This is a genomic window from Klebsiella sp. HMSC25G12 (assembly GCF_001807705.1).
GTDB lineage: Bacteria > Pseudomonadota > Gammaproteobacteria > Enterobacterales > Enterobacteriaceae > Klebsiella > Klebsiella variicola.
This window is the reverse complement of sequence record NZ_KV789833.1, coordinates 1-48,515: the sequence shown is the minus strand read 5'-3', so window position 1 is coordinate 48,515 and position 48,515 is coordinate 1. Positions and strand designations below refer to the sequence as shown.

The following is a 48,515-nucleotide window of genomic DNA, read 5'->3' as shown; positions in this document are numbered from 1 at the left end:
CCATTGCGCCGATACGTAGCCCGGCTAAGCGTAGCGCAAGCCGGGGAAATAGCGGCTTCTTAGCCCAGCACCGCGGTGCCCAGACGACAGGTGCAGCAGCGCCGCCCCTTCTCGTCATACACCACTATCTCCCAGCTCTGGCTCTGGCGGCCAAGATGCAGCGGTCGGCATTCGCCGCGCACTTTCCCACTGGAGACCGGACGATGGTGGGTAGCGTTAAGCTCGGTGCCCACCACGCACTGCCCTTCTTCGGTCATCAGCCAACCGGCCATCGAGCCCAGCGTCTCCGCCAGCGCCGCGGAGGCGCCGCCGTGCAGCAGACCAAACGGCTGATGGGTGCGCGCATCCACCGGCATCTCCGCCTCCAGCAGCCCCGCTTCCAGTCGGGTGTAGATGATGCCAAGATGCGCCACCATGGTGTTTTCGCTGCTGGCGTTCAGCGCCGCCAGCGTGAGCTCTCGCTTCCAGGCCATTTACGCCCCCAGCGTCGAGCCGCCATCGACCACAATATCCTGCAGCGTAATATGGCTGGCGTGAGAAGAGGCGAGGAACAGAATGGTATTGGCGATCTCCTGCGGGCGGGCGATTTTGCCCAGCGGGATGCCCAGCTTAAACTGCTCGCCGAAGCCGCGGATCCGCTGCTGCTCGGCATCGTCGCTGACCCACAGGGTGCGCTGCATATCGGTGTCGGTGGAGCCCGGCGACACGAGGTTGCAGCGCACGCCGCTGCCTGCCAGCTCAAGGCCAACGGTTAACGCCAGGCTTTTCAGCGCCGCTTTCGAGGCGCCATAGGCGCTCATGCCGATACGCGGCGTATGCGCGGCATCGGAGGCGACGGTGACGATCGCCCCGCCCCGCTGACGGCGGAACTGGGCCATCGTCTGCTGAAACAGATTAAACGCGCCGCCAACGTTGACCGCGAAGGTTTGCTGCCAGTCTTCCGCGCTCAGCTGGTCGGTGGCGCCCATGCGCAGGATCCCGGCGGCGTTCACCAGCACGTCCAGTCGTTCGATGTTGTTGAGCAGCCGCGCGCACACGTCGCGTACCTGACCGGCATCGGCGACGTCCAGCGTTTCGGTGGCAAACGGATAACCTTCGCCGTCAAAGGCAAGGTCGAAACCGGTGACGTTAGCCCCGGCCTCGACGAAAGCCAGCGCGGTGGCATAGCCAATCCCTTTACCTGCGCCGGTCACCCACACGGTCTGGCCGTGGAAATCCAGCGCCGCCATTATTTCACCTCACGGGAGAGCAGCGCCCACCAGGCGTCGATGGTCGGGTTCTTCGCCAGCATCACGAAGTCGATATCGCCGTGCACTTTGCGCCAGCGGGCGGCCAGGGCCATCATCCGCACCGAATCCAGACCGTAGTCGATCAGATTTTCATCATCCAGCGGTTCGTCGGATTCGTCGAGCAGCGGCAGGATCAGCGCGCGCAGCGCCGCTTTGGAGGCCGGCAGCGGCAGCAGCTCTTCGGTCATCACCACGCGGCCGGAGCGGCCAGCGACGTATTTCAGCGCCATCAGGTGCTCTTCACGGCTGAAGTCCGCCAGGGCGTCGGCGACAAAGAACGGTTTGATATCGCGCATGAAAGCATCGGTGGCGGTGGTCATGCAGCCGATATGAGCATAAACGCCGGTGATGATCAGCTGGTCGCGGCCGGCCTCTTTCAACATCTCCTCCAGCGGCGAGCGATGAAATGCGCTGTAACGCCATTTCACCAGCACGGTATCGTCTTCATCCGGCGCCAGCGCGGCAATCACCTGCTGCTGCTCCGGCGAGCGGGTCAGGCCCGGCCCCCACATATCATTCAGCAACGCCCGATCTTCATCGCTCTGCTCTTTCGGCTGGGCGGTGTAGTACACCGGAATGCCGTTCTGTTTGCAGAAGTCGCGCAGGGCGGCGATATTGGCCACCACTTTATCCATCATCGCGCTGTTTTCGCCCCAGAAGTTGAGGAAATACTCCTGCATATCGTGGATCAGCAGCGCGGCGCGCGACGGCTCAAAGGCCCAGTTGACTTTGTTCGCCGGGATATCGCTGGCTTCCGGTAGCGCATATGCCTGTAATTTAGGGATTGCCATTCTCTGTTCTCCTTCAGCCCAGCTTGCCTTCGGCCAGCCACTGACGTAATTGTTTTTTATCGACTTTGCCCACCGGCGTCAGCGGCAGCGCGGCAACGCACTCCACGCGATCCGGCAGTTTAAATTCTGCCACCCCCTGCTCGCGCAGGAAGCGGCGCACCGCGACGGCGCGCAGCGGCGAGGTCACCACCAGATAAGCGCAGCTTTTCTCGCCCAGCAGGTTGTCTTCGATGCTGACCAGCGCGGCGTGGATCACCGCCTCATGGCGCAGCAGCAGGTTTTCGATCTCTTCAGCGGCGATCTTCTCGCCGCCGCGGTTGATCTGATCTTTTTCCCGGCCCTGGACGGTGATATACCCGTCTTCGTCGATCGAAATCAGATCGCCGGAGCAGTAAAACCCGTCAGCGTCAAAGGCTTCCGCGTTATGCTGCGGGCTGTTGTAGTAGCCGCGGAAGGTATACGGCCCGCGGGTCATCAGGCGACCCACTTCGCCGCGCGGCAGCGGGTTGCCGTCGGCATCCGCTACCCACACTTCATCGTCCGGGCACATCGGGCAGCCCTGGGTATGGATGATCCGCTCCGGGCTGTCGTTAAGGCGGGTGTAATTCACCAGCCCCTCCGCCATGCCGAACACCTGCTGCAGCTGGCAGCCGATTTCCTCCGGAATGCGCGCGGCGAGGGTCGCCGACAGGCGCGCGCCGCCGACCTGCAGCAGCTCCAGCGATTGCAGTTGCGCATTGCTGCCCCATTCATGGATCGCCTGCAGCCACAGGCTGACCGCCGGCGGCACCAGCGAGGCAACGTTGATCTGATGTTGTTCAATCAGCGGGAAACAGAGGGTGGCGCTCGGGTCGGCGGCGAGGATCACCCGCCCGCCGGCGAGGAAGACGCCGAGCGAACCCGGGGAACTCATCGCATAGTTATGCGCCGCCGGCAGCGCGTTGAGGTAGCGCGTCTCCGCGTTGATCCCGCAGATCTCGTTGCTGCGGCGGATGCTGTAGTCGTAATCGTTATGGGTGCGCGGGATCAGCTTCGGCGTCCCGGTGCTGCCGCCGGAGAGCTGGAAAAAGGCCACTTCGTCGGCAGGGGTTGGATTGGCGACAAAGTTATCCGCCGGGCGGTTAATCTCCGTCGCCAGATCGCGCTCGCCGCCGTCGTTACGCAACAGTGCGACGCGCAGGGAAGGATGCTCAGCGATAAACGCATGGAGGAAGCTATCGTCAGCAAACAGCGCGTGCTCGCGATCGGCAATCAGCAGCGCCGGTTTAATCTGCGCGGCGTAGGCGTTAAGCTCGCTGCGCTGATGGCTGAACAGCGCGTTCACTGGCGCGACGCCGATGCGCAGCAGCGCAAAGAAGGTGATGTAAAACTCGGCGACGTTGCCCAACTGCACCAGCGCGGTTTCCCCGCGCTTCAGTCCCTGGCGCTGCAGCGAGCAGGCAAGGTTGTCCACCAGCTGATTAAACTGGCGGTAGCTAATCTGCCGTTCGCCATCGATAATCGCCACGGCGTCGTTTTCCGCGTGACGGGTGATCAGATTGGTTAACGGCAGATCCTGCCAGTAGCCTTTTTGACGATAGCGGGCCGCAAACTCTTCCGGCCAACGGGTAAATGCAATCATCCTTGCCTCTTAATTCAAGCCAAATACGTTAAGCATGGTGGTCAGTTTGACGCCGGTTTCGCGCCATTCGCCCAGCGGCGAGGAGGCCGGAACGATTCCCGCGCCGGCAAACAGGCGCAGCGTACGCTGCTGCAGACGCGCGCAGCGGATGGTCACCACCCATTCGCCGTTGCCTTCATCGTCACACCAGCCGACGATGCCGCCGAACAGCTGACGGTCGAAGGGTTCCAGTTCGGCAATCAGGCGCTTCGCCACCTGGTGTGGGAAGCCGCTCAGCGCCGGGGTCGGGTGCAGCAGACAGGCCAGCGACATGGCGTTTTCTTGCGCCAGCGCGGTGCCTTCGATTGGCGTTGCCAGGTGCCAGAGCGTTGGGGTGGTAATCAACTGCGGCGATGCCGGCAGCGACAGCTGGCTGCTGCGCGGGCCCAGCACGCTCTTCATCGCCTGGGTCACCAGCTCGTGCTCGTGGCGATCTTTGCCGGATGCCAGCAGCCTGTTGCCCGCTTCCCGGTCCAGCACATCGTCCGGTTGACGACGGGCGGAGCCAGCCAGCGGCAATGAGCTAAAGCGCGGCCCGTCTTTACGCAGCAGCAGCTCCGGGCTGGCGCCCAGCAGCACGCCACCGTCGGAGAGCGGCACGTGGAAGTTAAAGCTCGCCGGGTTCTGGGCGATCAGTCGCTCCATCAGCGCGCCGCTATCGACGCGGTCGCGGGTGGTAATATCGATAAGCCTTGAGAGCACCACCTTGTCCACTTCCGGGGTGGCGGTCAGCGCGGCAGCGCGTTCCACCATGGCTAAAAACGCGTCCTGCTCCGGGATCTCCCGGCGCTCCACCACTTCCATTGTCTCCAGCGGCGCGGCGTAGCGGGCGGAACGCTGTTTTTCCGGGCGAGAGAACGCTTCCCAGCGCTCGGGGATATAGAGCTCGGAAGGCTGACAGGTGTCGAACGGGATAGCCCCCACCATCACCGGCTTGCGGATCCCCGCCGCGCGGGCCTCGGCAAAAGCGGCGGCCATCTGCTGCTGGAACTCGCCGTTCAGCGCATCGCCGCCGACAGCGGGCTGTGAGAAGCGGCGGAAGCAGCCGGAGGTGCTAAAACTGCGGTACGGCGACATAAAGAAGAAGCTGTCCGGAGACAGGGTCTGGGTGTGTTTCTGTACATCCTCAGCCAGTGACGTTTCCATATCATCCTCCAAAAACGATAAATATATTACGAATAATTATCATTTGTATTTTGGTTGGCTAACCTAAAAGGTATTGCCCGCCATGTCAACCGCGTTACGTCATTGCGCGCCACTTTGGCTTGCATCCTGCTGACGCAAAGTTGAAAATGAGACGCATTTATTACCTTTCGAATCAGGATGCGATGACGTGAACTTCTTTTCTTTCTGCCGCCGCGGTGCGCTGACCGGCATGCTGTTGCTTTTAGGAATTACCTCAGCCCAGGCGGCGGACTGGCCGCGCCAGGTCACCGACAGCTACGGGACACACACCCTGCCAAGCCAGCCGCTGCGCATTGTCTCCACCAGCGTGACCCTCACCGGCTCGCTGTTGGCGATTGACGCCCCGGTGGTCGCCAGCGGCGCCACCACGCCGAACAACCGCGTCGCCGATAGTCAGGGCTTTCTGCGCCAGTGGAGCGAGGTCGCCAAAGCCCGCAAGCTGGCGCGGCTGTACATCGGCGAACCAAGCGCGGAAGCGGTGGCCGCCCAGATGCCGGATCTGATCCTGGTGAGCGCCACCGGCGGCGACTCTGCCCTGCCGCTGTACGATCAGCTCAAAACGATCGCTCCGACGCTGGTCATCAACTATGACGATAAAAGCTGGCAAACCTTGCTCACCCAACTGGGGCAGATCACCGGCCATGAGCAGCAGGCCAGCGCGCGCATAGCCGACTTCAATAAACAGCTCGTTTCGTTAAAAGAAAAAATGAAACTGCCGCCGCAGCCGGTGACCGCCCTGGTCTATACCGCCGCCGCGCACAGCGCCAATATCTGGACGCCGGCATCGGCCCAGGGGCAGATGCTCGAACAGCTGGGCTTTAGCCTGGCGACGCTGCCGGGCGGCCTGCCCGCCAGCCATAGCCAGGGTAAACGCCACGATATCGTGCAGCTGGGCGGGGAGAACCTCGCGGCCGGTCTGAACGGCCAGAGCCTGTTCCTGTTCGCCGGCGACCAGAAAGATGCGGATGCCATCTACGCCAACCCGCTGCTGGCGCATCTCCCGGCGGTCGCAGGCAAACGCGTCTACCCGCTGGGCACCGAGACCTTCCGTCTTGACTACTACAGCGCCCTGCTGGTGCTCCAGCGTCTCTCCAGCCTGTTCGGCTAACGCGGGCCGTGCCATCAGGACGGGTACGTAACCTGAACTCTTTGCCGGGCGGCGCTCCGCTTGCCCGGCCTACAATACCCGAGACCGTAGGCCCGGTAAGGCGCAGCCGCCACCGGGCATCAGGACGGGTACGCAACCTGAACTCTTTGCCGGGCGGCGCGGCGCTTGCACCGGCCTACAATGCCCGAGACTGTAGGCCCGGTAAGGCGTAGCCGCCACCGGGCAAGTGCACCCTACTTAACTTTCGTTGACGATTTCCGGGCGCTGGAAACGGCGCAGCTCGCGTAGCAGCCCCACCAACAGCACGCCGACGAGCGCCAGCGCCCAGCCGCTGGCGCTGGCGGATGCCGCCGGGGTCATCACCGCCCCTAATCCGCCGAGCAGCGCCGCGCCGATGGCGTCGCCGGTGACGTTTTGCGCGGTCCACAGACCATTAATCCGCCCGAGCATATTTTCCGGCGTCTGGGTCTGGATCAGGGTGTACTGCAGCAGCGAGCTAATAGCGCTCAGCCAGCCAAACAGCGCCAGGCACAGCGCGCCCAACGCCCAGTGCGGCATCAGGCTGAACAGCGCAATGGCGACAAACGATCCCACCGTGGTCGCCAGCATCAGCGCACCCGGCCGCACCGTCTGGGCCAGCTGACCGCTGGTCAACGCCCCCAGCGCCGCACCGAGCGGAATAGCGGCGTACAGCAGGCCAATCTGTCCGGCCGACATCTGCCAGCTCCCGGCCAGCGCCGGATAGAGCACCCGCACCGCGCTGGCCATGGTCAGCAGACCGCCAAGCAGCGCAATCCCGCCGATAAGCGGGCTCTGACAGAGGAAGGTCAGCCCCGCCAGCAGAGATCGCAGCGGATGCTCGCGCGGCTGCGGAGGCGGCGGCAGCTGCGGCAGACGCAGCAGGGTTAAGGTGGTGATAAAGGTCCCCGCCGCCGCCAGGCCGAAGTTCCAGGCCACGCCGCCGGTGGCCAGCAGCAGGCCACCGATCATCGGCGAAATCACCGAGCCAAGGCGCACCGTCAACATGGTGATGGCCCCGGCCTGCATCAGGTTTTCCCGCCCCACCAGCGCCGGGGTCGCCGCCAGCAGCGCGGTCACCCCCAACGAGGCGAAGAACCCGTCCCAGATCCCCAGCAGGTAGATCGCCGCCAGCGACGGCTCCGGCAGCAGGGCGTTCAGACACAGACCGACAAAGCCCACGCCGCAGGTGCCGCGCGCCAGCAGGATCAGGCGTTTACGTTCATAGCGGTCAGCCAGCACGCCCCCCACCATCAGACCAACAAACATCGACGCACCGGTCAGCGTCACCGACAGCCCGACCTGCCAGGTCGAATGGGTCATCATCTGGATCTGGACCGGAATGGCCACGCCCAGCAGGCCAAGCGATAGAATAGAGATAAAGCGAGCGATAAAAACGGCGCGAAACGCCGGGTGAGTTTTCAGCAGGCTGAGATTGAGCAGCCAGGATTGTCGGTTCATTACAGCGCCTTGTCGTTATTTTTAATACCCTTTTTACTGTGGGTCATGCTACCATAGCTGAATAAAATCGATAACGATAATTACTATCATTATCATATCAGGGATGTCAGTTATGTCGTTTTCTACGACCGCGGTACGCTCTATCGCCGTGCCCGGATTGTTGCTATTACTCGCCTTAGCCGCCGCGCTTAGCCTGACCATCGGCGCCAAATCGTTGCCGATCGGCACGGTATTCACCGCCTTCAGCGGAACCTGTCAAAGCGCCGACTGCACCATCGTGCTGGACGCGCGCCTGCCGCGTACCCTGGCCGGTCTCCTGGCCGGCGTCGCCCTCGGTCTCGCCGGCGCGCTGATGCAAACGCTCACCCGCAACCCGCTGGCCGACCCCGGCCTGCTGGGGGTCAACTCCGGCGCCAGCTTCGCCATCGTCCTCGGCGCGGCGCTGTTCGGGATCACCTCCCCGCAGGAGCAACTGCTGCTGGCGTTTTGCGGCGCGCTCTGCGCCTCGCTGCTGGTGGCCTTTACCGGCAGTCAGGGCGGCGGCCAGCTGAGCCCGGTGCGCCTCACCCTCGCCGGGGTCGCCCTTGCGGCGGTGCTGGAGGGGCTGTCCAACGGCATCGCCCTGCTCAACCCGGACGTCTACGATCAGCTGCGCTTCTGGCAGGCCGGTTCGCTGGATATCCGCACCCTGCAGACGCTGAAAATTGTCCTGCTGCCGGTGGTGATGGCGGGGATCGCCGCCCTGCTGCTGAGCCGGGCGCTTAACAGCCTGAGCCTCGGCAACGATACCGCCACCGCCCTCGGCAGCCGCGTCGCCCGCACCCAGCTGATCGGCCTGATCGTCATCACCGTCCTGTGCGGCAGCGCCACCGCCGTCGTCGGCCCCATCGCCTTTATCGGCCTGATGATGCCGCATATGGCGCGCTGGCTGGTGGGGGCCGATCATCGCTGGTCGCTGCCGGTCACCCTGCTCGCCACCCCGGCCCTGCTGCTGTTTGCCGACGTGATTGGCCGCCTGCTGGTGCCCGGCGAACTGCGGGTATCGGTGGTGAGCGCCTTTCTCGGCGCGCCGGTGCTGATCTGGCTGGTGCGCCGCCAGCCGCGGGGAGGTGGCCTGTGATTGCCCCGTCCCGCCGCCTGATAGCCAGTTGCCTGGTGCTGATGGCCGCCAGCCTGCTGATTTCCCTGCTCGGGCTGGCGCAAGGCCCGGTGCCCCTGACGATTGACCAGGTGTTCTCGGCGCTGTTCGGCGATGCGCCGCGCAACGTCGCGATGGTGGTGAACGAATGGCGGCTGCCGCGGGTGTTAATGGCGCTGCTCATCGGCGCCGCGCTCGGCGTCAGCGGCGCCATTTTCCAGTCGCTGACCCGCAACCCGCTCGGCAGCCCGGACGTGATGGGCTTTAACACCGGCGCCTGGAGCGGCGTGCTGGTGGCGATGGTCCTCTTCGGCCAGAACCTGACGGCGATTGCCCTGGCGGCGATGGCCGGCGGGGTGTTGACCTCGCTGGTGGTCTGGCTGCTGGCCTGGCGCAACGGGATCGAGACCTTCCGCCTGATCATTATCGGCATCGGCGTGCGCGCCATGCTGGTGGCATTCAACACCTGGCTGCTGCTGCGCGCCTCGCTGGAGACCGCCCTTTCTGCGGGCCTGTGGAACGCCGGATCGCTTAACGGCCTGACCTGGGGTAAAACCTGGCCGTCGGCGCCGCTGATCCTGTTGATGCTGGTGGGCAGCGCCCTGCTGGTTCGCCGGATGCGACTGCTGGAGATGGGCGACGATACCGCCTGCGCGCTGGGTGTGCAGGTCGAGCGTTCGCGCCTGCTGCTGATGCTGGTGGCGGTGGTGCTCACCGCCGCCTCGACGGCGCTGGCCGGGCCGATCTCATTTATTGCGCTGGTGGCGCCGCATATCGCCCGCCGCCTGAGCGGCACGGCCCGCTGGGGACTGACCCAATCGGCCCTGTGCGGCGCGCTGCTGCTGGCGCTGGCCGATTACGGCGCCCAGCGGCTGTTTATGCCGTGGCAGCTGCCGGTTGGCGTGTTAACCGTCAGCCTCGGCGGTATTTACCTTATTGCATTGTTGATTCAGGAGTCCCGCAAAAAATGAGTGCTGTCCCCTCCCGTTTGCGCGGCGAGCAGTTAACCCTGGCCTACGGTAACAAGACCATCGCCGAGTCGCTGAACGTGACCATCCCTGACGGTCACTTCACCGCCATTATCGGCCCCAACGGCTGCGGCAAGTCGACGCTATTGCGCACCCTCAGTCGCCTGATGACGCCCGCCAGCGGCCACGTCTGGCTCGACGGCGCGCAGATCCAGCAGTACGCCAGTAAAGAGGTTGCCCGCCGCATCGGGCTGCTGGCGCAGAATGCCACCACTCCTGGCGATATCACGGTGCAGGAGCTGGTGGCCCGTGGGCGCTATCCGCACCAGCCGCTGTTTACCCGCTGGCGCAAAGAAGATGAAGAGGCGGTGAACAAGGCGATGCGGGCGACCGGGATCAGCGATCTGGCGCTGCAGAGCGTCGACACGCTTTCCGGCGGCCAGCGGCAGCGGGCGTGGATTGCGATGGTGCTGGCCCAGGAGACGGCGATTATGCTGCTTGATGAGCCAACCACCTGGCTGGACATCAGCCATCAGATCGATCTGCTGGAGCTATTGAGTGAGCTGAATCGCGAGAAGGGCTATACCCTGGCGGCGGTGCTGCACGATCTTAACCAGGCCTGCCGCTACGCCACCCACCTGATCGCCCTGCGCGACGGCAAGATCGTCGCCGAGGGGGCGCCGAAGGAGATCGTCACCGCCGATCTGATTGAACGGATTTACGGTCTGCGCTGCACGATCATTGAAGATCCGGTGGCGCATACGCCGCTGGTGGTCCCGCTGGGCCGCCGGTAATCTCCTCTTTCGCCGGCTTGCGCTACGCTGAGCCGGGCTACCTGCTGTAGCCCGAACTCAACCGTTACCCCAGAATCTCCCTGACCACCGGGCCGATGGCTTCAAAGGCCTGCGGGGAGATAATGTCGACGTGGGCGCAGTTCTGGCTGAACACCTCCAGTTCCGCCACCCACGGGCCCCATACGACCTGCGGATCCATCCCCGCCTGCCGCGTCTTCTCCGCCACGAAAAGCGTCGCCTTGCCGTCAAACTTCGCGCTGTGGGCGGTGGTTAACAGCCGCACCGCATCGGCATAGTTACCTTCGATAGCGCTGAACAGCTCGCCGGAGGCTTGCCCTTGCTGGGCGGCGAGGAACGCTTCGCGCTCGCGGTCGATCTCCGCCAGTACCTCGGGATCCAGCCCGTTGGCCTCTTTCTCTGCCCAGTTTTGCGTCTCCGGCGGCCAGGTATCCAGCAGGCCGAGGAAGGCCACCGCTTCGCCGCGCTGGCGCAAGCGGGCGGCAATCCCCTGGGCTAAGGTGCCGCCCAGCGAATACCCAAACAGGTAATAAGGGCCGTGCGGCTGCTGCGCCAGCAGCGTGCGCAGATGGTGCTCGCACACCTCGTCGAGGCTGGCGGCGCTGGCCATCGGCCCCTGCGGGCGCGGCGACTGAATACCGGTTATTGACCAGCGCGGGCTGAGATAGCGCGCCAGCACGCTGAACTGCCAGGCGAAGCCGGAGGCCGGATGGAAGCAGAACAGCGTCGGGCCGTCGCTCTCGCGCAGCGGCAGAAGCGTATCCAGCCCCAGGCGCCGGGCCTGCTCATCGCTGAGATCGGCAGCCAGCAGCGCGCTCAGTTTGCCCACCGTCGAGGCCACCATCACCTGCCCCGGGGTCACCTGCCGCGCCAGCTGGCGGCTGAGCTGTGCCGCCAGACGCATCGCCAGCAGAGAATGACCGCCGAGGGCGAAGAAATCGGTGTCGATATCGTTCACCTCGCAGCCCAGCAGCTGGCTGAAGGCCGTGGCGACAAGGGTTTCCATCCCGGGCTCCGGCGGCCGGCCGCTGCGCTCCCCGCCGAGGGTCGGCAGCGGCAGCGCTTTGCGGTCCAGTTTGCCGTTGGCGCTAAGCGGCAGCTCAGCGAGCTGCATCAGCACCACCGGCACCATATGCGGCGGCAGCTGTTCCGCCAGCCGCGCTTTCAGCGCCGCGGTATCCAGCGGCAGGCCGGAGTCAGAGACCAGATAGCCCACCAGCTGTCGGGCATCGCCGCCGGTCGCCGCCGCCTGGTTGAAGACGCAGGCGTGACTCACCGCCTGCGCCACGTCCGGCAGGGCCGACATCACCCGGTCAATCTCGCCAAGCTCGATGCGCTGCCCGCGGATCTTCAGCTGGTCGTCGCTGCGGCCAAGATACTCCACCGCGCCGTTCGTCAGCCAGCGCGCCACGTCGCCGGTGCGATACATCCGCTCACCGGGGGCAAACGGGTCGGCGATAAAGCGGCTGGCGGTGAGGTCCGGACGTCCCAGATAGCCCTGCGCCAGCTGGATGCCGGTGAGATAAAGATCCCCCGCCACCCCCGGCGGCACCGGGCGCATCGCGGCATCGAGAATGCGCAGCCCGGTGTTCCACACCGGCCAGCCAATCGGCACGCTGCTGCCGGTCACCGCCGCCAGCTCAGGCCCGCAGGCCGGATACCAGCTGACGTCCACCGCCGCCTCCGTCGGGCCGTACAGGTTATGCAGCGGCGCGCCGGTTAAGCGCTCCCACTCGCGGCACAATTCCGTCGGCAGCGCTTCGCCGCTGCAGAATACCCGCCGCAGCGTGCGGCAGGCAGCGACGCTGTCGGCATCCAGCGAGGCGACAAACGCCGCCAGCATCGACGGCACAAAGTGGGTGGTGGTCACGCCGTAGCGGGCGAAGAACTGCTGCATCGCCTGCGGGTCGCGGTGCGCCTCCGGCTCGGCCATCACCAGCTGCGCGCCGGCGATAAACGGCCACCAGAACTCCCACACCGACACGTCGAAACTGCACGGCGTTTTCTGCGCCACCACGTCCTGGGCAGATAACGGATAGCGATCCTGCATCCACAGCAGGCGGTTGACGATGGCGGTCTGGCCGACCATCACCCCTTTAGGCCGCCCGGTGGAGCCAGAGGTAAAGATGATGTAGGCGGTATGGTCCGGTTTTGACAGCGCCAGCGGCGCGTCATCCCCGGCGGCCAGCGGCTGCTGATAGCAGAGGCTTTCCAGCCCCGGAATATCGCTGAAGCGGGCCAGTTGATCCTCCGAGGTGATCAGCAGCGACGGCCGGGCGTCTTCCAGCATCATCCGCAGGCGGTCGTCCGGGTAGCCGGTGTCCAGCGGCAGCCAGGCGGCCCCCGCTTCGACAATGCCATGCAGCGCCAGGGTCAGGAACACCGAGCGCGGCAGGGCCACCGCCACGCTGTCGCCCGGCTTCACGCCGCGCTGACGCAGCAGCTGCGCGAGCGCCACCACCTGCTGACGCATCTCGCGATAGCTGAACTGCCAGTGGGCGTCCGCCAGCGCCGGGGCATCCGGGGTCTTCCGCGCCTGGTCGGCCACCAGCGCGCTGAGGGTGGTGGCAGGCAGCGGCACAGCGGTATCGTTGACCGCCGCCAGCCGGGCCAGCTCATCGGCGGAGAGCATCTCTGCTTCGCCGCAGCGCAGCGCCGGATCGGCGGCGAACTGCGCCAGCAGCGCGGTCAGTCTCGCCACATGGCGACGGAGCTCGGCTTCGTCGTACCGGGCCTTGTTGGCGAGGATCTCCAGCGACAGCCCGCCGGTTTCATCCGGGAACAGCGCCAGCTCGAGATCGTTGACCGGGCCGGTGGCGAGGGTGTGGGTCAGTGCCTGCACACCATCGATATCCAGCTGGTAATCAAAGACTTTGACGTTCAGCACCGGGCCGAACAGCGGTTCGTCCCCTGCCGCTTTACCGCTGTCGCGAACGATCTGTTCGGCGTCATAGCGCTGATGGCGGCGCATCTTTTTCAACTGAGCGGCGAGGCGCATCGCCAGGTCTGCCAGCGTCTCCTGGGCGTCAATATGCACCGCCAGAGGCAGAACATTGAGCACCGGCCCCGTCGAGGTCAGCGCGGCTGAACCCATCCGGCGCATAAAGATAAAGCCCGCCGCGTAGTCCATCCGGTTGCACAGGCGGCCCAGCCACAGCGTGGTGAGCGCCAGCGCCAGGTCAGCGGGCTGACACTGCGGCGCATGGCCAGCCAGACGGCGGAAGGCGTCGGCGTTCATCTCCAGCTTCATCCGCCAGATATCGCTCCCGGCGGCGCGTCCGCCCAGCGGCGCGGCAGAGAGTGAGGCAGGCGACGGTAACGCCTGGCGCTGAGCCTGCCAGAAGGCTTTATCCCGCTGCCAGGCCTCGCTGCCGGCGTAGCGCTGGTACTCGTCCACCACCTCGGCGAAGGGGGTGAAAGGCGACTCAGGAGTGGCTTCCCCCCGCTGCCAGGCGCGGTAAATGGCGGCGATCTGCCGGGTTATCGCCGGGAAGCTGAAGCCATCCACCAGCAAGTGGTGATAACGCTGATACCAGTACCAGCGGTCGTCGCCGACGCGCAGCAGCTGATGGCACACCAGCGGGTTGCCGCCGTCGACACGCAGATCCTGCGCCAGGTCCGCCTGCATCCGCTCCGTGGCGGCGCGATGCGGATCCGGCGCCGTACGCAGGTCAATGATCGACGGTTCGCCAAAGGTGCGGTCGGCCGCCACCCACTGCCAGACTTCCCCCTCCTCTTCCTCAAAGCGCAGGCTGAGGGTGTCCGCCTGCTGCAGACCGGCGACAATCGCTTTTCCCAGCAGCGTCGGGTCGAGCGCGCCGCGCAGTTCAACATAGTGGGCCACGCTCCAGGCGCCTGGCAGAGTGGAGAGGCGCTCGGCCATCCAGATCCCCGGCTGCGCGGCAACCAGCGGTAAACGAGTGGTCATTGTCAGCTCCTTATGACGCATGATGGGCGGGGGTCAGGGTTGACCAGTTGGCCGCCAGCCAGGCGTTGCAGGCCTCGGCCGACTGCGGGGGGCACACCACCGCCCAGCCGGCAGGCAGGTCGCAGTGCGCCGGCCACAGGCTGTACTGCTGCTGATCATTGCGCAGAATGTAAAACTGCCCTTGCGGATTGTCGAAGGGGTTACTGAATTGCATATCAAACTCCTGTCGTAAAGCGCGGTGCTAAGGGTGCGACAGCAGAGGCTGCCAGAGCTGGATAAGCCCTGCCGTCAGCCCGCCGCGCCAGCAAAGCGCATCATGCCCGCCGTCAACCTGACGCCAGAAAATCGTCTGCTGTGTCGTAGTGAGTTGCGCCAACAGCGCCTGGTTGGCGCGAAAAATAATCGGTTCACGCTGGCCCGCTTCCAGCCAGATGCGCAGCCCGGCCGCGGACACCTCACCCTGGCGAAGCTGTTCGCCGATAAAGCCCGTCCCGCGGCCATCACGGTGCGGCCACCAGTAGGAGCCTGACTGGCTGAGTACGCAGCCAAAGCGCTGCGGCCAGTTGAGGGCGGCGAACATCGCCGCCAGGCCGCCGAAGCTTTGCCCGGCCACCACTGTCCGCTCCGGGCGGTCGCTGAACGGGGCATGGCCGCGGATCAGCGGCAGGAGCTCCTCCTGCACCGCCAGCCAGAAATCGCGGTGACAGGGCAGCTCAACCCCGCGGCGCTGGTTGTCGATCGCATCGATCAGCAGGTAGACCGCCGGCGGCAGACTCCCCTCGTTGGTCAGCGCGGCCAGCGGCGACCACACCGGCATGCTCTCGGCCCAGAACTGGCCGTCGAGCAGGATCGCCAGGGGCCGCGTTTGCGGGTCGACGGCCTCGCCGGTGGTGTAGATCCAGACCCGGCGATGGTTGCCCAGACGCGCGCTGCGCCACTCAAGGCATCGGGCGGGAGGATGCGCCTCATTAAACTGGTCCCAGCCGGGCTGCGCGGGCGCCTGCGGCATCTCCAGGGCCGACACGCCATGGCCGCGTCCGCCCTGCCAGCTGTGCGGGTTCAGCGGATCGGCTATCGCCCGCGGCAGCAGTTTGCGCCAGCCTTCGCGCAGCAGCGCGCGGTCGGGCGCGTCAGCGCTGAACACCTCAGGGGAAAAATCATCGTCACGGTCGGAGGGAATAAAACAGTAGCTACCGCGCCAGGTCGGCGACAGGGTGGTTCGCCAGGACCAGGCGTCGGTCCCGGGCAGACGCGTCAGCGATTGCGGCCGCGCATTCTGATGGTGGTCGGTCACCCCGGTGATATAGAGCCATACCCGACGGCGCGGAGAGTGCGTTTCATCCCCCGCCGGATCCCGCCACCAGAACGTCACCTCGATGGCGTCATCCACTGCGCGGCACTGCGGCCCCTGCAGGGTTTGCCACCACTCCTCGCTTCCTGTCCTTAACATTCTGTCATTAACCCTATGTATAGCGTGACTTTTTTAATTAATTGTAATTCTTTATTGATAATATTATTGATAACTATTTGCATTTGCAATAGCGTATTAGCGCGCCGTGGGAAGCGCGTCTTTCACAAAACATGTCGAAGAGAGCTTATTCAGTTAGCGACGGAGTGCCTTTGCCCTCTTCCGGCAACATTTATGCCGCCTCCCCTCCCGGTGGGAAGGGGCGTTTGGGGAACGTGGCGACTAAAGAGCAGGAATAACAATGAATAACAGGATCAAATCCCTGGCCTTGCTGGTCAATCTGGGAATTTACGGGGTTGCTTTTCCGTTAAGCGCAGCGGAAACCGCCACCGACGATAAAAACAGCGCTGCTGAAGAGACCATGGTGGTCACCGCCGCCGAGCAGAATCTGCAGGCGCCGGGCGTCTCCACCATCACCGCCGATGAGATCCGCAAACGCCCGCCAGCGCGCGACGTCTCGGAGATCATTCGCACCATGCCGGGGGTCAACCTGACCGGCAACTCCACCAGCGGCCAGCGCGGCAATAACCGCCAGATTGATATCCGCGGCATGGGTCCGGAAAACACCCTGATCCTGATCGATGGCAAGCCGGTCACCAGCCGCAATTCCGTGCGCCTTGGCTGGCGCGGCGAGCGCGACACCCGCGGCGACACCAGCTGGGTGCCGCCGGAGATGATCGAACGCATCGAAGTGATCCGCGGCCCGGCCGCCGCCCGCTACGGCAACGGCGCCGCCGGCGGGGTGGTGAATATCATCACCAAAAAAACCGGCGATGAGTGGCACGGCTCATGGAACACCTATATGAACGCCCCGGAGCACAAGGATGAAGGCTCCACCAAACGCACTAACTTCAGCCTCAGCGGCCCGCTGGGCGGCGATTTCAGCTTCCGTCTGTTCGGTAACCTCGACAAAACGCAGGCCGACGCCTGGGATATCAACCAGGGTCATCAGTCCGAACGTACCGGGATCTATGCCGACACCCTGCCTGCCGGGCGCGAAGGGGTACAAAATAAAAACATCGATGGTCTGGTGCGCTGGGAATTCGCCCCGATGCAGTCGCTGGAGTTTGAGGCGGGCTACAGCCGCCAGGGCAACCTCTACGCCGGCGACACTCAGAACACCAACACCAACGACCTGGTGAAAGAGAACTACGGTAAAGAGACCAACCGTCTGTATCGCAACACCTACTCGGTCACCTGGAACGGCGCCTGGGACAACGGGGTGACCACCAGCAACTGGGCGCAGTACGAGCGCACCCGCAACTCGCGCAAAGGCGAAGGCCTGGCCGGGGGCACCGAGGGGATCTTTAACAGTAATCAGTTCTCGGATATCGATCTGTCGGATGTGATGCTGCACAGTGAAGTCAGCATCCCGTTCGACTATCTGGTTAATCAGAACCTGACGCTGGGCAGCGAGTGGAACCAGCAGCGGATGAAGGATAACGCCTCCAACACCCAGGCGCTGTCGGGCGGCAGCATCCCGGGCTACGACAGCACTGGCCGCAGCCCGTACTCGCAGGCGGAAATCTTCTCGCTGTTCGCTGAGAACAACATGGAGCTGACCGACACCACCATGCTGACCCCGGCGCTGCGTTTCGATCATCACAGCATCGTCGGCAACAACTGGAGCCCGTCCCTCAACCTGTCGCAGGGCCTGTGGGACGACTTCACGCTGAAGATGGGTATCGCTCGCGCCTATAAAGCGCCGAGCCTGTATCAGACCAACCCGAACTACATTCTCTACAGCAAAGGCCAGGGTTGCTACGCCAGTAAATCCGGCTGCTATCTGCAGGGTAACGACGACTTAAAAGCCGAGACCAGCATCAACAAAGAGATTGGCCTCGAGTTTAAACGCGACGGTTGGCTGGCGGGCGTCACCTGGTTCCGCAACGACTACCGCAACAAGATTGAAGCGGGCTATGCCCCGGTCTATACCAACGGCAGCGGCACCGACCTCTACCAATGGGAAAACGTACCAAAAGCGGTGGTGGAAGGCCTGGAGGGGACGTTGAACGTGCCGGTGAGCGAGACCGTCAACTGGACCAACAACATCACCTATATGCTGCAGAGTAAGAACAAAGAGACCGGCGATCGTCTGTCGATTATCCCGGAATATACGCTGAACTCTACGCTGAGCTGGCAGGTACGCGATGACGTTTCGCTGCAGTCGACCTTCACCTGGTACGGCAAGCAGGAGCCGAAGAAGTACAACTACAAGGGTCAACCGGTTACCGGCAGCGAGAAGAACGAGGTCAGCCCCTACAGCATCCTCGGCCTGAGCGCGACCTGGGACGTCACCAAATACGTCAGTCTGACCGGCGGCGTGGATAACGTCTTCGACAAGCGTCACTGGCGCGCGGGCAACGCCCAGACCACCGGGGGTACCACCGGCTATATGTATGGCGCCGGTGCCGAGACCTATAACGAATCGGGCCGCACCTGGTATATGAGCGTCAACACCCACTTCTGATAGCGGCTTCTCCCTCCCCCGCCCTTGCAGGATAAAGGGCGGGGACAACCGCGGTAACCTTGTCCTATGCGCATCCATCACGCCACGCTGCCGCTGGCCGGCTATACGCTGCAGCAGATCGACTTCGACCCGGCGACTTTCCAGCCTGAAGATCTGTTCTGGCTGCCCTATCACGCCAGTCTGAGCGGCTGGGGCCGCAAGCGGCAGGCGGAGCACCTGGCCGGACGCATCGCCGCGGTATACGCCCTGCGCGAGGTGGGGGAGAAACAGCCTCCCGCCATCAGCGACCAGCGCCAGCCGCTGTGGCCCACGCCCTGGTTCGGTAGCATCAGCCACTGCGCCCAGCGCGCGCTGGCGGTGATCGCCGATCGGCCGGTGGGCGTCGATATTGAGCGCCGGTTTACCCCCCAGATGGCGGCGGAGCTGGAGAGCAGCATTATCAGTCCGGCGGAAAAAACAGCGCTGCTGCGCAGCGGCCTGCCCTTCCCGCTGGCGCTGACGCTGGCGTTTTCGGCAAAAGAGAGTGGGTTTAAGGCGACGCCTGCGGCAAATCAGTGCGCGCTGGGGTTCGCCGATTTTCAGATCGTGGACATAACGGCAAGCACCTTAGCGCTTGAGTTTGCGGAGCAACGCTATCCCTTGCACTGGATAGCGTCGGAGGAGCAGGTCATCACGCTTTGCGCATTGCAGCAGTAAACGCCCGCGCTTCACGCGACGGGCGTTCAGTCCATCAGCCCCGTTTTTGCACCAGGGCAACGATGGCGGCGGCATCAAACCCGTGGTACTGGCGCATCCAGCCGCGATCGGCGGCGGCGGCGTACTCCCCGTCCGGGATCCCCAACCGCTGCAGGGCAATGCCCACCCCCGCTTCCGCCAGCACCTCCGCCACCAGGCTACCCAACCCGCCGTTGACGTTATGCTCTTCGACGGTGATCACTGAGCCACACGGCCGGAGCGCCGCCAGCAGCGCCGCGGTATCGCAGGGGCGGATCGACGGCACGCTGACCACTTTCGCCTGGATACCGAGGTCGGAAAGCTGCTGCGCCGCCTCCACCACTTCATGCACCGTCGAACCGGTGGCCACCAGCGCGACGTCCTCGCCTTCGCGCAGGGTCAACACGGCGCCGGGAACAAAGCGATACGACTCGTCAAGCAGCTCCGGCAGCGCCTTGCCATCGAGACGAATATAGACCGGGCCCTGATAAGCAAGAGCATAGTCGATGATCTGCCGACATTCGCGCGGCGTGGAGGGGGCGAAGATCTGGATATTGCCAAAGCCGCGCATCACCGCCAGATCGTCAATGGCATGGTGGGTGCTGGCCAGCGGGCCGTAGCTGGCTCCGGCGTTAAGGCCGAACAGCTTGACGTTGGTGTTGTTGTAGCAGACATCCACTTTGATTTGCTCATTGGCCCGCGAGATAAGAAACGGCGCGGCGTTACAGGTCACCGCCACTTTGCCGCCCAGCGCCAGACCGGCGGCGGTGCCGACCATGCTCTGCTCAGCGATGCCGACGTTCACCAGCCGACCGGGAAACTGCTTAATAAAGGGGGCGATTTTAGCCGTCGACGTGGAGTCGGCCACCACCGGCACCAGATCGACACCGCTTTCCACGGCGGCGATAAAGGCCTCGACCATGACGTTAGCCAGGTGTTCTGTATTACTCATCTTTCAGTTCCTCCAGCGCCAGAGCGATCTCTTCGCCTTTCGGCACCCGGTGGTGCCACTCCGGGCGCCCCTGGATAAAGGAGATCCCCGCGCCTTTCGTGGTGTTGGCAATAATAACGTTCGGTTTACCGTTCTGCTGTAGCCCCTCGATGGCCGCGACCACCGAGGCCATGTCGTTACCCTGGCACTCGCTGACTTCCATACCGAAGGCGCGCCATTTATCGGCCAGCGGATCGGTATTCATGATTTCGCGCGTCGGCCCGGCCAGCTGGAGGTTGTTCTTATCATTAATAATGACCAGGTTATCCAGACCGTAGTGCGCCGCTGCCAGGGCGGCTTCCCAGTTACTGCCTTCCGCCAGTTCGCCGTCGCCGGTGATCAAAAAAATGCGGCGGGTGCTGTTGCTTTTCTTCGCGGCCAGCGCCAGCCCCACCGCAACAGGCAAACCGTGACCCAGCGCGCCGGTGTTGAGCTCGATGCCCGGCGTTTTCTGCCGCACCGGGTGGCCGGGGAGATGGGAGTTGGCATGCTGGTAGGTCTCCAGCCACTCGACCGGGAAGAATCCCGCTTCCGCCAGGACGCAGTAGTAGCAGCCCACCGCATGGCCTTTCGACTGGATGTAGATATCGCGCTGCGGGTCGTCGAGCCGGTCCGGCGCGACGTTAAGGACGCGGAAATAGAGCGCGGTTAACAGTTCGACCTGCGAAAGGTCTGCCCCGGTGTGGCCGCCGGCCGGACTATTGGCGTTTAAGCGCACAATATGGCGCCGCACCGCGCGGGCTTTACGCTCCAGCGTCTGAATATCATATCTGTAGGGATTCATTTCACACCTCTGAATTTATTTTCAGCATGGAATATTTATTCCAGCAAGGACTAAAAAAACCAGATATCCCCATGCCGGGTGGTAAGCCTTCTGCCACAGCGCCCTACTCAGGAACATTCTGCCTCCCGCTCCAGGCGAAGCCCGGATAAACACATTGACTCGAAATCGCCTTGAATATATATTCAAAAATGATTCTTTATTCGATTATGGCCTGGCTGTTTTGTTTTTGTCCATAGTCGATTTTGAGGATTGGCAAAAGTTAGACGCCTGTCACACTTAAGTCTGATTTTTTTTCGCGTATGATAAAAGTCACTACGATAATGGCTGCAGCTAACCGCCTGAAGAAAGGCGATAAATGATTTTCGAGGATTAATATGGCTAAGCAGGATGAACAACGGCTATTGGTTAAGATTGCCACGCTTTACTATCTGGAAGGACGAAAGCAGTCTGATATCGCCCAACTTCTCTCGCTGTCTCAGTCATTTGTCTCCCGCGCCATTACCCGCTGCCAGAAAGAAGGCGTCGTCAAGATCAGCGTCGTTCAGCCGTCCAACATCTTTCTGAAGCTCGAAAAAGGGCTTGAGGATCGCTACGGCCTTAAGCAGGCGGTGGTGGTGGATACCGAGGAAGAGGCCAGCGATCATACCATCAAGCGGGCGATTGGCTCCGCTGCCGCCCACTATCTGGAAACCCGGCTGCGGCCAAAAGATCTGATTGGCGTCTCCTCGTGGAGCTCAACCATTCGCGCGATGGTCGATGAAGTTCATGCGCAAAACCTGAAAGCCAGCGGCGTGATCCAGCTGCTCGGCGGCGTCGGGCCAAACGGTAACGTGCAGGCGACGATTCTTACCCAGACCCTCGCCCAGCGCCTGAATTGCGACGCCTGGCTGCTGCCTTCACAGAGCATCGAGGGATCCATGGAGGAGCGCAACCGGCTGCTGGCCAGCAAAGATGTCGCTGACGTGGTGTCGCGCTTTGATGAAGTGGATATCGCCATCGTCGGCATCGGCATTCTCGAACCCTCCCAACTGCTGAAAACCTCCGGTAACTACTATCACGAAGATATGCTGCAGGTGCTGGCGGCGCGCGGCGCGGTGGGTGATATCTGCCTGCACTACTACGACAAAAACGGCCATCCGGTGTTACGCGATGATGAAGATCCGGTGATCGGTATGGCGCTGGAGAAGGTCAAAAAATGCCCGAACGTGGTCGCGCTGGCCGGCGGTACCGATAAAGTCGCGGCCATCAAAGGCGCCCTCACCGGCGGCTACATTGATGTTTTAATCACCGATTATCCTACCGCTCGCATGCTGGTTAGCGACTAACCTGCCGCGCTGCTTTTCCTCACTGCCGCCCTGACGTGCTTTTTTAGCTTCAGGGCTGGCTCTGTTAATGCATTTAAATTCAATCAGTTAATCAACCACTCCAGCCGCCAACTGCCGCTTTCGCCGATCGGCGAAATGTGATTGCCAGCACAATTGATGATTTTTCCGGTAGCCCGTCACCGGGTTTGTGGCTTAAGGTATCAAATAAATAATCACTATCGAATATATATTCAGTGATTAAAAAGATGATAACGAAATGTCACAACATGGCCTGCACAGACGCAGGAGACGGTGGGAGATATTCCTCGTCTTCGCGGTTCCAGGACACCGAGTGACCGAGGAGAGCACGATGCAGGCGACAGCAAAAGAGTTCATCATTGCCCTGGATGAAGGCACCACCAACGCCAAAGCGGTGGTGCTGGATAGCCGGGGCAAAGTTATCGTCAAATTCTCGCAGCCGCTGGCGATCCAAACGCCGCGCGACGGCTGGGTGGAGCAATCGGGCGAAGCGCTGGTTACCGCCTCGCTGGCGGTGATCGCCAGCGCGGTGGCCCACGTTGGCGCGGAAAACGTCGCCGCGCTGGCCATCAGCAACCAGCGGGAAACCGCCATCGGCTGGTATCGCGACAGCGGTGAACCGATTAACGCGGCGATCACCTGGCAATGCACCCGCAGCGCCGCGTTCTGCGACACACTGCGTCACGATCGCCAGGAACAGCACATTAAGCGTGCCACCGGCCTGCCAATCGCCCCGCTGTTCTCGGCCTCCAAAATGCGCTGGCTGCTGGATGCGACTGTCGATGGCCACCTGCGTGCCGAACGCGGTGAGATTTGCCTCGGCACCATCGACAGCTGGCTGCTGTGGAATCTGACCGCTGGAGAAGCCTTCTGCTGCGACTACTCCAATGCCGCCCGCACCCAGCTGCTGAACCTGCACCGCGGCGAGTGGGACGACGAGATGCTGGCGCTGTTCGGCATTCCGCGCGCGGCGTTGCCGGACATTAAACCGTCGAGCGGCCTCTTCGGCCATACCAGAGGACTGGCCGCCATTCCGGACGGTATTCCGATCATGGCGATGATCGGCGACTCCCACGCGGCACTGTTCGGCCACGCGCTCGGCGAGGCAGGCTGCGTCAAAGCCACCTACGGCACCGGCTCTTCGGTCATGGCCCCGGTCAAATCGGCGAAGTGCGATATCGACGCGCTGGCGACCACTGTCGCCTGGCACGATGGCGACCAGCTGGTGTGGGGCCTGGAAGGGAATATTCCCCACACCGGCGATGCCGTCGCCTGGATGGCGGACAGCACCGGACTGAGCGAACTCTCTGCCGCCGAGCTGGCCCATGAGCTGAATACCCTCCCCGCCTCCGTCGACTCAACCCTCGGGGTCTACTTCGTGCCGGCACTGACCGGTCTTGGCGCGCCCTGGTGGGACGACAGCGCCCGCGGCGTGATTTGCGGCCTGAGTCGCGGGGTGAAACGCGCGCATCTGATCCGTGCGGCGCTGGAGTCCATCACCTATCAGATAGCCGACGTGGTGGTAGCGATGCGTCAGCATGAAGAGTTCAGCCTGACGGCGTTGATGGTGGACGGCGGGCCGACCAACAATGACTGGCTGATGCAATACCAGGCCGATCTGCTCGGCTGCCCGGTGATGCGCAGCGACGTGCCGGAGCTGTCCGCCATCGGCGCGGCGTTACTGGCCCGCAAAGCGCTCCATCCGGGGTCGACCGCCGATCTGCAGGCCTTCTTAACCGAACACAGCACCTTTCAGCCCGACATGGCCCGCCACCAGCGTTTACAAACGCGCTGGCAGGAGTGGCGCCATGCGGTCGACCGAACATTATGGAAACCGGACTCGCCAGCCTGACCGCCAGACTGCGCGATGACACGCATTCACTTATCACAGGAGAAACCCGGCCCATAACGATATCGCTATCCCCGAATACATCAGGGGAAATTTCAGACCGTAAAAGCCTGCCCGCTCAGGGGCTCATTTGTTCGAATATAAAAATACAGGAACAGAGTCATGAAATTACGTATAACCCTTTTAACCGCTGCTACCCTGACCGCCTTCTCCTTTGCCGCGCACGCCGCGGAGAAAGGCACCATTATGATCATGGTCAACTCGCTGGATAACCCGTATTACGCCTCGGAAGCCAAAGGCGCCAGCGAAAAAGCCCAGGCGCTCGGCTATAAAACTACCGTGCTGTCCCATGGCGAAGATGTCAAAAAGCAGAATGAGCTTATCGACACCGCGATTGGTAAAAAAGTGCAGGGCATTATTCTCGATAACGCTGATTCCACCGCCAGCGTCGCCGCCATTGAAAAAGCCAAAAAAGCCGGCATTCCGGTGGTCTTAATTAACCGCGAAATTCCGGTTGATGATGTGGCGCTGGAACAAATTACCCACAATAACTTCCAGGCCGGCTCTGAGGTCGCCAACGTCTTCGTGGAAAAAATGGCGGAGAAAGGCAAATACGCCGAGCTGACCTGCAACCTCGCCGATAATAACTGCGTCACCCGTTCTAAATCTTTCCATCAGGTCATTGACCAGTATCCGGATATGGTCAGCGTGGCGAAACAGGATGCCAAAGGCACCCTGATCGACGGCAAACGCATCATGGACAGCATCCTGCAGGCTCACCCCGACGTGAAAGGCGTCATCTGTGGCAACGGGCCGGTAGCCCTCGGCGCGATTGCGGCGCTGAAAGCAGCCAACCGTAGCGATGTGATCGTCGTCGGCATCGACGGCAGCAACGATGAGCGCGACGCCGTGAAAGCCGGCACCCTGCAGGCAACCGTGATGCTGCAGGCGCAGGCCATCGCCGCTCAGGGCGTCACCGATCTGGATAACTACCTGCAAAAAGGCGAGAAGCCGGCGAAGCAGCGCGTGATGTTCCGCGGCATTCTGATTACCCAGGATAACGCCGATAAAGTCCAGGATTTCAACATTAAGTCCTGAGTTCGGGTGGTTGCGCCCCTGCGGGGGCGCAGAGGAGAGCATTATGTTTAAGAAAACCTGTCTGACGCTGGCCGTACTGGCGCTAGGGGGCTGTCGCATCGTCTCGCAGCAGGAGCTGGCAGACCTGAAATCCCCGCCCAACCCGCATATGGCGAATATGGATAAAACCTGGCAGCAGAGCATCGTACCGCAGGTGGTGACGAAAGCGCGTCCGGCGGCGGAACTGATGAGCGCGCTCAAGGCGGCAAAAGACATTGATAGCGCCTGCAAAACCCTCGGCTACCGTGCGCAGGATGAAAACCCCTGCATCTTCTACGTCAAGGTTTCAGGCACCGTCAGCAAACTCGATACCGCCTCGCGCAGCGGCAAAATGACCCTGTCCGACGCCAGCGTCGGCAAGGTGACGGTGCAGATTGGCCCTACCCTGCGCGGCACCCAGCTGCGCGACGGCTACAGCGGCGCCAGCTATCAGGACTTTAATGACCAGGTGCTGTTCGGCGAGTACAGCAAGAATATCAACAGTCAGGCGGTCAAAATGATTCAGACAGCCAACGTCAAAACCGGCGACAGCGTGGAGGTGTACGGCGTCTTCTCGGCCTGGGATATTCCGCAAACTCTCCCGGAAATTACCCCGGCGAAAATCATTCATGCGGGGGGACAATAATATGGCGCCGCACGATCTCGTCGCTCCCCAGCCCGTTGAGTCCGAAGTGATTATCGAAACCCGCGGCCTGTCGCGCGTCTATCCCGGCGTGACCGCCCTGGATAATGTCAATTACCGGGTCTATCGAAATAAGGTCAACGTGCTGATCGGAGAAAATGGTGCGGGTAAATCCACCATGATGAAAATGCTTGCCGGTGTGGAAACGCCCTCTTCCGGGCAAATTATTCTCGATGGCGAAGCGGTTTCATTACAGTCGACGCATCAGGCAGAAAAACTGGGCATCAGTATTATTTTTCAGGAACTGAATTTATTCCCCAATATGAATGTGATGGACAACATCTTCATGGCGAATGAATTCTTTCAGAAAGGACGCATTAACGAAAAATACCAGTACGCGCTGGCCAAATCGCTGCTGGAACGGCTGGAGCTGGATGTCGATCCTTATGCTCCGCTGGGTGAACTCGGTATCGGCCACCAGCAGTTAGTCGAGATTGCCCGCGCCCTGTCGAAAGACACCCGGGTGCTGATCATGGACGAACCCACCTCGGCGCTGAGCCAGTCTGAGGTCAAAGTGCTGTTCAAAGTGATCGCGCAGCTTAAACGCCGCGGCGTGACCATCATCTATATCTCGCATCGCCTCGAAGAGCTGATGGAGATTGGAGACAACATCACCATTTTCCGCGACGGTCGTTTTATCAGCGAGCGTCACGTCAGCGACGCCAGCGTTCCGTGGATCATCGAGCAGATGGTCGGTGATAAGAAAAAACACTTTGATTATCAACCGGCGCCGAAAGGCGACGCAGTGCTTGACGTCAAAGGGCTGACCGCGCTGCATCCGAGCGGCGGCTACAAACTTAATGACGTCACCTTCACCCTCAGCAAAGGCGAAGTGATCGGTATTTACGGCCTGCTGGGCGCCGGGCGCACCGAGCTGTTTAAAGGTCTGGTCGGCTTGATGCCCTGCCAGCGCGGCGAGGTGCATCTTAACGGCGAAAGCATCGGCAAATCTCGCTTTCAACAGCGCCTGAAAAAGGGGCTGGCGCTGGTGCCGGAGGACCGTCAGGGCGAAGGCGTGGTGCAGATGATGTCGATTCAGGCCAACATGACGCTCTCTGATTTCAGCCTGCAGGGGTTCCGCCGCGCCTGGCGCTGGTTGAATCCGCAGAAAGAAGAGTCCTGCGTGAAAGAGATGATCCAGCAGCTGGCGATCAAGGTCAGCGACGCCACATTGCCCATCACCTCGCTGAGCGGCGGCAATCAACAAAAAGTGGTGCTGGGTAAAGCGCTGATGACCCAGCCGCAGGTGGTGTTCCTCGACGAACCGACGCGCGGCATCGACGTCGGCGCGAAAACCGACGTCTATCACCTGATCGGCAAAATGGCCCAGCAGGGGCTGGCGGTGATGTTCTCATCTTCGGAGCTGGATGAGGTGATGGCCCTTGCCGACCGCATCCTGGTGATGGCCGATGGCCGCATTACCGCCGATCTACCGCGTCACGCGGTGACCCGCGAACAGTTAATCGCGGCCTCAACACCTCAAGATTAATCAGGCTGGAATCCATCATGAACCAGAAATATATGATTTATATGTACCTGCTGAAGGCCCGCACCTTTATCGCCCTCCTGCTGGTGATCGCGTTCTTCAGCGTGATGGTACCCAACTTCCTGACCGCCTCTAACCTGCTGATCATGACCCAGCACGTGGCGATCACCGGCCTGCTGGCCATCGGCATGACGCTGGTCATTCTCACCGGCGGCATTGACCTGTCCGTCGGCGCGGTGGCGGGGATCTGCGGCATGGTGGCGGGCGCGCTGCTGACCAACGGCCTGCCGCTGTGGAACGGCGATATCCTCTTCTTTAATGTCCCGGAGGTGATCCTCTGCGTGGCGATCTTCGGCGTGCTGGTCGGTCTGGTCAACGGCGCGGTGATCACCCGCTTCGGCGTGGCGCCGTTTATCTGCACCTTAGGCATGATGTACGTCGCCCGCGGCTCCGCGCTGCTGTTTAACGACGGGAGCACCTACCCGAATCTCAATGGCATGGAAGCGCTGGGCAACACCGGTTTCGCCACCCTCGGCTCCGGCACCCTGCTCGGCGTCTATCTGCCGATCTGGCTGATGATCGGCTTCCTCGTGCTGGGCTACTGGCTGACCACCAAAACGCCGCTTGGCCGCTACATCTACGCCATCGGCGGCAATGAGTCTGCCGCCCGCCTCGCCGGCGTGCCGATCGTGAAAGCGAAAATATTCGTCTATGCCTTCTCCGGCCTGTGCGCGGCGTTTGTCGGCCTGATCGTCGCATCACAGCTGCAAACCGCGCACCCGATGACCGGCAACATGTTTGAGATGGACGCCATCGGCGCCACCGTGCTCGGCGGCACTGCGCTGGCCGGCGGCCGCGGCCGGGTAACCGGGTCAATTATCGGCGCCTTCGTCATCGTCTTCCTTGCCGACGGCATGGTGATGATGGGCGTTAGCGACTTCTGGCAGATGGTGATTAAAGGCGTGGTGATCGTCACCGCTGTGGTCGTCGACCAGTTCCAGCAGAAGCTGCAGAGCAAGGTCATCCTGATGCGCCGCCACGAGGAGAAACTGGCCGCCATCCCCCCCAACGGCGCCACCTCCAGCTAACCGGCAACGATTCACATCTTCCGCCGGGCCTGGTGCCCGGCTCAGCGAAAGGGAAAAAATATGCAACGAGATTTCCAGAACAAAACGGTGGTGATCACCGGCGCCTGCCGCGGCATCGGCGCAGGTATTGCGGAGCGCTTTGCCCGCGACGGCGCGAATCTGGTGATGGTCTCCAACGCCGAGCGCGTTCACGAGACCGCCGAAACCCTGCGTCAGCGCTATCAGGCGGATATTTTATCGCTGCAGGTCGATGTCACCGATGAAGCGCAGGTGCAGTCGCTGTATGAGCAGGCCGCCGCGCGCTTCGGCACCATTGACGTCTCCATTCAGAACGCCGGGGTGATCACCATCGATTACTACGACCGGATGCCAAAAGCCGATTTCGAAAAAGTGCTGGCGGTCAACACCACCGGCGTGTGGCTGTGCTGCCGCGAGGCGGCCAAATATATGGTGAAACAGAATCACGGCAGCCTGATCAATACCTCTTCCGGCCAGGGGCGACAGGGCTTTATCTACACGCCGCATTATGCCGCCAGCAAAATGGGCGTGATCGGCATTACCCAAAGCCTGGCTCACGAGCTGGCGCCGTGGAATATCACCGTCAACGCCTTCTGCCCGGGCATTATTGAAAGCGAAATGTGGGATTACAACGATCGCGTGTGGGGCGAAATTCTCAGCACCGAGCAGAAGCGCTACGGCAAGGGCGAACTGATGGCCGAGTGGGTCGAGGGCATTCCGATGAAACGCGCCGGTAAACCGGAAGACGTGGCCGGGCTGGTGGCCTTCCTCGCCTCCGACGACGCGCGCTATCTCACCGGGCAGACCATCAATATCGATGGCGGTTTGATTATGTCGTAATCCCCCGCGGGTTAGCGGGCCCCATCGCCCGAATAAGGCGTCCCGCATTGGCGCCACCACGCCGGGACGGCCCCCCGGTGGCGCTTCGCTTACCGGGGCTACGTAACACCGCCGAAAGGTTGCCCGGATAAGGCGCTTCGCGCCGCCATTCGGGAAACAGGGCTCCCGACGTTCGACACTATATTGAAGAGAGTAAACATTATGATCGGTAAAGATTTTGCACAGCAGCTGTTTAACCTGCAGGGGCGCGTCGCCTTCGTCACCGGCGCCGGCAGCGGTATCGGCCAGACCATCGCCTGCAGCCTCGCCAGCGCGGGTGCGCGGGTAGTCTGTTTTGATCTTCGCGACGACGGCGGGCTGGCGGAAACGGTCAGCCATATTGAATCCATCGGCGGTCAGGCTTGTTCTTATACCGGCGATGTCCGCCAGATTGCCGACCTGCGCGCCGCCGTCGCGCTGGCCAAAAACCGCTTTGGCCGCCTCGACATCGCCGTCAACGCCGCCGGGATCGCCAACGCCAATCCGGCGCTGGAGATGAAGAGCGAGCAATGGCAGCGGGTGATCGATATCAATCTCACCGGCGTATGGAACTCCTGCAAAGCGGAAGCGGAACTGATGCTGGAGTCCGGCGGCGGGTCGATTATCAATATCGCCTCGATGTCGGGGATTATCGTTAACCGCGGCCTCGACCAGGCACATTACAACTGCTCCAAAGCCGGCGTGATCCATCTGTCGAAAAGCCTGGCGATGGAGTGGGTGGCCAAAGGGATCCGCGTCAATTCCATCAGCCCGGGATATACCGCCACGCCGATGAATACCCGTCCGGAGATGGTGCACCAGACCCGCGAGTTTGAAAGCCAGACGCCGATGCAGCGGATGGCGAAGGTGGAAGAGATCGCCGGCCCGGCGCTGTTCCTCGCCAGCGACGCCGCCTCGTTCTGCACCGGCGTAGACCTGGTGGTCGACGGCGGGTTTGTCTGCTGGTGATCCTCTCCTGCTTCAGGGCGCCACGCTGCGGCGCCCCTCTCCATCCCTGCCGTTAAACCAGCGGATACTGTTGAAATACCGGCAGCGCCTCCCCCTTCTCCGCCAGCGCGCGGATATGAGGAAACGCCGCTGCCGACACCACCGCCGGGATCATCAACTGGATAAAGGACCAAACCACCGTGCTGGTGACCAGTACCTGATCCGGCTGCGCGGCGGCGGCGCGGTCTGCCAGCCGGGCGTCCCATTCCCGACAGGCGGCGAGCAGTTGGCCGGTCACCCGGGCTATCCACGGCTGATGCTGCCTCTCTTCCGGCCGCAGACGGTGCTCATAAACATGCTGGACCGCTTTTTCACTGGCGGCGAGGATCACCCCCAGCAGGTGCAGATCGCGGGCCAGCGCGTCAGGCTGCGCGGGAAACAGCCGGCGCCCGGTGGGATTGGTCGTTTCGAAATAGTGGAGGATCAGGGTGGAGTCCATCAGTTGCGTCCCGTTATCGAGCACCACCGTCGGCGCCTTGACCACCGGATTAATACGGGAAAATTCGTCAAAGCCGCTAAAGACCGAGAGCGGCAGGCTCTCGAATTCCACGCCATAGAGCGCCAGAGAAACCGCCACGCGTCTTACATAAGGTGAATCCATCATACCAATGAGTTTCATCGTCACTCCTGCCTGCGATAAAGGGGTTGCGGCTTTACCTTACTGGAAAACCGAGGCCGCGAATATCACGGGATACTTACCGCAATGGTTAGTCAAACTAACAGATTGGCGATTCGCGGTAGCCCTCCAGTTCCCCTTGTGCTATACCGACTGAGGCAGCATTTGGCTCCTTTTCAGCCTGTTTGCAGCGGCTTTAAAAGCCGCTAACCCGGTAGTAACGTTAACGTATCGACTCACTGACAGAGAAACCACCATGGCAGATTTTCCCCCTGTCGCCAGCCTGCGCAGCTTTGAGGCGGTGGCGCGCCTCGGCAGCGTGACGCAGGCCGCCCACGAGTTGAGCGTGACCCATTCGGCGGTCAGCCAGCACATCAAACAGCTGGAAGCGCTGGTCGGCGTCACGCTCTTTATCCGCCACGGCCGCGGGGTGCGCATCACGGAAGAAGGACGGCTCTATGCCCTGCAAATCCGCGAGGCGTTACAGCACATCGCCGACGCCACGCGCATGGTGCAGATCAAACCCCGCACCCTGGAAGTGACCCTGGCGACGCTCCCCTCCTTTGGCTGCCACTGGCTGCTGCCGCGGCTGGCGCGCTTTCAGGCGCGGCATCCGCAGATCGCGGTGCGCCTGCTGACCAGCCTGGCGGTGGTTAACCTGCAACAGGAGGGTATTGATCTGGCCATTCGCATGGGGCAAGGCGACTGGGAGGGGATGGAAAGCCGGCATCTGTTTGCCGATGAACAACTGGTGGTGGCCGCGCCGCACTATCGCAGCGGCGACCTGCCGACCACCCCGCAGGCGATCGCCGCCAGCGATATTATTTTTTCCATGGAGTCCTGGCATGCCTGGTGCAGCCAGGCGGGACTGGAAAAGCCGATCGTCCCCGCGGGCCTGCGTCTGAACGACTCCAATCTGGTGCTGGAGGCGGTCCGCCTGGGGGCCGGCGTAGCGCTGGAGCGGCGCTCGCTGGTGGCGGGGGCGATAGCCCGCGGCGAGCTGCTGCAGCTCACCGCCGTCACCGTCCCCTACCCCTGGCACTACTGGCTAACCGTCTCCCCCCAGGCGGAGAACCGGCCGGAAGTCGCCCGGTTCATCGCCTGGCTGGAGGAGGAGATCGCCCTCTGGCGCCAGCAGATCAGCGCTTAGCCTTCAGCCGACGGCGGCAACCCTGTCCGGGCGGCATGCTCCTGGGAGAGACGCCAGAAATCGTGCCCGGCGGGATACTGATAAAGTCGCAGGGAAAACTGTCCGGCCACGGCGGTAATGTACTCAAATATCGCCGACTGGGTGTTTTCGTAGTCTTTCCACAGCGTCGAGGAGGTGAAGCAGTAAATCTCCAGCGGGATGCCCGACGGCGACGGTTTCAGCGTTCTCGCCACAATGTACATCTCCTTAATAATATCCGGTCGCTCGGCGAGATAGTGCATCAGATAGTGGCGAAACAGGGTCAGGTTGGTCAGCCCGTTATCGATAAACCAGCGGTCGGCCACGCCGCCGGGATCCCGGCCATCAAGCAGCGTGCCCAAAGGCTCACTCACCCCACGGATGGTCAGCATCGAGGAGAGCATCTCCTGGTCGAGAAAACGCACCGAGTGCTGATCGATGGCGATACTGCGCATGATCCGCCGCGCCCCGGAGGAGAACATCGCCTGCCAGTTGGTATAGGTCTCGGTGAGGAAATTCTTGGTCGGGATGCGGGAGATGGTATTGTCCCAGTTGCGGATGGTAATGGTGTGCAGCGCGATATCCGTCACTTCACCGCTGAGGTTCTTGTCAGGCATTTCAATCCAATCACCCAACTGGAGCACGTCGTTGGACGACAGCTGAACGTTCGCCACCAGCGACAGCAGGGTATGCTGGAACACGATCATCAGCACCGCCGCCACGGCCCCCAGACTGGAGATAATAATGATCGGCGATTTGTTCGACATCACGGCGAGGATCATAATCGCCGCCAGGATGTGAACTAAGATTTTGCCTATCTGGATATAGCCCTTAATGGAATGATTTTTACGTTTGGTCTTTCGCAGATAAGAGCTGTTGACAATATCCAGCATCTCGTTGAAAAACACCGACATAAAAATAAAAAACAAGATCCCGCAGATGGTATTAATCGCCGTCACCAGCGATGCCGGCATCGCCGGCATAAACTGCAGGACGTAATAGACGATAATAACCGGAATGAAATTGGACAGTTTTTCGGCGATGCGTCGATCCTTCTCCAGCGGCACATCCTGTTTGTGGCTACTAAAGAAGACCTTACGCACCACTTTAATCAGCAAGAACTTGCATAAAAGATGGGCAAATATGCCGGAGACCAGCAGCAGAATAAGATTAAACCCCACCGCCAGCGCCGGATTACTCTCAATAAACGTCAGTAGATGATTCACATACGCCATGCTTTATCGCCTGAATAACTATGCCATTTCGCTGACTGCTTTATCACAAGGGCATATATTTGGAAAATAAATCAATCCGCATCATGGCATATCGCTTAGCGTAACGTCCATGCGCGCACCGCTTCTAATCATTCACAGAAAATATGTCAGAGTTTGCATTAATCATTCCCTACGCTCACTATAAAGAGGCTTGTTATGAGGACGGAATAAGTCCAGGAGGAAACATGTTTAAAGCGCTTACCGCTATCATCACCTTAGCCGCCTCCGCCAGCGTCATGGCGCAAGGCGATGTCACGCTGAACAGTCTGGCCCACGATGCCGCCACCCGGGCGTCGTTTAACCAGATGGTCAAAGGCCATCAGCTGCCCGCCTGGGTAACCACCGGCGGCACCGGTTCGCCCGCGCAGACGGTGAAACTGGGTAGCGAATCCTGGCAGGTGTTAAGCGCCTGCAAACCCCACGACTGCGGCCACGAGCGTATCGCGGTGATCTGGTCCGAGAAAAGCCAACAGATGTCCGGCGTGTACTCGGTGGTCGATGAAAAAACCGACCAGGAGAAGCTGACCTGGCTTAACGTCAGCGATGCCCTGTCCATCGATGGCAAAACCGTGCTGTTTGCCGCCCTCAGCGGTAGCCTCGACAACCATCCGGACGCCTTTAACTACCCGTAACCGCCCGTCGCCCCCGTCAGCCTTTTCCCGACGGGGGCTTCCCTGATTAGCCATCCGGGAACATCACGCTGTTCCCCGGCGCTTCCCTGTGCAGATGGATAAAGTTCAGGTGCCGTTCGTACTGGTCGAGAATATCGGTGATCACCTGCTCTTTGCTGTAGTCCATCAGGTCGTTACCCTGACTGCCCTCCAGCAGGAAGGTCTCCAGCCGGTAATAGGTGGATTTCCCGCTGCGCGCCCGATAGGTAAAGCCCGGGACCGAGTACTGCTGCGGCCAGATCTTGTAGATAAAGTTCTGCTCGTCGCCCATGTGCACCAGCAGATCGAGGTGGCCCAGGTTCTCGCCCTCTTCCGGCGGCAGGCTCTTCAGTTCCACTGCGGCGCCGCGCAGCCGCAGCTCCTGGGCTACCTCTTCCATCGCCGGGTAGCACACCGTCTCCATCATCTGTTTGGTATAGCGCGTGCCCGGGTAATTCATCAGCCGCGACAGGCGCTTCTTCCAGCTCAGACGATCCTGGAGGCCCATCGGACGCGGGGCGGTGTCGCGACTGGCGCTGACCCGGCGGTAATCTTCCACTTTCAGGGATTTATACAGTCCGGCCATCACGAAGAAAATCACAAAGCTGAACGGCAGACCCATGATCACCGTGGTGTTCTGCAGCGCCGAGATGCCGTTGGTCATCAGCATCCCGAGGGTCAACAGACCGATGGCCACCGACCAGAAGATGCGCAGCCAGTTCGGGGCGTCGCTGTTGATGTCCTTCAGCTTCGAGGTGAAGTTCCCCAGCACCAGCGCGCCGGAGTCGGCGGAGGTGACGTAGAACAGCAGACCGGTAATGGTCGCCACCGACGCGCTAAAGGTAAACGCCGGGTACTGCGCCAGCAGGCTGTAGAATCCGCGTTCCGGGTGGACCATCGCCTCCTCGGCAAAGGCCGCGTCGCCGTGAATAATCTCATACAGCGCGCTGTTGCCGAACACCGATAGCCACAGCAGGGTAAAGGTGAACGGAATAATCAGGGTGCCCATCACAAACTGGCGGATGGTGCGTCCGCGCGAAATGCGCGCCAGGAACAGGCCCACAAACGGCGACCAGGCCACCCACCACGCCCAGAAAAAGAGCGTCCAGTTATTCATCCACTCCACCGGGCGGTCGAAGGCGAAGCTGTTCAGCGTCATGCCCATAAAGCGGTTGACGTAGTCGCCGACGTTCAGCACTAACGCATTGAGCAGGAAGGAGGTATCGCCCATGAACAGCACGAACAGGATCAGCCCCAGCGCGAGGGCGACGTTCAGCTCGGAGAGCACGCGGATGCCCTTGTCCACCCCGGAGGTGACCGAGATGGTGGCGATGATCACCGACAGCGCAATCAGCGCCGCTTTCGCCGCCAGCGAGTCTGGAATATCGAACAGCACGCTCAGACCGTAGTTGAGCTGCACGACGCCGATACCGAGGGTGGTGGCGATGCCGAAGATGGTGCCGATCACCGCCGCAATATCGACGCTGTGGCCGATGGGCCCATTGATCCGTTTGCCAAAAATCGGGTACAGCGCCGAGCGGATGGTGAGCGGCAAATTATAACGATAGCTAAAGTATCCCAGCGCCATGCCCATCAGGGCATACATTGACCAACCGGTTAAGCCATAGTGAAACAGCGTCCATACCATCGCCTGGCGCGCCGCCTCGATGGTCTGCCCCGCCCCTTCCGGCGGCTGCATATATTGCGTCACCGGCTCGGCGACCGAGAAGAACATCAGGTCGATACCGATCCCGGCGGCAAACAGCATCGCCGCCCAGCTCAGCAGGCTGAACTCGGGCTTTGACTGCTCCGGGCCGAGCTTCACCGAGCCGAAGCGCGAGCAGGCAATGCAGACGACGAAGACGATATACAGCGTCGCCGCCAGCAGATAGTACCAGCCGAAGGTTTTCGACACCCAGTTGAGGGTGCGCCCAATCCACTCGGCAGAAAAATCGCGAAAAAAGATCGTCATCAGGGAAAACAACAAAATCAGTCCGGCCGAGGTATAAAAAACCACCGGATTGATTTTGTCCTTTTCTCTGTTTTGCGAAAGATCTGTCATCCAGTATCCCCACTGTTTTTGTAACTATTAAAATTCAATAACGTAACAATTAAGACACATTTTATATTGAACGTCCAATCAAAAACCGCTTTAATAGTTAACCAACGCTGATGAATGGAGTGGCAAAAATGCCCAAACTGGGGATGCAGCCAATCCGGCGCAGGCAACTGATCGACGCCACGCTGGACGCAATAAATGAAGTCGGAATGCATGACGCGACCATCGCGCAGATCGCCCGACGGGCGGGCGTATCGACGGGGATCATCAGTCACTATTTCAAAGATAAAAATGGTCTGCTGGAGGCGACCATGCGCGACATCACCAGCCAGCTGCGCGACGCGGTGCTCAACCGTCTGCACGCCCTGCCGGACGGCAGCGCCAGCCAGCGCCTGCAGGCGATTGTCGGCGGCAACTTTGATGAGACGCAGATCAGCAGCGCGGCGATGAAGGCCTGGCTGGCCTTCTGGGCCAGCAGCATGCACCAGCCGATGCTTTATCGGTTACAGCAGGTCAGCAGCCGTCGGCTGCTGTCGAACCTGGTGTACGAATTCCGCCGCGAGCTGCCGCGCGAGCAGGCGCAGGAGGCCGGCTACGGGCTGGCGGCGCTGATAGACGGCCTGTGGCTGCGGGCGGCGCTCAGCGGCAAACCGCTGGATAAGACGCTGGCGCAGTCGCTGACCAGCCACTTTATTCGTCAGCATTTACCGAACCCATAACCGAGGAGGCGTTATGTCCCGAATGGCAGAACAGCAGCTTTATATTAATGGTGGTTATACATCGGCCACCAGCGGTCGCACCTTCGAGACCATCAACCCTGCCACTGGCGAGGTGCTGGCGACCGTTCAGGCTGCCGGACGCGAGGATGTCGACCGCGCCGTTGAAAGCGCGCAGCGTGGGCAAAAAATCTGGGCGGCAATGACCGCCATGGAACGCTCGCGCATCCTGCGTCGCGCCGTCGACCTTCTGCGCCAGCGCAACGACGAGCTGGCGCGACTGGAGACGCTGGATACCGGTAAACCCCTCAGCGAAACCGCCGCCGTCGATATCGTCACCGGCGCCGACGTGCTGGAGTATTACGCTGGCTTGATCCCGGCGCTGGAAGGTAGCCAGATCCCGCTGCGCGACAGTTCCTTCGTCTATACCCGTCGCGAACCGCTGGGGGTGGTAGCCGGGATCGGCGCGTGGAACTACCCGATCCAGATCGCCCTGTGGAAATCGGCGCCAGCGCTGGCCGCCGGCAATGCGATGATTTTCAAACCGAGCGAGGTCACCCCGCTCACCGCCCTCAAGCTGGCGGAAATTTACAGCGAAGCGGGCCTGCCGGACGGGGTGTTTAACGTCCTGCCGGGGATCGGCGCGGAGACCGGCCAGTATCTGACCGAACATCCGGGTATCGCCAAAATCTCCTTCACCGGCGGCGTCGCCAGCGGCAAAAAAGTGATGGCCAACTCCGCGGCATCGTCGCTGAAAGAGGTCACCATGGAGCTGGGCGGTAAATCGCCGCTGATTATCGCAGACGATGCCGACCTCGACCTCGCCGCCGATATCGCCATGATGGCCAACTTCTACAGCTCCGGTCAGGTGTGCACCAACGGCACCCGGGTGTTTGTCCCGGCGAAACAGAAGGCGGAATTCGAGCACAAGATCCTCGAACGCGTGGGCCGCATCCGCCCCGGCGATCTGTTTGCCGATGACACCAACTTCGGCCCGCTGGTCAGCTTCCCCCATCGCGACAACGTTCTGCGCTATATCGAGAGCGGCAAACGCGAAGGCGCGCGCCTGCTGTGCGGCGGCGAGGCGCTGAAAGGCGACGGTTTCGATAACGGCGCGTGGGTCGCCCCGACGGTGTTTACCGACTGTAACGACGAGATGACCATCGTGCGCGAAGAGATCTTCGGCCCGGTGATGTCGATCCTCAGCTATACCGACGAAGCGGAGGTCATTCGCCGCGCCAACGCCACCGAATACGGCCTCGCCGCCGGCGTGGTGACGCCCAACCTCAACCGTGCCCACCGTCTTATCCACCAGCTGGAAGCCGGCATCTGCTGGATCAACAGCTGGGGTGAATCCCCGGCGGAGATGCCGGTTGGCGGCTATAAGCACTCCGGCATTGGCCGCGAGAATGGCGTCATGACGCTGCAGAGTTACACCCAGGTGAAGTCCATCCAGGTTGAGATGGGTAAATTCCAGTCCATATTTTAACCGGGAGGTTTTTTTGCAATTTGACTACATCATTATTGGTGCCGGCTCCGCCGGCAACGTTCTGGCAACACGACTGACTGAAGATCCAAACACCACCGTCCTGCTGCTGGAAGCCGGCGGCCCGGACTACCGGTTCGACTTCCGCACCCAGATGCCCGCCGCGCTGGCTTACCCGCTGCAGGGCAAACGCTACAACTGGGCCTACGAAACCGAACCTGAGCCGTACATGAACCATCGCCGCATGGAGTGCGGACGCGGCAAAGGACTGGGCGGCTCGTCGCTGATCAACGGCATGTGCTACATCCGCGGCAACGCGATGGATCTGGACAACTGGGCCAAAGAGCCGGGTCTGGAGCACTGGAGCTATCTCAACTGCCTGCCCTACTACCGGAAAGCGGAAACCCGCGATATCGGGCCTAACGACTATCACGGCGGCGATGGCCCGGTGAGCGTGACGACACCGAAGCCGGGCAATAATCCGCTCTTCGAGGCGATGGTTGAAGCCGGGGTGCAGGCGGGCTATCCGCGTACCGACGATCTCAACGGCTACCAGCAGGAAGGCTTTGGCCCGATGGACCGCACCGTGACGCCGCAGGGCCGTCGCGCCAGTACCGCCCGCGGCTATCTCGACCAGGCGCGAGGGCGCCCGAACCTGACCATCCGCACCCATGCGCTGACCGATCACATTATTTTTGCCGGCAAGCGCGCGGTGGGCGTCGAGTGGCTGGAGGGAGAAAGCACGATCCCGTCAAAAGCGACGGCCAACAAAGAGGTGCTGCTGTGCGCCGGGGCGATTGCCTCGCCGCAGATCCTGCAGCGCTCCGGCGTGGGTAACCCGGAGCTGCTCAGGCAGTTCGATATCCCGGTGGTGCACGATCTCCCCGGCGTGGGTGAGAACCTGCAGGACCATCTGGAGATGTATTTGCAATATGAATGCAAAGAGCCGGTGTCGCTCTACCCGGCGCTACAGTGGTGGAACCAGCCGAAGATCGGCGCCGAGTGGCTGTTCGGCGGCACCGGCATTGGCGCCAGCAACCAGTTCGAAGCGGGCGGTTTTATCCGCAGCCGCGCAGAATTTGCCTGGCCAAATATTCAATACCACTTCCTGCCGGTGGCGATTAACTACAATGGCTCCAACGCGGTGAAAGAGCACGGCTTCCAGTGCCACGTCGGTTCAATGCGTTCGCCCAGCCGCGGCCACGTGCGCCTGAAGTCGCGCGATCCGCACGCCCATCCGGCGATCCTGTTTAACTATATGTCCCATGAACAGGACTGGCAGGAGTTCCGCGACGCCATCCGCATTACCCGCGAAATCATGAACCAGCCGGCGCTGGATAAGTATCGCGGCCGCGAAATCAGTCCGGGAACAGAATGCCAGAGCGATGCCGAGCTGGATGAGTTTGTGCGCAACCACGCCGAGACCGCGTTCCACCCGTGCGGGACCTGTAAGATGGGTTACGACGAGATGGCGGTGGTCGATGGCGAGGGCCGCGTCCACGGTCTGGAAGGCGTGCGGGTGGTCGATGCCTCGATTATGCCGCAGATCATCACCGGCAACCTCAACGCCACCACCATTATGATCGGCGAGAAGATGGCCGACGCCATTCGCGGCCGCCAGCCGCTGCCGCGCAGCACCGCGGCGTATTATGTCGCTGGCGACGCGCCGGTTCGCCGCTAATCGTCTATGCCGCACTTGTCCTTTCCCGTGCGGAAAGGACACTCCTCACCTTTCCAGCATCCCTTAGCGCTCAAGGCACGGCTGAATAATGCTATCAACAGCAGCATTCACCTGTTTTGCACCGGATATCAGGGTGATACTTATCGTCCTCGCCCCAGCCACCTGGTACATATCGATCTGGGCGACTCGTGTGCCGTACTGCGAAATATCAAAGAAGTTTGGCGCATTCTGCTCAGGGAAGATGCGCTCAACCTCATAGCCTTGCGGCTTCAGGGCGCTGCGTATGCAGTCATAGCGCCACTGCAGCCCCGGCCGATCGGATACTGAATAGGACTGATAGACGGTTTTGTCGCCGAAGGGGTGAATGACTCCGCAGGCCACCAGCAGAACGGCAATGGCCATCACGCCGTAAATTCTCATTATATTTCCATAACATAAAGACGCACCCGACATGAGCGCTGACGCTTTCTGCAGCAAAAGGTACGCTGTCCAAACTATAAATTCAACTTTTTGTTGATAATTAAACATTATGCGTATAATTTAATCCTGTCAGCGTATCTCCCATGGTAAAATGGCGCTCCGGGATCGCTTCCTGATCACGATGCAAGCAAAGGATCATCCATGACATCAGAGTACACACAGCAGGTTGCACAGATTGCCGGGCCGCTTGAAGCAGCCATGGACGCTATGGCGGGGACATTATCAGCGAATCAGGAGGTGGTGTTGCATAATCTCACTACCCCTGAACATTCCATTATCAAAATCATTAACGGACATGTTAGCGGCAGGGGTAATGGCGATCATTTGTTAGCCGGTCCGGAAAAAGATACCGGTTTTGCGCTGCTGCTGCAGAAGACGAATAACAACAAGCCGAGAACCATAAGCGATTATAAAACCGTCACCGCTTCAGGGAAAACGCTCAATAGCGCATCGACAATTTATTACAGCGAAGAGGGATATCCGCTTATCGCCTTCTGTATTAATGTCGATCCCTCACCTTATGAGCAAATACGCAAAAGCCTTGACGCGCTGCTGCCATCGCCGGCGGAGGCCGCTGAGGCGGTCGATCTTAATTTGGGTGGGCTGATCGATCAGTCAATTCAGGAAATCATTGATAAATATTCAGTGCCGGGTAAAAAAATACAAAAAGCGCAGCGTTTAAAAATTGTCGCTGAAATGCATACGAAAGGTATTTTCAAGATGCGCGGGGGCGTGCAGCAGGCGGCTCAGGCCCTGGGGGTAACACGATATACGGTTTATAATGACCTTGAGGTGATGAATGAAAAATAATTCACAGCAGCGCATTCGCTTTTATCAGGTCGATGCTTTTTCGAAAGGCCCCTTTACCGGCAATCCCGCCGCGGTTTGTTTGCTGGAGACGTGGCCTGAAGATAGCGTGCTGCAGCACATTGCGACGGAAAACAACCTGTCGGAAACGGCCTTTGTTGTCAGGCAGCCTGACGGTTTCGGGTTACGCTGGTTTACCCCGGCCGTCGAGGTGGATCTCTGCGGTCATGCCACGCTGGCTGCGGCCAGCGTGCTGCTCAATCAACAAGCGCGCGAGCGGGTGCGTTTTTTCACTCGCAGCGGCGCGCTGGACGTCACGCTGCATGACGGAAAATATACCCTGGATTTTCCGCTGGTTGTTCCGTCCCCCATCGCCGCGCCGCAAGGGTTGTTCAAGGCCCTGGGGCTGGCTGAAGACGCAGGTGAAACCTGGCAAGCCTCCGATATTATTGTCGTCATTGATGACGAAGCGCTGCTGGACGCGCTCAAACCCGACTTTAACGCCTTGAATGCCTTCAACACTCGTGGCGTGGTGGTCACGGCCGCATCCCGGACCTTCGATTTTCGTTCTCGCTGGTTCGGTCCGCAGGTGGGAGTCAACGAAGATCCGGTCACCGGTTCGGCACATACTTTTCTGGCGCCGCTGTGGAGTGAAAAACTGGCGAAAAAAACCCTTCATGCCCAGCAAGGTGGCAACCGTAAGGGAGAACTCTTCTGCCACATAAAAGATAACGGACGTGTTGAACTATCAGGCGAAGCCTGTCTGGTTATTGAAGGTACCTTTATTCTGTAAATCGACGAACCTATAGCATCATATTAACTTAGCGGCGAACGCCTGTTCTCATCATATTAAATACGTCTGTTTAATATTGTGGTGAGGATCATGCAATAACGTCATCCGGGGTTTGCCGTTTCCAGCCCCGGAGCATTGATAATATCAGGTATTTTATCCGTTACGGGCGCAAAAAAATAATAAGCGTACTGCCTGCGCAACAGGGTCTGCGGCAGGCATAGTCAGCTTCAGCCATAAAAATGAGATTTTTAATGTTGTGTTAGCCAAAAATGCCTGAACGGGTCTTTGAATGGTTATCACTGGAATCGTTACTTTAACTCTGGGTATTAAATAACAACTAGCAAGTCGTTCATCCCGACAATATTGCCGAGAACTCACCTCTGCCGGTGTCGGAATCGGGAGCACTGACAGGGCTAACAGAGAGAATATCATGTTAACAAAACCAGATGATGAATCTAAGAAAAAGGCCACGCCCCTTGAACGTCGTATTGTGGTTATTACGTTAGTCGCCATGTTAATACTTTATTCGGTGTTAATTATGACCCACTTTCGATAACTGGTTAGTCTGTCATATTCTGCGGCCCACCGTGGCTTTCTTACAACAGGTAGCACAATGAAAAAGTTCGTTGCAGTATTCGGTTTGGCATTATTAACGTTCACCGTTGCGGGGTGTTCCAGCAATTATGTATTAGAGAAAAAAAATGGTGAGATGATTATCACCCACGGTAAACCGGAGGTCGATGACGATAATGGGTTAATCACCTATGAGGACATCGCGGGAAATGAACATGCTATTAACCGGGATCAAATTATTCAGATGATCGAGAAATAGCCTTTGTATGGGCAGTTGGCATGATGCACTCTGCCCATTCACCATACAGGCCTAACGAAATGACTCAAGGCGTTTGATCTGCTGCCCGTCGGCAGTAAAGTTCTCCGCCGCCAGCCACGCCCGCAGCGCCGCATCGCGCGCAGGCCACTCGCCGTCGATGATGGACAGCATATCGCTGTCGCGCGTCCGCCCTTTGCGCACCAGCCTCTGCCGCAGACGTCCTTCCCAGCTAAAGCCCAGCCGCTCGGCGGCACGGCGCGAGGCGACATTCATCGAATCGCATTTCCACTCCAGCCGACGATAGCCGTGGTCAAAGCCGTTCTTCAGCAACAACCAGACCGCTTCGGTACCCAGCGGGGTGTTTTTCATCCGTCGCGACCAGGTGACATGGCCGATCTCAACCGTGCCCATTTCCCGCTCGATCGCCATATAGCTGACGATGCCCACCGCCTGCTCGCTACGCAGGTCAACCACCGCATACGGCACCAGAGCATCATCATTCACCTTGCCCGCGATCCAGTGGGCGGTCGCCGCCACGCTCTCCGGCCGCGTAGACGCCAGCCACGTCCAGTCGCTGTTGTCGCCGAGCGCATAGGCGGCAAACAGATCCGCCGCATGACGGTCAACGTCCAGCGGCTCCAGTCGGCAAAAACGGCCATTTAACGCCGTCCGCCGCAGGACTTGCGCCCCCTGCCAGCCAGGAACAAGGTCGTTCACCTGCTGGCCAAACTCATTGATTTCCGGCACACCCACCTCCTTGCAATAGACGATTTGTTATAGCAAGAAGCCAGAAGCGGAGAAAGACGCTTCTGCGCGGCCGGCAATAACCTGTCGTTCTTGAATATGCGTTTTTAGCATAAGGATATCCTTATTTTGACTTTACGCCTTTTGGCAAGCGGCCTAACGTAGCGAGGCATAAAAAATTAAAACAACCATTTTTCAGGGATTGCACATGACCAAAAAACTGTTGCCTTTACTGGTTCTGACGGCGCTCACCGCCGCCGCGCATGCCGCTACACCGCCCAACACGCTGGTGGTCGCCCAGGGTCTCGACGATATCGTCAGCCTCGACCCGGCGGAAGCGAACGAACTCTCCAGCATTCAGACGGTCCCCAGCCTCTATCAGCGTCTGGTGCAGCCGGACCGCAACAACCCTGAAAAAATCGTACCGATCCTCGCCGAAAGCTGGCAGGCCGATCCGGCGGCGAAAACCCTGACCATCAAACTGAAGCCGGATGCTAAATTCGCCTCCGGTAATCCGCTGCGCCCGGAAGATGTGATTTTCTCTTACACCCGTGCGGTGACGCTGAATAAATCGCCGGCGTTTATTCTCAACGTGCTCGGCTGGCAGCCGGACAACATCGCCAGCCAGCTGAAAAAGATTGATGACCATACCCTGACGCTGCACTGGACCGCCGACGTCAGCCCGGCGGTGGCGCTGAATATTCTCTCCACCCCTATCGCCTCCATCGTTGATGAAAAACAGGTGGCGCCGAACGCGAAAAATAATGACTTCGGCAACGACTGGCTGAAGATGCACTCGGCGGGCAGCGGGGCCTATAAAATGCGCGTCTACCAGCCGCATCAGGCCATCGTGCTGGAAGCCAACGCCAGCTCCCCCACCGGCGCGCCGAAGATCAAGAGCATCATTATTAAAAACGTCCCCGACCCGGCTTCCCGCCGCCTGCTGATCCAGCAGGGGGATGCCGACGTGGCGCGCGATCTCGGCGCTGACCAGATTGCCGCCCTGCAGGATAAACCCGGCGTGAAGGTGCTGAGCATCCCGTCCGCCGAGCAGAACTATCTGGTGTTTAATACCGCCAACAGCGCCAACCCGCTGCTGAATAATCCGGCCTTCTGGGAGGCGGCGCGCTGGCTGGTCGATTATGAGGGCATCACCAAAAACCTGCTGAAAGGCCAGTACTTTATTCACCAAAGCTTCCTGCCGGCCGGCCTGCCGGGGGCGCTGGAGACCAATCCGTTCACCTTCGACCCGCAAAAAGCTAAGGCTATCCTCGATAAAGCGGGCATTAAGGATGCCCACTTCACCCTCGACGTGGAGAACAAACCGCCGTTTATCACCATCGCCCAGTCGCTGCAGGCCAGCTTTGCCCAGGGCGGGGTGAAAGTGGATCTGCTGCCGGCCGCCGGCAGCCAGGTTTATGCCCGGGTACGCGCGAAGCAGCATCAGGCGGCGATCCGCCTGTGGATCCCGGACTACTTTGATGCGCATTCCAACGCCAGCGCCTTTGCCTGGAACGATGGTAAGTCCAGCACCGTGGCCGGGCTCAACGGCTGGCAGATCCCTGAGCTGAATAAAGCCACCCTCGCCGCGGTGGCGGAGCCGGACCCGGCGAAACGCCTCGATCTGTACAAAACGATGCAGGAATCCCTGCTGCAGCATTCGCCATACGTCTTTATTGACCAGGGGAAAACCCAGATCGTGGTGCGCGATAACGTGAAGGGCTATCAGCAGGGGCTGAACGCCGATATGGTCTGGTACGATAACGTCACCAAGTAAGCGGGTTATGTCACCGGGTCCGGCGGCCTCGCCTGCCCGGATGACCGTTTCGCCACCCGGGCCCGGCGGGCGTCGCGCCGCCGGGAATCATGTTGATATACCAGGAATTTCCATTTTCCATGCCATCGTTTTCCACTCACCTTACCCGCCTGCTGCAGGGGCTGTTGACGCTGCTGCTCACGCTGTTCGGGCTGTTGCTGGTCACCTTCTCGCTCTCCGCGCTGTCGCCCGTCGACCGCGTACTGCAGATCGTCGGCGACCATGCCAGCCAGTCGACCTATGACCAGGTTCGCCATCAGCTGGGTCTCGACCAGCCGCTGCCGGTGCAGTTCTGGCACTACCTGGTCAACCTGGCTCATGGCGATCTTGGCATCGCCAGCGCCACCGGCCAGCCGGTGCTCCACGATCTGCTGGCGGTCTTCCCGGCGACCCTTGAGCTGGCGACCCTGGCGCTGATCGTCGGCGCGGTACTGGGCATCGTCGCCGGGGTGCTGTGCGCGCGTTACGCCGGTTCGCCGTGGGATCTTGCGGTGCGCACCTTTACCCTGTTGGGCAACTCGGTGCCGATATTCTGGCTCGGCCTGCTGATGCTGGCCCTGTTCTACGCCCGGCTGCAGTGGGCGCCGGGCCCGGGTCGACTCGACGATATTTATCAGTATACCGTCGAGCCGCGCAGCGGTTTTGCGCTGATCGACACCTGGCTCTCCGGCGATACCGCGGCGTTTAAAAATGCCATCGGCCATCTGGCGCTGCCGGTGCTGGTGCTGGCCTATTACTCGCTGGCGAGCATCACCCGCCTGACCCGCTCCGCCTGCCTGAGCGAGATGAACAAAGAGTACATTCTGCTGGCGCGGGCCAAAGGGGCCGGAGAGATGACGATTTTGCTGCGCCACGTCCTGCCCAATATCCGCGGCACTCTGCTGACGGTGACCGCTCTCGCCTGGACCTCCATGCTCGAAGGGGCGGTGCTCACCGAAACCGTCTTCTCGTGGCCGGGGATCGGCCGCTACCTCACCACCGCGCTGTTCGCCGGGGATACCACGGCGATCATGGGCGGCACGCTGCTGATTGGCGTGAGTTTTGTGCTGATCAATAACCTGACCGACCTGCTGGTGCGGTTAACCGATCCGAGGGTGCGCTGATGCCGACTTATCTGTTTTTACGCCGTCTGCGCCGCTCCCCCGCCGCCTTCAGCGGCCTGACCCTGGTGATCCTGCTGGTACTGACCGCGCTGTTCGCCCCGTGGCTGGCGCTGCACGATCCCAACTGGCAGGATGCCGCCGCTCGTCTGCAGGGGCCCGGGACGGGACACTGGCTCGGCACCGACAGCTACGGCCGCGACCTGCTGTCGCGCCTGCTCTACGGCGCCCGCCCGGCGCTGGGTCTGGTGGCGCTGGTGACCGCCATTACCCTGCCCGTCGGGCTGCTGGTAGGTATCCTCTCCGGTTACTATGGCGGGTGGCTGGAGCGGATACTGATGCGCTTTACCGACGTGGTGATGTCGATGCCGCGCCTGATCCTCGCCTTCGCGTTCGTGGCGATGCTCGGCCCGGGGCTGGTCAACGGCGCGCTGGCGTTAGCCCTGACCACCTGGCCGGCCTACGCCCGTCAGGCGCGCAGCGAAATTCAGCGCCTGCGCCATAGCGATTACCTCGCCGCGGCGGAGATGCTGGGCATTCGCGGCTGGCGGCTGCTGATCGGCCATATTCTGCCGCTGTGTCTGCCGTCGGCGATTGTCCGGCTGGCGCTCGATCTGGCGGGCATTATCCTCGCCGCCGCCGGGCTCGGCTTTCTCGGCCTGGGCGCCCGCCCGCCGATGGCGGAGTGGGGAGCGATGATTGCCGACGGGATGCAGGTGATTTTCGACCAGTGGTGGATCGCTGCCATCCCCGGCGCGGCGATCCTGCTCGCCAGCCTGGCGTTTAACCTGCTGGGCGATGGCCTGCGCGATATTCTGGAGCCGCAACATGACTGACATCCGACTGACCGTCCAGGGACTCGCCGTCGACTACCCCACCGCCCGGGTGGTGGACAACGTCAGCTTCACCCTCGGCAACGAGCGGCTGGCGCTGGTGGGCGAATCTGGCTCCGGCAAATCGATGACCGCCCGGGCGCTGATGGGCCTGGTGCGCAAGCCCGGGGTGGTGAGCGCCGAACGGCTGGAGGTGCTGGGGCGCGATGTGCTAACCCTCAGCGCCCGCGGCTGGCGCGCGCTGCGCGGCAACGATATCGCTATGGTGCTGCAGGATCCGCGCTATGCGCTGAATCCGGTGCAGTCCATTCAGACGCAACTGGAAGAGGCGTTAACCCTGCATCAGCGTCTCAGCCGCCGTGGGCGCGCCGAGGCGGTTAAAGACGCCATCGCCGCCGTCGGTCTGGATCTGCCGGTCCTCAGCCGCTATCCCGGCGAGCTCTCCGGCGGGATGGGGCAGCGGGTGATGATCGCCCTCGCGCTGCTTAATAACCCGAAGGTGCTGATAGCCGACGAGCCAACTTCGGCCCTCGACGCCCGCCTGCGCAACCAGATCCTCGAGCTGCTGGTGGAGCAGTGCGCGCAGCGGCAGATGGCCATGCTACTGATCAGCCACGATCTGCCGCTGGTGGCCGCGCATTGCGATCGCGTGCTGGTGATGTACCGGGGGAGACAGGTCGATGAGATGCCGGCGCGGGCGCTACCGAGCGCGACGCACCCTTATACCCGCACCCTGTGGACCTGCCGGCCAAATGCGCACACCTACGGCCAGATGCTGCCGACCCTCGACAGAACCCAGGACTTTACGGAGACGGCCCATGGCGATCGTTAATCTTCAGGATTTGCAGGTAACATTCGGCGCGAAGACGGCGGTCTCTGCCGCCAGTTTCTGTGTCGACGCCGGGGAAACCTTCAGTCTGATCGGCGCCTCCGGCTGCGGTAAATCGACGATTTTGCGCGTGCTCGCCGGATTACAGCGCGAATGGCGCGGCAGCGTAGAACTGCTGGGCCAGGGCATCGCGCCGGGCGCCCGCTTTCAGGGCGCGCTCTGTCCCCGCTGCCCGACGCCATAGCCCAATCAGCCGTTGTTTTGTCGGGTGGCGCTTCGCTTACCCGACCTGGGATTCGTGCGGCCTGCCGTTAATTTATTCACCATTGTTGCTGAAACTGCCGATGCTGGCGGCCTCAACATCGCTGAGACGTTCC

Annotated in this window: 42 protein-coding genes and 1 pseudogene; 27 read left to right on the top strand and 16 right to left on the bottom strand. The window is 61.2% G+C overall.

Going from position 1 to position 48,515, the window contains the following annotated elements; genetic code table 11:
• Positions 1–59 precede the first annotated feature (59 nt).
• The 5 genes from entH to entC are packed head-to-tail and all read right to left on the bottom strand — an operon-like array spanning position 60 to position 4,886.
• On the bottom strand, positions 60–473 hold the full coding sequence (gene entH, locus HMPREF3096_RS05765; protein ID WP_008805589.1) for a proofreading thioesterase EntH: 414 nt from the start codon (positions 471–473) through the stop codon (positions 60–62).
• Complete coding sequence (gene entA / locus HMPREF3096_RS05760) at positions 474–1,229, bottom strand: 2,3-dihydro-2,3-dihydroxybenzoate dehydrogenase EntA (RefSeq protein ID WP_012068428.1); 756 nt, start codon at positions 1,227–1,229, stop codon at positions 474–476.
• Positions 1,229–2,080 (bottom strand): enterobactin biosynthesis bifunctional isochorismatase/aryl carrier protein EntB, encoded by an 852-nt coding sequence (gene entB, locus HMPREF3096_RS05755; protein WP_032729606.1) that lies wholly within the window; start codon positions 2,078–2,080, stop codon positions 1,229–1,231. Before entB ends, entA begins: the two co-directional genes overlap by 1 nt.
• Positions 2,081–2,093: 13 nt before the next feature.
• On the bottom strand, positions 2,094–3,701 hold the full coding sequence (entE, locus tag HMPREF3096_RS05750) for a (2,3-dihydroxybenzoyl)adenylate synthase EntE (RefSeq protein WP_032729602.1): 1,608 nt from the start codon (positions 3,699–3,701) through the stop codon (positions 2,094–2,096).
• A 9-nt stretch (positions 3,702–3,710) separates the two neighbouring features.
• Entirely contained in the window at positions 3,711–4,886 is a 1,176-nt protein-coding gene (entC, locus tag HMPREF3096_RS05745) for an isochorismate synthase EntC (RefSeq protein ID WP_012542487.1), read from the bottom strand.
• Between the two features lie 187 nt (positions 4,887–5,073).
• Here entC and fepB point away from each other — a divergent pair, with 187 nt between their 5' ends.
• Positions 5,074–6,033, top strand: coding sequence for a Fe2+-enterobactin ABC transporter substrate-binding protein (gene fepB / locus HMPREF3096_RS05740; RefSeq protein ID WP_012542488.1), 960 nt, complete (start codon positions 5,074–5,076; stop codon positions 6,031–6,033).
• A 237-nt stretch (positions 6,034–6,270) separates the two neighbouring features.
• Here the strand turns inward: fepB and entS are convergent, their stop codons facing one another.
• Positions 6,271–7,512 (bottom strand): enterobactin transporter EntS, encoded by a 1,242-nt coding sequence (gene entS, locus HMPREF3096_RS05735; RefSeq protein WP_008805583.1) that lies wholly within the window; start codon positions 7,510–7,512, stop codon positions 6,271–6,273.
• Between the two features lie 112 nt (positions 7,513–7,624).
• Between entS and fepD the strand changes: the two genes are divergently transcribed.
• The 3 genes from fepD to fepC are packed head-to-tail and all read left to right on the top strand — an operon-like array spanning position 7,625 to position 10,412.
• Positions 7,625–8,632, top strand: a complete 1,008-nt coding sequence (fepD, locus tag HMPREF3096_RS05730; protein WP_032729598.1) for a Fe(3+)-siderophore ABC transporter permease — start codon at positions 7,625–7,627, stop codon at positions 8,630–8,632.
• Positions 8,629–9,621, top strand: a complete 993-nt coding sequence (fepG, locus tag HMPREF3096_RS05725) for an iron-enterobactin ABC transporter permease (RefSeq protein ID WP_012968727.1) — start codon at positions 8,629–8,631, stop codon at positions 9,619–9,621. Before fepD ends, fepG begins: the two co-directional genes overlap by 4 nt.
• Entirely contained in the window at positions 9,618–10,412 is a 795-nt protein-coding gene (gene fepC / locus HMPREF3096_RS05720) for an iron-enterobactin ABC transporter ATP-binding protein (protein WP_012542491.1), read from the top strand. Before fepG ends, fepC begins: the two co-directional genes overlap by 4 nt.
• 64 nt (positions 10,413–10,476) lie before the next feature.
• On the opposite strand, the gene entF is transcribed toward fepC, so the two are convergent.
• Genes entF through fes form a run of 3 tightly spaced genes read right to left on the bottom strand, consistent with a single transcriptional unit; the run spans position 10,477 to position 15,808 of the window.
• Positions 10,477–14,358 carry an enterobactin non-ribosomal peptide synthetase EntF gene (entF, locus tag HMPREF3096_RS05715; protein ID WP_032729595.1) on the bottom strand — a complete coding sequence of 1,294 codons (3,882 nt, stop codon included), beginning with the start codon at positions 14,356–14,358 and terminating at the stop codon, positions 10,477–10,479.
• A 10-nt stretch (positions 14,359–14,368) separates the two neighbouring features.
• On the bottom strand, positions 14,369–14,572 hold the full coding sequence (locus tag HMPREF3096_RS05710; RefSeq protein WP_004178967.1) for an MbtH family protein: 204 nt from the start codon (positions 14,570–14,572) through the stop codon (positions 14,369–14,371).
• A 27-nt stretch (positions 14,573–14,599) separates the two neighbouring features.
• Positions 14,600–15,808 (bottom strand): enterochelin esterase, encoded by a 1,209-nt coding sequence (gene fes / locus HMPREF3096_RS05705; RefSeq protein ID WP_032729593.1) that lies wholly within the window; start codon positions 15,806–15,808, stop codon positions 14,600–14,602.
• 259 nt (positions 15,809–16,067) lie between these two features.
• Here fes and fepA point away from each other — a divergent pair, with 259 nt between their 5' ends.
• A complete protein-coding gene (gene fepA, locus HMPREF3096_RS05700) occupies positions 16,068–18,296 on the top strand; it encodes a siderophore enterobactin receptor FepA (RefSeq protein WP_032729591.1) in 2,229 nt (742 codons plus the stop codon).
• 66 nt (positions 18,297–18,362) lie between these two features.
• Positions 18,363–18,992, top strand: a complete 630-nt coding sequence (gene entD / locus HMPREF3096_RS05695) for an enterobactin synthase subunit EntD (RefSeq protein WP_032729589.1) — start codon at positions 18,363–18,365, stop codon at positions 18,990–18,992.
• Positions 18,993–19,026: 34 nt separating this feature from the next.
• Here the strand turns inward: entD and HMPREF3096_RS05690 are convergent, their stop codons facing one another.
• Together HMPREF3096_RS05690 and HMPREF3096_RS05685 are read right to left on the bottom strand one after the other, a co-directional pair.
• A complete protein-coding gene (locus HMPREF3096_RS05690) occupies positions 19,027–19,962 on the bottom strand; it encodes a transketolase family protein (protein WP_032729587.1) in 936 nt (311 codons plus the stop codon).
• Positions 19,955–20,785, bottom strand: coding sequence for a transketolase (locus tag HMPREF3096_RS05685; protein WP_008805574.1), 831 nt, complete (start codon positions 20,783–20,785; stop codon positions 19,955–19,957). Before HMPREF3096_RS05685 ends, HMPREF3096_RS05690 begins: the two co-directional genes overlap by 8 nt.
• A gap of 374 nt (positions 20,786–21,159) precedes the next feature.
• Between HMPREF3096_RS05685 and HMPREF3096_RS05680 the strand changes: the two genes are divergently transcribed.
• The 8 genes from HMPREF3096_RS05680 to HMPREF3096_RS05645 all read left to right on the top strand — a co-directional run bounded on the left by HMPREF3096_RS05680 (position 21,160) and on the right by HMPREF3096_RS05645 (position 30,215).
• Positions 21,160–22,110 (top strand): sugar-binding transcriptional regulator, encoded by a 951-nt coding sequence (locus HMPREF3096_RS05680; protein WP_002893602.1) that lies wholly within the window; start codon positions 21,160–21,162, stop codon positions 22,108–22,110.
• 349 nt (positions 22,111–22,459) lie between these two features.
• Positions 22,460–23,980 carry an FGGY family carbohydrate kinase gene (locus HMPREF3096_RS05675; RefSeq protein ID WP_032729585.1) on the top strand — a complete coding sequence of 507 codons (1,521 nt, stop codon included), beginning with the start codon at positions 22,460–22,462 and terminating at the stop codon, positions 23,978–23,980.
• A 159-nt stretch (positions 23,981–24,139) separates the two neighbouring features.
• The gene (locus HMPREF3096_RS05670; protein ID WP_004176926.1) at positions 24,140–25,075 is read left to right on the top strand and encodes a D-ribose ABC transporter substrate-binding protein; all 936 of its coding nucleotides are present in this window, start codon (positions 24,140–24,142) and stop codon (positions 25,073–25,075) included.
• Between the two features lie 43 nt (positions 25,076–25,118).
• Positions 25,119–25,739, top strand: coding sequence for a DUF2291 family protein (locus HMPREF3096_RS05665; protein ID WP_004176927.1), 621 nt, complete (start codon positions 25,119–25,121; stop codon positions 25,737–25,739).
• A gap of 1 nt (position 25,740) precedes the next feature.
• Positions 25,741–27,285 (top strand): sugar ABC transporter ATP-binding protein, encoded by a 1,545-nt coding sequence (locus HMPREF3096_RS05660; protein ID WP_002893593.1) that lies wholly within the window; start codon positions 25,741–25,743, stop codon positions 27,283–27,285.
• Between the two features lie 17 nt (positions 27,286–27,302).
• A complete protein-coding gene (locus HMPREF3096_RS05655; RefSeq protein WP_002893591.1) occupies positions 27,303–28,370 on the top strand; it encodes an ABC transporter permease in 1,068 nt (355 codons plus the stop codon).
• Between the two features lie 60 nt (positions 28,371–28,430).
• Positions 28,431–29,228 carry an SDR family oxidoreductase gene (locus tag HMPREF3096_RS05650; RefSeq protein ID WP_004191416.1) on the top strand — a complete coding sequence of 266 codons (798 nt, stop codon included), beginning with the start codon at positions 28,431–28,433 and terminating at the stop codon, positions 29,226–29,228.
• A 201-nt stretch (positions 29,229–29,429) separates the two neighbouring features.
• Positions 29,430–30,215 (top strand): SDR family oxidoreductase, encoded by a 786-nt coding sequence (locus tag HMPREF3096_RS05645; protein WP_032729582.1) that lies wholly within the window; start codon positions 29,430–29,432, stop codon positions 30,213–30,215.
• A 52-nt stretch (positions 30,216–30,267) separates the two neighbouring features.
• Here the strand turns inward: HMPREF3096_RS05645 and HMPREF3096_RS05640 are convergent, their stop codons facing one another.
• On the bottom strand, positions 30,268–30,873 hold the full coding sequence (locus tag HMPREF3096_RS05640) for a glutathione S-transferase (protein ID WP_032729580.1): 606 nt from the start codon (positions 30,871–30,873) through the stop codon (positions 30,268–30,270).
• 253 nt (positions 30,874–31,126) lie between these two features.
• Here HMPREF3096_RS05640 and HMPREF3096_RS05635 point away from each other — a divergent pair, with 253 nt between their 5' ends.
• Positions 31,127–32,020 carry a LysR substrate-binding domain-containing protein gene (locus HMPREF3096_RS05635; protein WP_032729578.1) on the top strand — a complete coding sequence of 298 codons (894 nt, stop codon included), beginning with the start codon at positions 31,127–31,129 and terminating at the stop codon, positions 32,018–32,020.
• Here the strand turns inward: HMPREF3096_RS05635 and HMPREF3096_RS31860 are convergent.
• Positions 32,017–33,273, bottom strand: a complete 1,257-nt coding sequence (locus tag HMPREF3096_RS31860) for a mechanosensitive ion channel family protein (protein ID WP_032729571.1) — start codon at positions 33,271–33,273, stop codon at positions 32,017–32,019. The genes HMPREF3096_RS05635 and HMPREF3096_RS31860 overlap by 4 nt on opposite strands.
• A 224-nt stretch (positions 33,274–33,497) precedes the next feature.
• On the opposite strand from HMPREF3096_RS31860, the gene ivy reads away from it, so the two are divergent.
• Positions 33,498–33,944 (top strand): Ivy family C-type lysozyme inhibitor, encoded by a 447-nt coding sequence (gene ivy / locus HMPREF3096_RS05625; RefSeq protein WP_008805565.1) that lies wholly within the window; start codon positions 33,498–33,500, stop codon positions 33,942–33,944.
• Between the two features lie 46 nt (positions 33,945–33,990).
• Here the strand turns inward: ivy and betT are convergent, their stop codons facing one another.
• The gene (gene betT, locus HMPREF3096_RS05620; protein ID WP_008805564.1) at positions 33,991–36,024 is read right to left on the bottom strand and encodes a choline BCCT transporter BetT; all 2,034 of its coding nucleotides are present in this window, start codon (positions 36,022–36,024) and stop codon (positions 33,991–33,993) included.
• Positions 36,025–36,152: 128 nt separating this feature from the next.
• On the opposite strand from betT, the gene betI reads away from it, so the two are divergent.
• Genes betI through betA form a run of 3 tightly spaced genes read left to right on the top strand, consistent with a single transcriptional unit; the run spans position 36,153 to position 39,904 of the window.
• Positions 36,153–36,740, top strand: coding sequence for a transcriptional regulator BetI (gene betI, locus HMPREF3096_RS05615; protein WP_004151671.1), 588 nt, complete (start codon positions 36,153–36,155; stop codon positions 36,738–36,740).
• 13 nt (positions 36,741–36,753) lie between these two features.
• The gene (gene betB, locus HMPREF3096_RS05610; RefSeq protein ID WP_032729569.1) at positions 36,754–38,226 is read left to right on the top strand and encodes a betaine-aldehyde dehydrogenase; all 1,473 of its coding nucleotides are present in this window, start codon (positions 36,754–36,756) and stop codon (positions 38,224–38,226) included.
• A 13-nt stretch (positions 38,227–38,239) separates the two neighbouring features.
• Positions 38,240–39,904 (top strand): choline dehydrogenase, encoded by a 1,665-nt coding sequence (gene betA / locus HMPREF3096_RS05605; RefSeq protein ID WP_023287350.1) that lies wholly within the window; start codon positions 38,240–38,242, stop codon positions 39,902–39,904.
• Positions 39,905–39,967: 63 nt separating this feature from the next.
• Here betA and HMPREF3096_RS05600 read toward each other — a convergent pair whose 3' ends face one another.
• Positions 39,968–40,324 carry a hypothetical protein gene (locus HMPREF3096_RS05600; RefSeq protein WP_012542503.1) on the bottom strand — a complete coding sequence of 119 codons (357 nt, stop codon included), beginning with the start codon at positions 40,322–40,324 and terminating at the stop codon, positions 39,968–39,970.
• 201 nt (positions 40,325–40,525) lie between these two features.
• Here HMPREF3096_RS05600 and HMPREF3096_RS05595 point away from each other — a divergent pair, with 201 nt between their 5' ends.
• The 3 genes from HMPREF3096_RS05595 (at position 40,526) to HMPREF3096_RS05585 (ending at position 42,816) form a co-directional block, all read left to right on the top strand.
• Complete coding sequence (locus HMPREF3096_RS05595) at positions 40,526–41,194, top strand: helix-turn-helix transcriptional regulator (RefSeq protein ID WP_023319927.1); 669 nt, start codon at positions 40,526–40,528, stop codon at positions 41,192–41,194.
• On the top strand, positions 41,184–41,984 hold the full coding sequence (locus tag HMPREF3096_RS05590) for a PhzF family phenazine biosynthesis protein (RefSeq protein ID WP_012542505.1): 801 nt from the start codon (positions 41,184–41,186) through the stop codon (positions 41,982–41,984). Before HMPREF3096_RS05595 ends, HMPREF3096_RS05590 begins: the two co-directional genes overlap by 11 nt.
• Positions 41,985–42,597: 613 nt before the next feature.
• A complete protein-coding gene (locus HMPREF3096_RS05585; protein ID WP_022064792.1) occupies positions 42,598–42,816 on the top strand; it encodes a YgdI/YgdR family lipoprotein in 219 nt (72 codons plus the stop codon).
• 51 nt (positions 42,817–42,867) lie between these two features.
• Here the strand turns inward: HMPREF3096_RS05585 and HMPREF3096_RS05580 are convergent, their stop codons facing one another.
• Complete coding sequence (locus tag HMPREF3096_RS05580; RefSeq protein WP_012968739.1) at positions 42,868–43,563, bottom strand: GNAT family N-acetyltransferase; 696 nt, start codon at positions 43,561–43,563, stop codon at positions 42,868–42,870.
• A gap of 205 nt (positions 43,564–43,768) precedes the next feature.
• Here HMPREF3096_RS05580 and HMPREF3096_RS05575 point away from each other — a divergent pair, with 205 nt between their 5' ends.
• The 5 genes and pseudogenes from HMPREF3096_RS05575 to HMPREF3096_RS05555 all read left to right on the top strand — a co-directional run.
• A complete protein-coding gene (locus HMPREF3096_RS05575; protein WP_008805560.1) occupies positions 43,769–45,337 on the top strand; it encodes an ABC transporter substrate-binding protein in 1,569 nt (522 codons plus the stop codon).
• A 119-nt stretch (positions 45,338–45,456) separates the two neighbouring features.
• Positions 45,457–46,479, top strand: coding sequence for an ABC transporter permease (locus HMPREF3096_RS05570; RefSeq protein ID WP_008805559.1), 1,023 nt, complete (start codon positions 45,457–45,459; stop codon positions 46,477–46,479).
• Positions 46,479–47,312: an ABC transporter permease gene (locus HMPREF3096_RS05565; RefSeq protein ID WP_070544332.1), complete on the top strand. Its 834-nt coding sequence runs from the start codon at positions 46,479–46,481 to the stop codon at positions 47,310–47,312. Before HMPREF3096_RS05570 ends, HMPREF3096_RS05565 begins: the two co-directional genes overlap by 1 nt.
• The gene (locus tag HMPREF3096_RS05560; protein WP_023297191.1) at positions 47,305–48,141 is read left to right on the top strand and encodes an ABC transporter ATP-binding protein; all 837 of its coding nucleotides are present in this window, start codon (positions 47,305–47,307) and stop codon (positions 48,139–48,141) included. Before HMPREF3096_RS05565 ends, HMPREF3096_RS05560 begins: the two co-directional genes overlap by 8 nt.
• A pseudogene (locus tag HMPREF3096_RS05555) lies at positions 48,128–48,358 on the top strand (ATP-binding cassette domain-containing protein); the annotation flags it as partial. The gene HMPREF3096_RS05560 and the pseudogene HMPREF3096_RS05555, both read left to right, overlap by 14 nt.
• Between the last annotated feature and the right edge of the window lie 157 nt (positions 48,359–48,515).

Coding starts and splice junctions, on each gene's coding strand:
- entH (WP_008805589.1), bottom strand. CDS start 473: ATGGCCTGGAAGCGAGAGCTCACGCTGGCGGCGCTGAACGCCAGCAGC.
- entA (WP_012068428.1), bottom strand. CDS start 1,229: ATGGCGGCGCTGGATTTCCACGGCCAGACCGTGTGGGTGACCGGCGCA.
- entB (WP_032729606.1), bottom strand. CDS start 2,080: ATGGCAATCCCTAAATTACAGGCATATGCGCTACCGGAAGCCAGCGAT.
- entE (WP_032729602.1), bottom strand. CDS start 3,701: ATGATTGCATTTACCCGTTGGCCGGAAGAGTTTGCGGCCCGCTATCGT.
- entC (WP_012542487.1), bottom strand. CDS start 4,886: ATGGAAACGTCACTGGCTGAGGATGTACAGAAACACACCCAGACCCTG.
- entS (WP_008805583.1), bottom strand. CDS start 7,512: ATGAACCGACAATCCTGGCTGCTCAATCTCAGCCTGCTGAAAACTCAC.
- fepD (WP_032729598.1), top strand. CDS start 7,625: ATGTCGTTTTCTACGACCGCGGTACGCTCTATCGCCGTGCCCGGATTG.
- fepC (WP_012542491.1), top strand. CDS start 9,618: ATGAGTGCTGTCCCCTCCCGTTTGCGCGGCGAGCAGTTAACCCTGGCC.
- entF (WP_032729595.1), bottom strand. CDS start 14,358: ATGACCACTCGTTTACCGCTGGTTGCCGCGCAGCCGGGGATCTGGATG.
- HMPREF3096_RS05710 (WP_004178967.1), bottom strand. CDS start 14,572: ATGCAATTCAGTAACCCCTTCGACAATCCGCAAGGGCAGTTTTACATT.
- fes (WP_032729593.1), bottom strand. CDS start 15,808: ATGTTAAGGACAGGAAGCGAGGAGTGGTGGCAAACCCTGCAGGGGCCG.
- fepA (WP_032729591.1), top strand. CDS start 16,068: ATGAATAACAGGATCAAATCCCTGGCCTTGCTGGTCAATCTGGGAATT.
- entD (WP_032729589.1), top strand. CDS start 18,363: ATGCGCATCCATCACGCCACGCTGCCGCTGGCCGGCTATACGCTGCAG.
- HMPREF3096_RS05690 (WP_032729587.1), bottom strand. CDS start 19,962: ATGAGTAATACAGAACACCTGGCTAACGTCATGGTCGAGGCCTTTATC.
- HMPREF3096_RS05685 (WP_008805574.1), bottom strand. CDS start 20,785: ATGAATCCCTACAGATATGATATTCAGACGCTGGAGCGTAAAGCCCGC.
- HMPREF3096_RS05680 (WP_002893602.1), top strand. CDS start 21,160: ATGGCTAAGCAGGATGAACAACGGCTATTGGTTAAGATTGCCACGCTT.
- HMPREF3096_RS05675 (WP_032729585.1), top strand. CDS start 22,460: ATGCAGGCGACAGCAAAAGAGTTCATCATTGCCCTGGATGAAGGCACC.
- HMPREF3096_RS05670 (WP_004176926.1), top strand. CDS start 24,140: ATGAAATTACGTATAACCCTTTTAACCGCTGCTACCCTGACCGCCTTC.
- HMPREF3096_RS05665 (WP_004176927.1), top strand. CDS start 25,119: ATGTTTAAGAAAACCTGTCTGACGCTGGCCGTACTGGCGCTAGGGGGC.
- HMPREF3096_RS05660 (WP_002893593.1), top strand. CDS start 25,741: ATGGCGCCGCACGATCTCGTCGCTCCCCAGCCCGTTGAGTCCGAAGTG.
- HMPREF3096_RS05655 (WP_002893591.1), top strand. CDS start 27,303: ATGAACCAGAAATATATGATTTATATGTACCTGCTGAAGGCCCGCACC.
- HMPREF3096_RS05650 (WP_004191416.1), top strand. CDS start 28,431: ATGCAACGAGATTTCCAGAACAAAACGGTGGTGATCACCGGCGCCTGC.
- HMPREF3096_RS05645 (WP_032729582.1), top strand. CDS start 29,430: ATGATCGGTAAAGATTTTGCACAGCAGCTGTTTAACCTGCAGGGGCGC.
- HMPREF3096_RS05640 (WP_032729580.1), bottom strand. CDS start 30,873: ATGAAACTCATTGGTATGATGGATTCACCTTATGTAAGACGCGTGGCG.
- HMPREF3096_RS05635 (WP_032729578.1), top strand. CDS start 31,127: ATGGCAGATTTTCCCCCTGTCGCCAGCCTGCGCAGCTTTGAGGCGGTG.
- HMPREF3096_RS31860 (WP_032729571.1), bottom strand. CDS start 33,273: ATGGCGTATGTGAATCATCTACTGACGTTTATTGAGAGTAATCCGGCG.
- ivy (WP_008805565.1), top strand. CDS start 33,498: ATGTTTAAAGCGCTTACCGCTATCATCACCTTAGCCGCCTCCGCCAGC.
- betT (WP_008805564.1), bottom strand. CDS start 36,024: ATGACAGATCTTTCGCAAAACAGAGAAAAGGACAAAATCAATCCGGTG.
- betI (WP_004151671.1), top strand. CDS start 36,153: ATGCCCAAACTGGGGATGCAGCCAATCCGGCGCAGGCAACTGATCGAC.
- betB (WP_032729569.1), top strand. CDS start 36,754: ATGTCCCGAATGGCAGAACAGCAGCTTTATATTAATGGTGGTTATACA.
- HMPREF3096_RS05600 (WP_012542503.1), bottom strand. CDS start 40,324: ATGAGAATTTACGGCGTGATGGCCATTGCCGTTCTGCTGGTGGCCTGC.
- HMPREF3096_RS05595 (WP_023319927.1), top strand. CDS start 40,526: ATGACATCAGAGTACACACAGCAGGTTGCACAGATTGCCGGGCCGCTT.
- HMPREF3096_RS05590 (WP_012542505.1), top strand. CDS start 41,184: ATGAAAAATAATTCACAGCAGCGCATTCGCTTTTATCAGGTCGATGCT.
- HMPREF3096_RS05585 (WP_022064792.1), top strand. CDS start 42,598: ATGAAAAAGTTCGTTGCAGTATTCGGTTTGGCATTATTAACGTTCACC.
- HMPREF3096_RS05575 (WP_008805560.1), top strand. CDS start 43,769: ATGACCAAAAAACTGTTGCCTTTACTGGTTCTGACGGCGCTCACCGCC.
- HMPREF3096_RS05570 (WP_008805559.1), top strand. CDS start 45,457: ATGCCATCGTTTTCCACTCACCTTACCCGCCTGCTGCAGGGGCTGTTG.
- HMPREF3096_RS05565 (WP_070544332.1), top strand. CDS start 46,479: ATGCCGACTTATCTGTTTTTACGCCGTCTGCGCCGCTCCCCCGCCGCC.
- HMPREF3096_RS05560 (WP_023297191.1), top strand. CDS start 47,305: ATGACTGACATCCGACTGACCGTCCAGGGACTCGCCGTCGACTACCCC.